We start from the raw sequence: 57,153 nt of genomic DNA on the forward strand, positions 1-57,153 counted from the left end.
GGATCACGGCGACGAGGTGCCCGGCGGCCTCGTCGAGGTCGGCCTGCCAGAGGCAGTCGGGATCCTCGTTGTCGGGCAGGCCCATCATCCCGGAGTCCCGGTACCGCCCGGCGCCGCCGAGCAGCCGGACGTCCGTGACGCCCAGCTCCCTCGTCGCCGCGGCGAGCTCCTGGTGCCGGTGGGCGCCGAGCGCGGCCCCGGCAAGGTGCCGCAGCCCGGGCGGGATGACCTCGCCCCGCTCACCGAGCGTGCAGGTCACCAGGGTCACCTGGGCACCCTCGGCCGCGTACCGGGCCATGGTCGCACCGTTGTTGATCGACTCGTCGTCGGGATGCGCGTGCACCAGTAGCAGACGCCGAGCGGGCAGTTCCGTCATGCCCCCACCCTACGAGGCGACGTCCCCCTCCCCGTATCCCGGCGCCGCGAGAGAGGGGAGGTCTGGTGCCGGCGAGGCCGCTCAGAACTTGATGCTGCCGATCATCCCCGCGATGTTCGTGGTGAGTTCGCTGATCGTGGGGGCGACCGTGGAAGAGGCGAGGTAGAAGCCCAGGAGCATGCACACGATCGCGTGGCCGGTCTTCAGGCCGGACTTCTTGATCAGCAAGAAGACGATGATCGCCAGCAGCACCACCGCCGAAATCGAGAGTGCCACGGCGGCTCACCTCCAAAGATCCCAGGACGCGGGGGTGTCGGGGGGTCGGGGGGTCAGGGTCTCGGTCGGACGGACGGTCGAACGGTGGGACGGTGGGACGGTGGGACACGGACGCACTGGACGGACCGGACGAACCGGGAAAGCAGATAAATCCACACAACGGGCAGCACTTACATACCCACTATGCGCTAGTGATCATAACTATCCGCACGCGCGCACCGGCCCGCGCACAGCCGCACAAGGGGGCGCATGGCCAATATGGTCGGGGCATGACGACCGAGCCTGTCTCCTTCCCCCGACGGCACGCGCGTACCCAGCGTTTCACGCTCGGCGCGCCGCGCGCGTTCACCGTGGCCCCCGACGCTTCCCGCGTCGTGTTCCTGCGCTCCGACTCCGGTACGGACCGGGCGAATTCGCTGTGGGTCCTCGACCTGGGCGACCGCGGGGAGCGCGTGGCCGCGGACCCGCGCGCCCTTCTCGGCGGCGCCGGCGAACATCTCTCACCCGAGGAGCGGGCGCGCCGTGAGCGCAGCCGCGAGGGCGGCGCGGGGATCGTCGGGTACGCCACCGACACAGCCGTCGAGTTGGCGTCTTTCGCCTTGTCAGGGCGGCTTTTCACGGCCGAGCTCAGGGCCGGTACGGCCCGCGAACTGCCCGTCCCCGGACCGGTGATCGACCCGCGCCCCTCCCCCGACGGGCGGCATGTCGCCTACGTCGCGGGCGGCGCCCTGCGCGTGGTGGGCGCCGAGGGCGAGGACGACCGGCCGCTCGCCGAGCCGGAGTCGGAGTCCGTGACGTACGGGCTCGCCGAGTTCGTCGCGGCCGAGGAGATGGACCGCTCGCGGGGCTTCTGGTGGGCGCCGGAGTCGGACCGGCTGCTGGTGGCGCGGGTGGACGACACGCCGGTGGGGCGCTGGTGGATCTCCGACCCCGCGCAGCCGGACCGTGAGCCCGCCCACGTCCGCTACCCGGCCGCCGGCACCGCGAACGCGGACGTACGGCTGTTCGTGATCGGCCTGGACGGGACGCGCACGGAGGTCGTCTGGGACCGGGCCCGCTACCCGTATCTGGCGCGTGTGCACTGGTCAGAGGCGGGTGCGCCGCTGCTCCTGGTGCAGGCGCGGGACCAGCGCAGCCAGCTGTACCTGGCCGTGGACCCGGCCTCGGGGGCGACCCGGATGGTGCACGCCGACGAAGATCCAACTTGGCTTGATCTTTTCCCCGGAGTGCCCTGCTGGAGCCCCTCCGGACAGCTCGTGCGGATCGCGGACGAGGGCGGCGCGCGGGTGCTGGCCGTGGGCGAACGGCCCCTGACCGGGCCGCAGTTGCACATCCGGGCGGTCCTCGACGTCTCGGACGACGACGTGCTGGTCTCCGCCTCGGCCGGCGAGGAGGCGACCGACCCGGAGACCGGCGAGGTGCACGTCTATCGGGTCAACGAGCTGGGCGTGGAGCGCGTGACCAAGGAAGCGGGCGTGCACTCCGCCGTGCGCGCCGGGGGCGTGACCGTCCTCGTCTCCGCCGCGCTCGGCCGGCCGGGCGCCCTGGTGCGGGTGTTCCGGAACGGCGAGCAGACGGCGCTCATCGCCTCCCGTGCCGAGGATCCCGGTTTGTCCCCGCGCGTGACCCTCACCCAGGGGGGCGCACGCCGCATCCCGTGCGCCGTGCTTATGCCTACGGACTACCCCGGTGACACCTCCACGTCGGCCTCCGCCCCCACTCCCCTGCCCGTCCTCCTCGACCCCTACGGCGGCCCGCACGGCCCCCGTGTCGTCGCCGCGCACAACGCGTACCTCACCTCCCAGTGGTTCGCCGACCAGGGCTTCGCGGTGGTCGTCGCCGACGGCCGGGGCACCCCCGGCCGCTCCCCCGCCTGGGAGAAGGCCGTCCACCACGACTTCACGCGCACCCTCGACGACCAGATCGAGGCCCTGCACGACCTCGCCAAGACCCACCCGCTCGACCTGAACAGGGTGGCGATCCGCGGCTGGTCCTACGGCGGGTATCTCGCCGCCCTGGCCGTGCTGCGCCGCCCGGACGTCTTCCACGCCGGCGTCGCGGGGGCCCCGGTCACCGACTGGCGCCTCTACGACACCCACTACACCGAGCGGTACCTGGGCGACCCGGCCGCCGAGGCCGAGACGTACGCAAGGAACTCCCTCGTCACCGACGAGGGACTGTCCGGCGCCGCCGAGCCGCACCGCCCGCTGATGATCGTGCACGGCCTCGCCGACGACAACGTGGTGGTCGCGCACGCCCTGCGGCTGTCCTCCGCGCTGCTCGCCGCCGGCCGCCCGCACGAGGTCCTCCCGCTGTCCGGGGTCACCCACATGACCCCGCAGGAACAGGTCGCCGAGAACCTGCTGCTGCTCCAGGTGGACTTCCTCAAGCGCTCGCTGGGCATGGCCTGACGGCACGGCAACGGGCCGGTCCCGCCCCGACTCCACGGTCAGGGCGGTCCCGGCCCGTCCACGGCACCCGCACGGCCGTACGCCGTCCATCATCGGGTGTCCGTATATCGGTGCCGCTTCCACGAAGTTGCCTGCGCGTTAACGGACTTGGCGTGCCTACAGCGGCTGCGGCTTCAGCGGCTCCGTGCTCGCGAAGAGGCAGGCCGAGTCGTGGGCGGCCGGGCCGGTGGTGCCCAGGAACTGCTCGGGGACCGCGAGCGCCGGCACCTCGAGCGCGCAGCGCTCGCGCGCCTTGAAGCAGCGGGTGCGGAACCGGCAGCCTGAGGGGATGGCGGCCGGGGAGGGCACGTCACCGGCGAGGATGATCCGCCGGCGGCGCTCGCGCGCCTCCGGGTCGGGCACGGGCACGGCGGACAGCAGCGCCTGGGTGTAGGGGTGGGTGGCGTGGTCGTAGATCTGCTCGTGCGTGCCCGTCTCGACGATCCGGCCCAGGTACATGACCCCCACCCGGTCGGAGATGTGCCGGACGATCGACAGGTCGTGCGCGATGAAGACGTAACTCAGGTCGAAGTCGTGCTGGAGGCGCTCCAGCAGGTTGATCACCTGGGCCTGGACCGACACGTCGAGCGCCGAGACCGGCTCGTCCGCGACGATGATCTCCGGGCGCAGTGCCAGACCGCGGGCGATGCCGATGCGCTGGCGCTGGCCGCCGGAGAACTGGTGCGGGTAGCGGTTGATGTACTCCGGGTTGAGGCCGACGACGTCCAGCAGCTCCTGCACCTTGCGGCGCCGGTCGCCCTTCGGGGCCACCTCCGGGTGGATCTCGAAGGGCTCCCCGACGATGTCGCCCACCGTCATGCGCGGGTTGAGCGAGGTGTACGGGTCCTGGAACACCATCTGGATGTTCCGGCGGACCGCCTTCAGCGCACGCCCGGACAGCCTGGTGATGTCCTCGCCCCGGTAGCGGATCTCGCCCGCCGTGGGCCGCTCCAGGTTGCACAGCAGCCTGGCGACCGTGGACTTGCCGCAGCCGGACTCGCCCACGATGCCCAGGGTCTCGCCCCGGGCGAGGGTGAAGTCGACGCCGTCGACGGCCCTGACCGATCCCACCTGCTTCCTGAACAGGACACCCCGGGTGAGCGGGTAGTGCTTGACCAGCCCGCTGACCTCGAGGATCGGTTCGGCCGACGGCTCAGCCATCCAGGCACTCCCTCCAGAAGTGGCAGGCGGACCCGCGCTGCTCGTTCACCTCGTACAGCGGTGGCACGTCCGTGCGGCACACGTCCCGGGCCATCGGGCAGCGTGGGTGGAAGGGGCAGCCGGAGGGGATGCGCAGGAGGCTGGGCGGCAGGCCCTTGATGGCGTAGAGCTCCCGGCCCTTCTGGTCCAGGCGCGGGATGGAGTCCAGCAGGCCGCGGGTGTAGGGGTGGGCGGGCGCCTTGTAGAGGTCGTGGACGGGGGCCGACTCGACGATCCGGCCCGCGTACATCACCGCGATCCGGTCGGCGACGTCGGCGACCACGCCGAGGTCGTGGGTGATGAGGATCAGACCCATGCGGTACTCGTGCTGGAGTTCGGCGAGCAGATCCATGACCTGGGCCTGGACGGTCACGTCGAGGGCGGTGGTCGGCTCGTCGGCGATGACCAGCGCCGGCTCCAGGGCCAGCGCCATGGCGATCATGATGCGCTGGCGCATGCCGCCGGAGAACTGGTGCGGGTAGTCGCGCACGCGCTGGGCGGCGGCCGGGATGCGGACCCGGTCCATCAGCTCCACCGCCTTCGCCCGCGCCTCCTTGCGCGACAGGCCCCGGTGCACGGTGAACATCTCGCCGAGCTGGTCGCCCACGGTCAGCACCGGGTTCAGGGCGGACAGCGCGTCCTGGAAGATCATCGCCATGTCCGCGCCGCGGATCCGCCGGCGCTCGTCCTCCTTGAGGGTCAGCAGGTCGGTGCCCCGGAAGAGGATCCGCCCGCCGGTGATCCTGCCGGGCGGCATGTCGAGGATGCCCATGACGGCCTGGGCGGTGACGGACTTGCCGGAGCCGGACTCCCCGAGCACGGCGAGCGTCTCGCCCGCGTCCACGGCGTAGGTGACCCCGTTGACGGCGTGGGCGACCCCGTCCCGGGTGCGGAACTCGACATGCAGGTCACGGACTTCGAGCAGCATGCCGCCGTCACCTCAGCTTCGGGTCGAGGGCGTCGCGCACGGCGTCGCCGAGCATGATGAAGGCCAGCACCGTGATCGCCAGGGCCCCGGCGGGCCACAGCAGCGCGTGCGGGGCGTTGCGGACGTAGGGGGAGGCGGCGGAGATGTCGATGCCCCAGGACACGCTGGGCGGTTTCAGCCCGACCCCGAGGTAGGACAGGGTGGCCTCCAGCGCGATGTAGGTGCCGAGCGCGATGGTGGCGACGACGATCACCGGGGCCACGGCGTTGGGCGCGATGTGGCGCAGCAGGATGCGGGTGTCCGAGGCGCCGAGGGCGCGGGCGGCCTGCACGTAGTCGTGCTGTTTGGCGGTGATGACCGCGCCGCGTGCGATGCGGGAGATCTGCGGCCAGCCCAGCAGCACGATGAACCCCACGACCGGCCAGACGGTGTTGCTGGTCACCACGGACAGCAGCACCAGGCCGCCGAGGACGACCGGGATGGCGAAGAAGATGTCGGTGACCCGGGACAGGACGGCGTCCCAGACGCCGCCGAAGTATCCGGCGAGGGCGCCCAGGACGGAGCCCAGGACGGCCACTCCGGCGGTCGCGCAGACGCCGACCGTGACGGAGGCGCGGGCGCCGTGGACGGTGCGGGTGTAGACGTCGCAGCCCTGGCCGTCGTAGCCGAAGGGGTGGCCGGGGCGTGGGCCGTCCTGGGCGCGGGCCAGGTCGCAGCGCAGCGGGTTGCCGGGGGCGATCAGGGACGGCCAGACGGCGATCAGGACCAGGAAGCAGATGACCAGCGCGGAGAGCAGGAAGACGGGATTGCGGCGCAGGTCCCGCCAGGCGTCGGACCACAGGGAGCGGGGCCGGTCCTGCGGGCCGGGCCCGCCCGTGGCGGCGGAACCCGCCGGGCCGTCCGGGCCGTCCGACGCGCGTTCCAGAGTGGTCGCCTCGCTCGCCGCGAGGTCCATGCCGCCGCCCATGCCGGTGCCCGCGACGGCGCCCTCGGGCTCGTGCGGCTGCGGCTGCGGCTGTTGCCGTGACCGAGGCGGCGGCTCAGGCATAGCGGATCCTCGGGTCGAGTACGGCGTACAGGATGTCCACGAGCAGGTTGGCGACCAGGAAGACCAGGACCAGGACGGTGACGAAGCCGACCACGGTCTGGGTGTTCTGGCGGAGGATGCCCTGGTAGAGCTGGTAGCCGACGCCGTGGATGTTGAAGATGCGCTCGGTGAGGATGGCGCCGCCCATCAGCGCCCCGATGTCGGTGCCGATGAAGGTGACCACGGGGATGAGCGAGTTGCGCAGCAGGTGCCGGACGACCACGCGGCGGCGGGGCAGGCCCTTGGCGACGGCCGTGCGGACGTAGTCGGCGCGCCGGTTCTCGGCGATGGAGGTGCGGGTCAGGCGGGTGACGTAGGCGAGGGAGACGGAGGCGAGGACCAGGCCCGGCACGATCAGCTCGTCGAGGGTGGCCTCCGGCGGGACCGCCGGTCTGATCCACTCCCACTTGACGCCGAGCAGCAGCTGGAGCAGCAGCCCGGTGACGAAGGTGGGGACGGAGATGACGACGAGGGTGCCCAGCAGGACGGCGGTGTCCACGGGCCGGCCGCGGCGCAGCCCGGTCACCACCCCCAGGGTGATGCCGATGACGACCTCGAAGACGATCGCGACGATGGTCAGCCGGACGGTGACGGGGAACGCCGTGGACATCAGCTCGGTGACGGGCTGGCCGTTGAACGCCGTGCCGAAGTCGCCGGTGAAGACGTTGCCCATGTAGGTCGCGTACTGCTGCCACAGGGGCTTGTCGAGGCCGAACTCCCGCTTGAGCTGGGCGGCGGTCGCGGTGTCGCAGGCGCGCTCGCCGCACAGGCCGGCGATGGGGTCGCCCATGACGTTGACCATGAGGAAGATCAGCAGGGTGGCCCCGATGAACACCGGGATCATCTGGAGCAGCCGCCGCGCGACATAGCGTCCCATGGCGGTTCAGCCGACCCTGATCTCGTCGTAGACGGGGACGCTGAAGGGATTGAGCGCCACGTCGTGCAGCCGGTCGGAGTAGCCCGCGCTGCCGTTCTGATACCACAGCGGAATGGCGGCCATGTTGTCGCGGACGACACCCTCGGCCTGCTGGAAGAGGCCGATCGCCGCCGCCTTGTCGGTCTCGGCGTTGGCCCGGTCGACGAGCCGGTCGAAGTCCTTGTTCGACCACTTGCCGTCGTTGGAGGAGGCGTTCGTGTAGTACAGCGGCTGGAGGAAGTTCTGGATCAGCGGGTAGTCCATCTGCCAGCCGGCCCGGAACGGCCCGCTCATCGTGTGCCGCGAGATCCGGTTGCGGAAGTCGGCGAAGGTGCCGACCGGGTTGCCGACGCAGGCGTGGTCGTTGCCGAGGGCGTTGTTGATGGAGTTGCACACGGCGTCCACCCATTCCTTGTGCGAGCCCGTGTCCGCGTTGTAGGTGATCCGCACCTGGCCCCCCGGCAGTCCGCCGCCCTCCTGGACCAGCCTCCTGGCCTCGGCGGGGTGGTACTCGCAGGCCCGGCCGCACAGCCCCGCCTTGTAGCCGCCGTCCGTGCCGAGGACCGGGGAGGTCCAGTCGGTGGCCGGGGTGCGGGTGCCGCGGAAGAGGGTCCGGGTGATCTGCGCGCGGTTGATGGCCATCGACAGCCCGGTGCGCACCTTGCGGGCCCCGTCGGTGTTCCACGCCTTGTCGTAGAACGGGAACGCCAGGGTCTGGAGGATGCCGGCCGGGGTGTTGATGTAGCGGCCGTCCAGGTCGGAGCGGACGTTCTTGAGCTGGCCGGCGGGGATGTCGTCGACCAGGTCGAGGTTGCCGGCCAGCACGTCGGTGTAGGCGGTGTTGCTGTCGGTGTAGACCAGCAGGGTCACGCCGTCGTTGCGCGCCTTGTCGGGGCCCGGGTAGCCGTCCCACTTCTTCAGGTACATCTGGGCGCCCTTGGTGTACGACTCGATGGTGTACGGGCCGTTGCCGACGGGCTTGTCCAGCCAGGCCTTGTGGTGGGTGAAGAAGGTGCGGGGCAGCGGGGCGAAGGCGGCGTAGCCGAGGGTGTCGGGGAAGGAGGAGAACTTCTGGTTCAGCCGGACGGTGAAGGTCCGCGGGCCGGTGACCTTCAGCCCGGAGAGGGTGTCGGCACTCTGCCTGCCGCTGTCGGGGTGGACCTTGTCGTAGCCCTCGATGTAGCCGAAGAAGTACGCGTTCTTCTGGTTGTTGCGCAGGCTCGCGCCGTAGTTCCAGGCGTCGACGAAGGAGCGGGCGGTGACGGGTTCGCCGTTGCTGAAGCGCCAGCCGGGCCTGACGGTGACGGTGTAGGTGCGCGAGTCGCTCGTCTCGATCTTCTCGGCGAGCATGTTCTCGGCCTTGCCGGTCCTCGGGTCGTACCGCTTCAGCCCGCGGAAGACCATGTCGAGCACCTTGCCGCCCTGCACCTCGTTGGTGTTGGCGGGCTCCAGCGGGTTCTGCGGGTCCCCCCAGGACGAGCTGAGCACACGGCCGCCTGCGACGCCCACACCGCTCCCGCAGGCGGCGAGCGGCAGCACGGCCGCCACCACGCCCAGGGCCCACGTCACGCGCGTGCGTGCACGCATGGGCGCCTCCTCGGGTGGTGCGGTGTGCGATCGGGGGCGGGCCGCGGGGCTGACGGACCCGAGGACATATCAGCGCATCAACCGCATATCGCACACCCGCCACACCGGCGGCGGCCCGACTCCAGCCGGACGGCTCAGCCACCCGGTACCCCTGTCCGGCGGCCCGGCGCCCCTGTTCCGGCGGGCCGGCGCCCCCTGACTCACGGCACGCGCCTCGCCGGCTCACCGCGGGCACGAAAAACGCCGGTTCCCGGCACCCCTGTTCCGGGGTGCCGGGAACCGGCGAACGCGCTCGGAGGCTACGCCGCGTGGACGACGTCCTTCTCCTCGGCGAAGTGGCAGGCCGACTCGTGGGCGGCCGGGGAGTCCGAACCCTTGAAGCGCTCGGGGATGGCGAGGAGCGGGATCTCCTCGGCGCACTTGTCCTGCGCCTTCCAGCAGCGGGTGCGGAAGCGGCAGCCCGAGGGCGGGTTGGCCGGGGAGGGCACGTCGCCGGTGAGGATGATCCGCTCGCGGTGCTCGCGGGCGTCCGGGTCCGGCACCGGGACCGCGGACAGCAGCGCCTGGGTGTAGGGGTGCGTCGGGTGGTCGTAGATCTGCTCGTCCGTGCCGATCTCGGCCATCTTGCCGAGGTACATCACGCCCACGCGGTCCGAGATGTGCCGGACGATGGACAGGTCGTGCGCGATGAAGATGTAGGAGAGGTTGAACTCGTCCTGCAGTCCCTCCATCAGGTTGATGACCTGCGCCTGGACCGACACGTCCAGCGCGGAGACCGGCTCGTCGCAGATGATGACCTCGGGGTTGAGCGCGAGGCCGCGGGCGATGCCGATGCGCTGGCGCTGACCGCCGGAGAACTGGTGCGGGTAGCGGTTGATGTACTCCGGGTTGAGGCCGACGACGTCCAGCAGCTCCTGCACCTTGCGGCGCCGGTCGCCCTTCGGGGCCGCCTCCGGGTGGATCTCGAAGGGCTCGCCGATGATGTCGCCCACCGTCATGCGCGGGTTCAGCGAGGTGTACGGGTCCTGGAACACCATCTGGATGTTCCGGCGGACCGCCTTCAGCGCACGCCCGGACAGCTTGGTGATGTCCTGGCCCTTGTAGAAGATCTCGCCGGCCGTCGCCTGCTCCAGGTTCATCAGGAGCTTGGCCACCGTCGACTTGCCGCAGCCGGACTCGCCCACGATGCCCAGGGTCTCGCCCTGGTACAGGTCGAAGGAGACGCCGTCGACGGCCTTGACCGCGCCGACCTGCTTCTTGAACAGGATGCCCTGGGTCAGCGGGAAGTGCTTCTTCAGGTCGCGCACCTGAAGGATCGGCTCGCCGCGCTCGACGGGCGCCTCGATCGCGGCGACCGCCTCCGCCTCGGAGTGGGCGTCGACGACGTCCACCTCGGAGACGTTCGGCGTGGCGTCCTGCGGCTCGTCGGTCTTGCTGAGCTCAGCCATGGATCGTCTCCTTCCAGAAGTGGCACGCCGAGGCGCGGCCCGTCAGCTCGCCGCCGTCGCGCTCGGTGACCGGCAGCAGGTCCGGGATCTGCGTACGGCAGATGTCCTGGGCCTTGGGGCAGCGCGGGTTGAAGGCGCAGCCGGCCGGGACACGCAGCAGGTTGGGCGGCAGGCCCTTGATCGCGTACAGCTCCTGGCCCTTCTGGTCCAGGCGCGGGATCGAGTCCAGCAGACCCCGCGTGTACGGGTGCGCCGGCCGCTTGTACAGCTCGTGGACCGGTGCCTGCTCCACGATGCGGCCCGCGTACATCACCGCGATCTTGTCGGCGACGTCGGCGACCACGCCGAGGTCGTGGGTGATGAGGATCAGACCCATGTTGTACTCGCGCTGGAGCTCCGCGAGCAGGTCCATGACCTGGGCCTGGACCGTCACGTCGAGGGCCGTGGTCGGCTCGTCGGCGATGATCAGATCCGGCTCCAGGGCCAGCGCCATGGCGATCATGATGCGCTGGCGCATGCCGCCGGAGAACTGGTGCGGGTAGTCGTTGACGCGGGCCGCGGCGGCCGGGATCTTCACCCGGTCCATCAGCTCGATCGCCTTGGCCTTGGCGTCCTTCTTGGACAGGCCCTGGTGGACGCGGAACATCTCGCCCAGCTGGTAGCCGACGGTCAGCACCGGGTTCAGCGAGCTGAGCGCGTCCTGGAAGATCATGGCGATGCGCCGGCCACGGATCTTGCGGCGCTCCTCGCCGGACATGGTCAGCATGTCCTGTCCGCGGAAGCGGATCTCCCCCTGGGGGATCTTCGCCGGCGGCATGTCGAGGATGCCCATGATGGCCTGCGCGGTGACGGACTTGCCGGAGCCGGACTCGCCGAGCACGGCGAGCGTCTCGCCCGCGTTCACGCTGTAGTTGACGCCGTTGACGGCCTTGACCACGCCGTCACGGGTGTGGAACTCGACGTGCAGGTCCCGCACGTCCAGCAGCGGGCCGCCGTCCGCCCCGGCGTCGCGGGGCGACGGCGCGGGCACGACTTCTTCGATGGTGGTCACGTACGCCTCCCTCAGCGCGTCTTCGGGTCGAGGGCGTTGCGGACCGCCTCACCGAGCATGATGAACGCCAGCACCGTGATGCTGAGCATGATGGACGGGTAGAGCATGATCCACTTCGCTACCCGGATGGAGTTGCCTCCGTCGGAGATGTCGTTGCCCCACGACACGCCGTTCAGGCCGAGGCCCAGGAAGGACAGCGTGGCCTCGGCGCCGATGTAGACGCCGAGCGAGATGGTGGCGACGACGATCACCGGCGCCACCGCGTTGGGCAGCACATGGCGCATGAGGATGCGCCCGGTTCCCGCGCCGAGGGCCCTGGCGGCCTGTACGTAGTCCGTCGACTTCACGGTGATCACCGCGCCGCGCATCACACGGGCGGTCTGCGTCCAGCCGAGGAAGGCCAGGGCGGCGATGACGACCGGGATGGTGCGGTCGGTGAAGGAGTTCAGCATCACCATCGTGCCGAGCAGGAACGGGATGCCGAAGAACATGTCCGTCACCCGGGACAGGACCGCGTCGAGCCAGCCGCCGAAGTAACCGGCGATCATGCCGATCAGACCGCCGACGACGGTCACCACGAGGGTGGTTCCGGCGCCGACCAGCAGCGAGGCGCGGGTGCCGTAGATGGCACGGGTGTACACGCTGCGGCCCTGGGCGTCGTAGCCCAGCCAGTCGGCCGAGAACACATGGCCGTAGCGCGGGTGCTGGAGGTAGTGGTTGGCCAGGTCCTTGTTGTTCGGGTCGGCGCCCGTGAACAGGCTGGGCCAGAACGCCATCACCAGCAGGAGCAGGATCAGCACCGCGGAGACGACGAACACCCAGTTGGTGCGCAGGTCCTTCCAGGCGTCGCCCCACAGGCTGCGGGTCTTCTCCGGCTTGGGCTCGGGCAGTTCGGCGCCCGCTGCGGCGGACGCGGCGGCCGTTGCGGCCTCGTCGGCGGAGGTGGTCAGCTCAGGCATAACGGATCCTCGGGTCCAGAACCGCGTAGAGCAGGTCGACGATCAGGCTGGCGAAGAGGTACACGAGCACGAGGATGGTGACCAGCCCGACCAGCGTGGTGCCCTCCCGACGCACGATCGACTGGTAGATCGTTCCGCCCACGCCGTGGATGTTGAAGATGCCCTCGGTCACGATCGCGCCGCCCATCAGGGCACCGAGGTCGGTGCCGAGGAAGGTGACGACCGGGATGAGGGAGTTGCGCAGCAGGTGCACGCCGACCACCCGGCGGCGGGGCAGGCCCTTGGCGATGGCCGTGCGCATGAAGTCCGCCCGCATGTTCTCCGCCACCGAGGTACGGGTCAGTCGGGCCACATAGGCCAGTGAGGCGCTGGCCAGCACGATGGCCGGCAGCAGCAGCTGGCTGAAGTCGGTGTCGTCGTTCACCGAGGGTTGCAGCAGGTTCAGCTGGAAGGCGAACACCGTCTGGAGGATGTAGCCGAGCACGAAGACCGGCACCGAGATCAGCAGCAGCGTCACGAAGAGGATGACGGTGTCGGCCGCCTTGCCGGCGCGCATGCCGGAGACGACGCCGAGCACGATGCCGAGCACGGCCTCGATGGCGAACGCGAAGCCGGCGAGGCGGAGCGTCACCGGGAAGGCCTCGCCCAGGATCTCGGTGACCGGGCGGCCGCTGGCGATCTGCGTCCCGAAGTCGAGATGCAGGATCATGCCCTTCATGTAGTGCCAGTACTGGACCAGGACGGGTTGGTCGAGGCCGTACTGGTGCCGCAGCGAGCGAAGGACGGCCGGGTCCGCGCCCTTGTCACCGAAGAGCCCGCGCACGGGGTCGCCGGGCAGGGCGTAGACCATCAGGAAGATGAGCAAGGTTGTCCCGATGAAGACCGGGATCATCTGGAGCAGTCGTCGTGCGACATAGCGCCCCATGGTGCCTCCATGTCAGTCACAGCGGCAGGCCCTTTTCACCGTGCACGAGCGGCTTCCCGAAGGGATTGCGGGCATACACGGTGAAAAGGGCCCCCCGGCCGATCGGCCGACGCCGTGCCGCACCCCGCGCTGTGGGTGCGGCACGGCACACGCTGTTCGTCGTCAGCGGTTACTTCTTGACCTGAACGCCGGTCAGGATCGGGTCGCCGTCCTGGGCGTACTTGACGCCGGTGACCTTCTCCGAGTAGCCCGCGTTGACCTTGTAGTACCAGAGCGGAATGCTCGGCATGTACTTCGGCAGGTCCTTCTCGATCTGCTGGTACAGCTTCTCCGACTCGTCCAGCGTCTTGGCGCTGTCGGCCTTGGCGATCAGGTCGTCGATCTCCTTGCTGGAGAAGCCGCCCTGGTTGCCGTCGGACTTGGTGCCGTACAGGTCGCGGATGAAGTTGGAGATGAACGGGTAGTCCAGCACCCAGCCGGAGCGGTACAGCGACTTGACCTGCTTGTTGTCACGAGCGTTGGTGTCCGACTGGAAGTCGGGCTTGGAGTCGCCGGTGCACGCCACGCCGGTGGCCTTGGTGATGGAGCCGCAGACGGCCTCCACCCACTCCTTGTGACCACCGTCCGCGTTGTACTGGATGGAGATCTTGTTGCCCGGGACGCCGCCGCCCTCCTTGATGAGCTGCTTCGCCTTGGCCGGGTCGTACTTGGTGATGTCGCCGGCGGCGTTCGGCGTGTAGCCGAGGACGCCCTTGGCGACCCAGCCGGTGGCCGGCTCACGGGTGCCCTGGAGGACGGTCTTGGTGATGGTGTCGCGGTCGATCGCCATCGACAGGCCCTGGAGGACCTTGGGGTCGATGTCCTTCCACTGCTTGGTGTAGAAGGCCACGGCGATGGTCTGGATCGCGGAGTAGGACTGGTCCACGGCGCGGTCGCCCAGGTCCTGCTTGTAGACCGGCAGGTCACGCGGGGCGACCTGGCGCATCACGTCGAGGTTGCCGGACTTGAGGTCCTGGTAGGCGGTCTCGAGCTTGGAGTAGTTCTTGAAGAGCACTCCGCCGTTCTTCGCGGCGTTCGGGCCCTTGTAGTCGTCGTACTTGGCAACCTCGATCTGCTTGTCGTGCTGCCAGCTGACGAACTTGTAGGGGCCGTTGCCGATCGGGTGCTCACCCGCGGCCTTCGGGTCCTTGTAGAAGGACTCGGGCAGCGGGTCGAAGACCTCGTAGCCGAGCTTGTACACGAAGTACGGGATCGGCTTGGACAGCGTGATCGTGAAGGTGTTGTCGTCGACGACCTTCAGGCCGGACATCGAGTCCGTCTTCGGCTTGCCCTTGGCCGGGGCGACGTCGTCGTAGCCCTGGATGTCGGAGAACCAGAAGCTGTTGGTCTGCTTGTTCGCCGGGTTCGCCGCCCAGTTCCACGCCTTGACGTAGGAGGTGGCGGTCACCGGGGTGCCGTCGTGGAACTTCCAGCCGGGCTTCAGCTTGACCGTGAAGGTCTTGTTGTCCGTCGAGTCGACCGACTGGGCGTTGACCATGACGATCTTGCCGCTGGCGTCATAGTCGACAAGCCCGGAGAAGAGCGACTTGATGACGATGCTGCCGTTGGACTCCATGGTGTTCGCCGGCTGCAACGGGTGCTGGGGCTCACCCACCTCGACCGAGAACTTGCCGTTCGGGTCGACCGAGGCCTTGCTGTCGCTGCCCTTGTCGTCCCCGCCACCGCCACAGGCCGTCGCACCCAGCGCCACAACCGCGGCTATCGCAACCCACTTGGCGCTCTTGGCACCACGCATGGGGCTCCTCCTCATGAGTCCATTGGTTCACCGCATGGAGGGGCACTCGACGCATCACCGTTACCGGTGCCTGAAATGGTCAGGTGCCCCCGCGCTCGTGAGTCGGCGCCGCCAGCAGCGCGTGACCCGTTGATTCGAGCTCTACGCGCCTAACTATCTGCCATTCCGACCGGAGCGAACCACACCTTAGAGGTCTCGGTTCGATCACACCTGCCGTCTACTTCTTCCAAAATCCGGACAAACGGTTTGGTGAAAGATCCCTGCGAAACGGACTTGTTACACAACTATCGGGCAGGGGTGTCCGCATAGCGGACAAGCGGAGGTGAAAAACCAGTTGTGCGAAACGGCGGAGCGCGCTCTCGACGCCGAAGGACATCCTGACGCACCGGACAGACCGGCGCGAGGGGTCCGATAAGCCACACATTCCAGCCACTTTAACAACCCATCACGGTCCGCCGGGACCGGAGCGAGGGACCTGATACACGTTTATAGGGAAAACCCTCTACGGCCCTGACGGCACCCGCCGATTGCGGACCGAGAACGCGAGGGGCCTGCCCGGTGGCACCGGGCAGGCCCCTCGCCTCGGTCACGGCCGTCCGCTCACGTTCGTCCGCTCACGTTCGTCCGCGCACGGCCGCGGCTCACGTCAGCCGTGCTTGGCCCTGCTGGCCGCGCGGGCGCGGTCGCGCTGGTCGAGGACGACCTTGCGGATACGGACCGCCTCCGGGGTCACCTCGACGCACTCGTCGTCGCGGCAGAACTCCAGGGACTGCTCCAGGGAGAGCTTGCGCGGCGGGACGATCGACTCGGCCACGTCGGCGGTCGAGGACCGCATGTTGGTGAGCTTCTTCTCCTTGGTGATGTTGACGTCCATGTCGTCCGAGCGGGAGTTCTCGCCGACGATCATGCCCTCGTACACCTCGGTGCCGGGCTCCACGAAGAGCACACCGCGCTCCTGGAGGTTGGTCATCGCGAAGGCGGTGACGGAGCCGGAGCGGTCGGCGACCAGGGAGCCGTTGTTGCGGGTCGTCAGGGTGCCGAACCAGGGCTCGAAGCCCTCGTGGATGGAGTGGCCGATGCCCGTGCCGCGGGTCTGGGTCAGGAACTCGGTGCGGAAGCCGATCAGACCGCGGGAGGGGACGACGAACTCCATGCGGACCCAGCCGGAGCCGTGGTTGGACATGTTGTCCATACGGCCCTTGCGGACGCCCATGAGCTGCGTGACCGCGCCCATGTGCTCCTCGGGCACGTCGATCGTCATGCGCTCGACCGGCTCGTGGACCTTGCCGTCGATCTCCTTGGTGACCACCTGCGGCTTGCCGACGGTCAGCTCGTAGCCCTCGCGGCGCATGGTCTCGACGAGGATGGCCAGCGCGAGCTCGCCGCGGCCCTGGACCTCCCAGGCGTCGGGGCGCTCGGTGTCGAGGACGCGGAGCGAGACGTTGCCGATCAGCTCGCGGTCCAGACGGTCCTTGACCTGGCGGGCGGTGACCTTGCGGTCCTTGACGGCCGCCTTGGCGTCGGCGCCCTTGCCGGTGCCGCCGCGGCCCACCAGCGGGGAGGTGTTGGTGCCGATGACCATGGAGATCGCGGGCTCGTCGACCGTGATCAGCGGCAGCGCGACCGGGTTCTCCGGGTCGGCCAGGGTCTCGCCGATCATGATGTCGGGGATGCCGGCGACGGCGCAGATGTCACCCGGGCCGGCCTTCTCGGCCGGCTTGCGGGTGAGCGCCTCGGTCATCATCAGCTCGGAGATGCGGACGTTGCTGATGGAGCCGTCGCGCTTGATCCACGCGACCGTCTGGCCCTTGCGCAGCTCGCCCTGCTCCACGCGCAGCAGCGCGATACGGCCGAGGAAGTTGTCGGCGTCCAGGTTGGTGACGTGCGCCTGGAGCGGGGCCTCGGCGTCGTAGGTCGGGGCCGGGATGTGCTCCAGGATGGTGGAGAAGAACGGCTCCAGGCTGTCGGAGTCGGCCGGGACCGTGCCGTTGTCCGGCTTGGTGAGGGACGCGATGCCGTCACGGCCGCAGGCGTAGACGATCGGGAACTCGATCTGCTCCTCGTCGGCGTCCAGGTCGAGGAAGAGGTCGTAGGTCTCGTTGACGACCTCGTCGATCCTGGAGTCCGGGCGGTCCGTCTTGTTGATGCACAGGATGACGGGCAGGCGCTGCTGGAGCGCCTTGCGCAGCACGAAGCGGGTCTGCGGCAGCGGGCCCTCGGAGGCGTCCACCAGCAGCACGACGCCGTCGACCATCGACAGGCCGCGCTCGACCTCGCCGCCGAAGTCGGCGTGGCCGGGGGTGTCGATGATGTTGATCGTGATGGGGTCCCCGCCGTCCTTGGGGTGGTACTTCACCGCCGTGTTCTTGGCGAGGATCGTGATGCCCTTCTCACGCTCCAGGTCGTTCGAGTCCATCATGCGGTCGTCGACCTGGTCGAGCTGGTGGGCGGCGAAGGCACCGGCCTGCTTCAGCATGCCGTCGACGATGGTGGTCTTGCCGTGGTCGACGTGGGCGACGATGGCGACGTTGCGGATGTCGTGACGCGTAGTGGACGCGGCCATATTGAGGCGTACTCCCGGAGTGTGCGGACGGCTGCGCGTACGTCCTCGGTACGCGCGCCCTGCCGGGCTGAACACGCCACGGCCTCACCCCATGGTACGGGGCCGCTGAAGCAGCGGCCCCGCGAGGACCTCAGGACGACGGGCTCGGCGAGGGCTTCGCCCCCTTCTTCAGGAAGCCCATGTCCTCGTACACCGGTGTCTGGAAACCGAAGGCGCCCACGTTGGCGAGGGTGCGGCGGGTGGCGACGAGCTGGGGGCGCTGGTAGAGCGGGATGGAGCCGGCGGTGGCCCAGATCCGGGCGTCGGCCTTGCGGACCAGGTCCTTCTCCTCGTCCTCGTCCAGGGTGCCGATGGCCTGGGCGAAGAGCTGGTCGACCTGGTCGGTGCCGACGCGGGTGTAGTTCTGCTGGACGTTCAGGGAGCCGTCGGCGGCCGGGACGGGCTTGGCGTAGACCGGGCGGGCGTCGGTGGCGGGGTAGGCGGAGCTGGGCCAGGAGTACAGGGCGAGGTCGTACTGTCCGGCGGCGATGTGATCGCGGAAGTAGCTGTCGCCCGGGACCTTGGTGATCTCGGTGGCGATGCCGACCGCGTCGAGCATGGCCGTGATCCGGTCGGCGACCTTGCTCAGCGTGTCGGAGCCGGGGCCGGAGGGCAGCACGAAGCGGAGCGTGAGCGGCTTGCCGTTCTTGGCCACCTGCGGCACGGCCGCGGCACCGGCGGGCGCGGCGGTGCCCTTGGGGGCGTAGGCGCCGGGGGCACCGCCCTGCTTCGGGTGTTCCTGGGGGTACTGCCGGCCGTCCTGGGCGAGCTGCGGGGCACCGCGTCCGTCCGCGCCGCGGGCCTTCTCCTTGTCCTGACGGTCCTGCTTGTCCTCCGCGTCGTTCCCCTTGTGGTCGTCGCCGACGACGTACGTGCCGTCGCCCTTGTCGCCGCCGGGGGACTTCCCCGGCACGGGCCCGGCCTTGTCGCCCTCGGCGCCGGCCGCCTTCTCGCCCTTCTTCTGCTCCTTGACGGCTCCGGGCACCCAGCCCGCGTCCGCGAGCAGCGCCTTGGCCTGGGCGGTGTCCTGTCCGCCGAGCGCGTCGCTGTTGTCGGCGTAGTCCACCTGGCCGGACAGGGCGAGGTGGCTGCCGACCGGGACCGCGGGCAGGCCGAGCGGCTTCAGGGCGGTCTCGGCGAGTTCCTTGCGGTTGAGGGCGTGGGCCACCGCGTGCCGGACCCGCTCGTCGGCGAGGGGGCCGTCGGCGCCGTTGAGGGCGAGCTGGGTGAAGGCGGGCTCCAGGGACTTGCGCACCACGACGGCCTGCCGTGCCTGCTGCTGTTTCAGGGAAGCGCCCTGGGCGTCGCCGGGGTCGATGTCGGCCACGTCCACGGTGCCGTCGGCGAGCGCGGCGGCCCGCTTGTCGCGGGGCACCTCGTGCAGCACGATCTCGTTCAGTTTGGCCGGGTGGCCCCACCAGCGCGGGTTGCGGGTGAGGACGACGTCCTTGTTCTTGGTGTCGATCTTCTGTACGGCGAAGGGGCCGGCGCTGACCTTGAGCTTCTTCCGGGCCCCGTCGTTGAAGGAGTTCGCGGTGGCGGTGACGTCCTTGGGGTACAGCGGCGAGAACAGCGACTTCCAGTCGGCGTAGGGGCGGGCGAAGGTGACCCTGACCTCCAGGTCGTTGGCGCCGCGCTCGACCTTCTCGATCCGGTCGTAGCCGGCGTTGCGCGCGGTCCAGTACGCGGAGTCCTTGCCGGACAGGGCGCGCCACTGGGCGGCGAAGTCGTCGGCGCCGATCTCGCGGCCGTCGCTCCAGACCGCCTGCTGGTTGAGCTTGTAGACGACGACCTGTTTGGGTTCGGTCTCGACCACCTTGGCGGAGTCGAGGTAGTCGGCGTCGCGCTGCGGGCGTCCGCTCGCGTCGATGCGGAACATGGCGGGCAGGACGGCCTGGGCGATCCGGGTGGTGCCCGCGTCGGCGTCGGCCTGGAAGGTGTTCAGGGTCTGCGGCATCGCGTCCACGGCCCAGCGCAGGGTGCCGCCGTCGGCGACCTGGGCGCGGGCGGCGTGTGCGATGTCCTGCTTGGCCAGCGGCTTGCTGCCCTCGTCGTCGGAGCCGCAGCCGGCCAGCAGGGGCACCGCGAGGGCGCCTGCGGTCAGGAAGGCCACCGAGCGCGTCACCGCGCGCGGCCCGACACCGTCGTACGACATCTGTACTACCTCCGGTGAGCCGCTCCCGCCCGGTGGACACGGGTGGCGACACGGTAGGGACATATGCGGGGATTGTTCACATTTGGTTGTATTTTGGTGCTGATCAGATCTATGGCCCCACTGAAGAGGAAAGGGTTCGTCTGCCGGAGGCGACACGACGGCGGAGGCCTTCAAGGTCACCCGTGCGGAGCAACGCGCCTCCGGCGCGCATACAGCGCGTGCGGGTGCGCGGGTGGGTGTGCGCAGGGATGTGCGATCCGCCAATCGCTGCACATGCCTTCCCACCGACAGGTGTGACGCGCAACACTCGCAGGCGCATGAACGTTGCCGCCTAGGGCTCGACAGCCCATGGAAGTGAGGTCACGTCATGTCCGTGCACGACGACCTGACGTCGGTCCAGCGCAGTCTCGACGAGCTGCTGCGGTCGGTGGGCCGGCTGGAGCAGCAGCTCCGCGGCTCCCTGGAGATGCGCCGCGTCCGCACCGACGCCGATCACCTGCGGGAGAGCGTCGCCCTGTTGCGCGAGGCCTCCCAGGGCCCCGCCGCGGCCGAGCGCCGCCCCCTCGTCACCATCCCCGACACGCCCTACGACATGTCCCTGTGGACGGACTCGGACGACGAGGGACTCGGCGCCCGCGACCGCCACGCCCCCTGACCCGACCGGAGTCCTTACGTGGCCACTGGTACGGAACCTCCCGGCACCGACACGCCTCCCCCCACCCGACCGCCCGCCGGCGGCGTCCGCGCCCCGGCGCGCGCCGCGATCACCGCACCGCACCTGCGGACCGACCGCTGGTGGCTGGCGCCCGCCGTCACCGCGGCGGGCCTGTTCGCCTTCGTCGTGTACTCGACGTGGCGGGCCTTCGCCAACGCCCACTACTACGCGGCACCGTACGTCTCGCCGTTCTACTCGCCCTGCCTGGCGGAGAACTGCCGGACCATGCGCATGGGCCCCAACGCCGACCTCTTCGGCAGCTGGTGGGCGATCTCCCCGGCGATCATCATCCTGATCTTCCCGCTGGGCTTCCGGCTGACCTGCTACTACTACCGCAAGGCGTACTACCGCAGCTTCTGGGCGTCCCCGCCGGCCTGCGCGGTCGCCGAGCCGCACGGGAAGTACACCGGTGAGACGCGCTTCCCGCTCATCCTCCAGAACGTCCACCGGTACTTCTTCTACGCGGCGCTGCTGGTCGCGGGCGTGCTGACCTACGACACCGTGCTGGCCTTCCGGGACCAGCACTACCGCTGGGGCCACATGGGCCTGGGCACGGTCGTCTTCCTGGTCAACATCGTACTGATCTGGGCGTACACGATCTCCTGCCACTCCTGCCGGCACATCGTCGGCGGCAAGCTCAAACACTTCTCGAAGCATCCCGTGCGCTACAAGGCGTGGCAGTTCGTCGGCCGGCTCAACGCCCGGCACATGCAGCTGGCCTGGGCGTCGCTGGTGAGCGTGGCGCTCGCCGACTTCTACGTCTATCTGGTCGCCTCCGGCGCCTTCGACGATCCGCGCTTCTTCTAGAGACCCAGTGAGGAACTGACTGATGTCCGTGGTGGACCGGCAGGAGTGGGACGTCGTCGTGGTCGGTGCCGGGGGCGCCGGGCTGCGCGCCGCCATCGAGGCGCGCGAGCGCGGGGCGCGTACGGCGGTGATCTGCAAGTCGCTGTTCGGCAAGGCGCACACCGTGATGGCCGAGGGCGGCATCGCCGCGTCGATGGGCAACGCCAACCCGCACGACAACTGGCAGGTCCACTTCCGCGACACCATGCGCGGCGGGAAGTTCCTCAACCAGTGGCGGATGGCCGAGCTGCACGCCAAGGAGGCCCCGGACCGGGTGTGGGAGCTGGAGACCTGGGGCGCGCTGTTCGACCGCACGAAGGACGGGAAGATCTCCCAGCGCAACTTCGGCGGCCACGAGTACCCGCGCCTGGCGCACGTCGGCGACCGCACCGGCCTGGAGCTGATCCGCACGCTCCAGCAGAAGATCGTCTCGCTCCAGCAGGAGGACCACCGGGAGACCGGGGACTACGAGTCCCGGCTGAAGGTCTTCCAGGAGTGCACCGTCACCCGCGTCCTCAAGGACGGGGAGAGGGTGAGCGGGGTCTTCGCCTACGAACGCGAGACCGGCCGTTTCTTCGTGCTCCAGGCGCCCGCGGTGGTGATCGCGACCGGCGGCATCGGCAAGTCGTTCAAGGTCACGTCGAACTCGTGGGAGTACACCGGCGACGGGCACGCGCTGGCGCTGCTGGCCGGGGCGCCGCTGCTGAACATGGAGTTCGTGCAGTTCCACCCCACCGGCATGATCTGGCCGCCGTCGGTGAAGGGCATCCTCGTCACCGAGTCGGTGCGCGGCGACGGCGGAGTGCTGCGCAACTCCGACGGCAAACGGTTCATGTTCGACTACGTCCCCGACGTCTTCAAGGAGAAGTACGCCGAGACGGAGGACGAGGCCGACCGCTGGTACGAGGACCCGGACCACAACCGGCGCCCGCCGGAGCTGCTCCCCCGCGACGAGGTGGCCCGCGCCATCAACTCGGAGGTGAAGGAGGGCCGCGGCTCCCCGCACGGCGGGGTCTTCCTGGACGTCTCCACCCGGATGCCGGCCGAGGTCGTGCGCCGCCGGCTGCCGTCCATGTACCACCAGTTCAAGGAGCTGGCCGACGTCGACATCACGGCGGAGCCGATGGAGGTCGGGCCGACCTGCCACTACGTGATGGGCGGCATCGCGGTCGACTCCGACACGGCGGCGGCGCGCGGGGTGCCGGGCCTGTTCGCGGCGGGCGAGGTGGCCGGCGGCATGCACGGCTCCAACCGCCTCGGCGGCAACTCGCTCTCCGACCTGCTGGTCTTCGGCCGCCGGGCGGGCTGGCACGCGGCCGAGTACGCGCAGGGGCTGACGCAGGACCGGCCGCCCGTGGGCGACGCCCAGATCGACGCGGCGGCGGCGGAGGCGCTGCGGCCGTTCTCGGCGGAGGCGGAGGATGTGGCCGGCCCGCCGGAGAACCCGTACACCCTCCACCAGGAACTCCAGCAGACCATGAACGACCTGGTCGGCATCATCCGCCGCGAGGGCGAGATGGAGCAGGCCCTGAAGAAGCTCGCCGAGCTGCGGGTACGGGCGCGCCGGGCCGGGGTGGAGGGGCACCGGCAGTTCAACCCCGGCTGGCACCTCGCCCTCGACCTGCGGAACATGCTGCTGGTCAGCGAGTGCGTGGCGCGGGCCGCGCTGGAGCGCACCGAGTCGCGCGGCGGCCACACCCGCGAGGACCACCCGTCGATGGACCGCGCCTGGCGGCGGGTCAACCTGCTGTGCCGGCTGAGCGACCCGACCGGCTCCCTGGCGGCGACGGACCCGGTCCGCGGCCAGATCTCCCTCGCCCCCGAGACCACCGAACCCATCCGCCCCGACCTGCTCGCCCTCTTCGAGAAGGAGGAGCTGGTCAAGTACCTCGCCGAAGAGGAGCTGTACGAATGAGCAGCTACGAGGCCCGCTTCAAGGTGTGGCGGGGCGACGCGCAGGGCGGTGGCCTTCAGGACTTCACGGTCGAGGTCAACGACGGCGAGGTGGTGCTCGACATCATCCACCGCCTCCAGGCCACCCAGGCGCCCGACCTCGCGGTGCGCTGGAACTGCAAGGCCGGCAAGTGCGGTTCGTGCTCGGCGGAGATCAACGGCCGTCCGCGGCTGATGTGCATGACCCGGATGTCGGTCTTCACCCGGGAGGAGACGATCACCGTCACTCCGCTGCGGACCTTCCCGGTGATGCGGGACCTGGTGACCGACGTCGACTTCAACTACACGAAGGCGCGCGAGGTGCCCGCCTTCGTGCCGCCCGCCGGGGTCGGCCCCGGCGAGTACCGCATGATGCAGGAGGACGTGGACCGCTCGCAGGAGTTCCGCAAGTGCATCGAGTGCTTCCTGTGCCAGGACGTCTGCCATGTGGTGCGCGACCACGAGGAGAACAAGAAGGCCTACGCCGGCCCGCGCTTCCTGATGCGGATCGCCGAACTCGACATGCATCCGCTGGACGCGGCGGCCGAGACGGGCCTGGACCGCAAGCGCACGGCCCAGGACGACCACGGCCTCGGCTACTGCAACATCACCAAGTGCTGCACCGAGGTGTGCCCCGAAGGCATCAAGATCACCGACAACGCCCTCATCCCACTGAAGGAACGCACGGTGGACCGCAAGTACGACCCGCTGGTGTGGCTGGGATCGAAGATCAGGAGGCGGAGTTCGTAGGCGGCCGGCCGCGGACGCGGCCCGGGCGCTGGGCCAGCATCCCGACGCCCAGGCTCCCCATGAACAGGAACCAGCCGATGAGCGGCACCACGTCGAGCCTGCCGGGGAACACCCCGAGGAACATCCACAGGGCGCATCCGACGGCGCCCAGCAACTGGCCGTAGCCCCACAGCCTCGGCCGCACGACCCGGTGCCGGCCCAGCGGCACCACCCAGCCGGTCGTGACGGCCGCGACGCCCGCCACCGCCATCAGCGTCACGGCCAATGCGCCGGCGACCACCAGGTACGGATGCATGGTGATCAGCATGGCACGGGTGTCCCCCCAGGGCACTACCCGTGCGCCCAGCCCTCGCGGTACGCGGTCCAGTCGTCCTCCGTGGCGGCGAAGTCCACGTACAGGGCGACGCCGAAGCGTTGGCGGTCCGGGTCCGTGCGGGACAGGCCGAGGCGGACGCCTCGCACGGCGGCGGGGACGGTCTCGGCGTGCGCCCAGTGGCCGAAACGGTTCTCGTGGTAGAAGGGCAGGCCCATCAGCAGGTCGGTGGTGGGCGGGGTGACCTCCAGGGCGAGCGAGGTCTGCTGGGCGACATAGCCGCCGTACAGGCTCGGCAGCGGCTGCATGGTGTCGTACGACATCACGGCGATCTGGTCGACGCGGCGGGCGACCTCGCCGAAGAAGGCCTGCGACCACCACTTGGGGTGGTCGGTGAGCGTGCCCCAGACGGAGTGGAAGGCCGGGAGCGGGTCGATCTGGTGGGCGGCGACGGACAGCGTCGCCTGGTGGGCGCGGGTGACGGCGCGCAGGTCGTCGAGGAGGCCGAGGTAGGTCCGGTCACCGGAGTGCAGGGGCTCCAGGTCGAAGTGGGCGCCGTCGAAGCCGGCGTCCAGGATCCGGCGGGTGGAGTCGACCACGGCGGCCCGCGTCTCCGTCCGCTCCAGGCGCATCCCGTCGGGGCTCTCGGTGGCCAGCACGTCTCCCAGCCAGGCCTGCACACGGACACCGGGCAGCGCCCGGTGCACGGCGCCGATCAGCCAGGGGGCGTTGCGGTAGGCCGAGGGGGGCAGGGTGCCGTCGTGCTCGAGCGGGCCGGCGTGCACGTACAGGTCGCGGATGCCGGTCCCGTGCAGCCGCTCGGCGAGCGCCGCCACATCGGCGTCCTTCTTCCGCCCGTCCACCCAGGCGTGCCCCAGCCAGATCGCGTCCTGACCCCTGGTGTACGTCCCCTCGGCCGGGTCACCCATGTAGTTCACCCGCAGGGCCGTCTCGGCGGCGAGCAGGGGAAGGAGCAGGGCGAGCACCAGGACGAGGGCGCCACGGCGGACCCGGCGCAGGCGACGGCGGGCGGGGGTCTCGGCCTTCTCGGCTTTCTCGGCCTTCTTGGCCTTCTCGGTCTTCTTGGCCTTCTCGGTCTCCTTGCCGGTTCGCGGCTGCGGCTCGGGGTCGGTTCCCGGCTGCGGTTCGGTGTCGCTTCGCGGCTGTGGCTCGGCAGCGGTTTCCGGCTGTGGCTCGGTGCCGGTCTCCGGCTTCGTGCGCGGCTCCGGGTCGGCCGTGTCCGGCTCCGGGTCGGCCGTGTTCCGCTCCGCGTCGGCCGTGTCCGGCTCGGCAGTCGGTCCTCCGTCGGTGGCGTGTTCCATGCGTTTGTCCCCTCCCGCGTCGCGCCGTCTCGGCCGCCCCACCGGTGACGCAGCCCCGCTCGCGCGCCTGTGCGGGCGGTCATACGCTCCCAAATGTGACGTCACCCCGGCTCCGTGCGGCCCCGCCCCGGCGCGCGACCGCGCGTCGGCGCGGGCGGGTGGCGCGCGCCGTGCTGGGCGGCACCGCGGGAGCCGTGTGGCTGGTGCTTCCGGTGATGACGATCAACGGCGGCGGCGCGGTTGCGCTCCCCCGCGCCGGTCCGGTGGCCGCCGCCCCCGCACCACGGCAGGACGAGTCGTCGACCTCCGACCTCGTCCTGCCGCTCGTCGCCGTGGGCACGGCCGTCGTGCTCGCCGGATACGGCTACGTACGGCGCACCCGGCGGGTCAGGACCCGTACGACGCCCGGCGGTGGTCCGGGCGGCGGACCGGCCCCGCCGCCCGGCCCGTCGCCGTCCGCCGCGCTGGAGGAGCGGGCCCGCGACGCGCTCGTCCTGGCCGACGACTGCGTGCTCACCTGCCACGAGGAACTCGGCTTCGCCGAGGACCGGTTCGGCGCGGAGGCAATCGCCCCCTTCGCGCGGGCCGTGCGGGCCGCCGAGGCGGAACTGGCGGCCGCCTTCGGGATGCGCCGGCGCTACGACCACGGTCTCCCGGCGGACACCGCGGGGCGGAGGCAGGCGCTGGCCGGCATGATCGGGCGCTGCGAGGAGACGGGCCGGCTGCTGGACGCGGCGGCCGACGGCTTCGACGAGCTGCGCGGCCTTCGGCGGGGTGCGGGCGGGGCACTGGAGGTCGCGGAGGCACGGTTCCGGGAGCTGACCGGGCGCACGGCGGCGGCCGGGCCGGCGCTCGCCGCGCTCGGTGAGCGGTACGGCCCGGAGGCCGTCACGTCCGTCACGGGATACGTCGAACAGGCCAAGGACCGACTGGTGTTCGCCACGTCCCGGCTCAACCGGGCACGGCAGACGGCGGACTTGGGTTCGCCGTCGGGCGCCCTCCCGCATCTGCGGGCCGCCGAGGGGGCCGTCGCCCAGGCCGGGGTACTCGTGGGCGCCGTCGAGCGGCTCGCCACGGAACTGTCGTCCGCCGCCCGCCTCGTACCGGCGGCGCTGACCGGCGCGGAGGCCCGCCTCGCACGGATCCGGCCGGGCACCGAGGCCGCCGCCGCCCGGCTGGGCGGAGGCCCGGCCCGCGCGGCGGTGACGGCACCGGTGCCGGGCGAGTCGTCCGGGGGGCCGGTGCCCGGCGGCCCGCCCGGCACCGCGCCGGACTCGGGTGCCGCCGGAAGTCCCGCCTCCTCGGAGCGAGCCCGCGCCGACGCGCCGGCCGCCGCCGGCAGGGCTCCGGCCGTCGTGCCGGGGGGCGTCGGCGGGACGGGCCCGGGTGCGCCGGAGGCGCCACGGGGGCCGGCGGCGCCGCGGGCCGCGGGGGTGGCTTCCGAGGTGGTCCCCGTCGATCTTCCCGTCGGGGAGTTGCGGGCACGGCTCGGGCATGCCGACCGGGTGCTGGCCGGTGTGCGGGAGGAGCTGGTCGCCGGGCCGTACGATCCGCTGGACGCCCTGCGGCGGATCGTACGGGCGGTCGCGCCGGTGCCGGTGGGCGGGGGGCGGGCCGGGGTGCTCTCGGCCGCCGCGGAGCTCGTCGCGCGCAGCGCCACCGCGGGCGCGGCGGACTTCGTCGCAACGCACCGGGCCGCCGTGGGTGTCGCCGCCCGCACCCACCTCGCGGAGGCGCGGCGTCTTCTCGACTCCGATCCCGAGGCCGCCGACTCCCTGTCCCGGCAGGCCCGTGACCTCGCCGAGCAGGACGTACGGGTGCACGGCAACCCGTACGCCGGGGACACCGAGCCCGCCGCCGGGATCGCGGGCGCCCTGCTCGGCGGGGTCCTGCTGGGCGAGGAGCCGGACGGCGGACCGCCGACGGGCTTCGGCGGGCCGCACACCCGGGGCCGATGGCGCACGCCGGCGTAGGCCGGCCCGAGCCGCCGGTGTTCGCGGCGCGGTTCAGAACAGGCTCAGCAGCGCCTCCGCCGGGTCGGTGAGGGTGTTCTCGCCGTCCGGGAGCGGGAGTTCGAACCAGACCGTCTTGCCGCGCGGGGTCCGCCGGGAGCCCCAGGCGGCGCTGAGCAGGCCGACGAGTTGCAGGCCCCGGCCGCCCTCGTCGGTATCGCGGGCGCGGCGGCGGCGCGGCTGGACGAGCCCGGAGTCCCACACCTCGCACACCAGCGTGCGGTCCAGCAGCAGCCGGAGTCTGATGTCGCCCTCGCCGTAGCGCAGGGCGTTGGTGACCAGTTCGCTGACGAGGAGTTCGGTGGTGTCGACCAGCGGTTCCAGGTCCCAGGCGAGCAGTTGGGCGCGGGCGTACTCGCGGGCGCGGCCCACGCTGCGCGGCTCGCGGGGCAGGGTCCAGTCGCCGACGGACTCGGCGGGCAGTCCCTGCACGCGGGCCATCAGCAGCGCGATGTCGTCCTCGCCGTGGTGGCTGCCGAGCGTGTTGAGGACGTGGTCGCAGACGTCCTCCAGGGGCCGGCCCGGGTCCGTGAGCGCCCCCACGAAGGCCTGGAGGCCCTCGTCGAGCGGATGGTCGCGGGACTCGACCAGGCCGTCGGTGTAGAGGGCCAGCAGGGCTCCCTCGGGGAGTTCGACCTCGACCTCCTCGAAGGGTTCCCCGCCGACGCCGAGCGGCATGCCGGGCGGGACGTCCAGCATCAGCGCCGGCTCGCCGGGTTCCACCAGGACCGGCGGGAGGTGGCCGGCGTTGGCGAAGGTGCACCGCCGGGTGACCGAGTCGTAGACGGCGTAGACGCAGGTGGCGAGGTAGACCTCGGAGAGGTCGGCCTCGCGGGGGCGGCGGGCGGCGCGGGTGGCCTGCTGGACGCCTCCGGGCGCGCCGAGGCCGCGGGCGATCTCGTCCAACTGGGAGAGCACCTCGGCCGGTTCGAGGTCGAGCAGGGCCAGGGTGCGGACGGCGGTGCGCAGTTCGCCCATGGCGACGGCGGCGCGCAGGCCGCGGCCCATGACGTCGCCGACGACCAGCGCGGTGCGGTGGCCGGGGAGTTCGATGACGTCGAACCAGTCGCCGCCGACCTCGCTGGGCCGGCCGGTGGCCGCGTTGCCGGGCAGGTAGCGGCAGGCGATGTCCAGTCCGGAGGCCTCCGGGTCGCCGGGCGGCAGCAGGGAGCGTTGCAGTATCAGCGCGCGCTCGTGTTCGCGCCGGTAGAGGCGTGCGTTGTCGATGCAGACCGCGGCCCGTGCGGCGAGTTCGACGGCGAGGGCGCGGTCGCGGTCGCCGAACGGCTCGCTGCCCTTGGTCCGGGCGAACTGCGCGAGTCCTACGACGGTGTCGTGGGCGACCATCGGGACGGCCAGCGTGGAGTGCACCAGCCCGCCCTCCTCGCCGGCCACGATCTGGGGGCGGGCGGTGCGCAGGGCGTCGGCGCACCGGGAGTTGAAGGGGAAGTGGTGGACGGAGCCGACCTCGACGGGCTCGCCGGTGCCGGCGGTCAGGGGTGCTCCGGAGACGGCGCTGGCGAAGGCGACGCGGCGCAGTTCGGCGCTGCCGTCGGCAAGTCCGGACGGGGTCTCGTCGCCGGCCAGCAGGCCCTGGTAGAGGTCGACGGTGGCGAGGTCGCAGAAGCCGGGGACGACCACGTCGAGGAGTTCGCGGGCGGTGGTCTCCAGGTCCAGGGAGTTGCCGATGCGGGCGCCCGCCTCGTTGAGCAGGGCGAGATTACGCCGTGCGGCGGCGGCCTCGCGGGCGGCGGCGCGGCGGGCGGTGATGTCGGTTCCGAGCCAGGCGATGCCGATGGGGCGGCCGCTGCCGCTGTGCACGCGGTAGAGGTTGATGGACCAGTGACGGCGTTCGTCGGAGCCGGGGACGAAGCCGGTGACGTGCATGTCCGTGATGGACTCGCCGTTCTCCAGCACCCGGCGCAGGGTCGCCGTCACCCGGTCGGCCTCGGCCCGGGGCAGGTAGTCGTGCACGCCCTTGCCGCGGTGGTCGTCGGGCTTGCCGCCGAAGATGGAGGCGAAGCGCTCGTTGGCGCGGCGGACCCGCAGGTCGGTGTCGATGAGCAGGAAACCGAAGGGGGATTGGCCGAAAATCGCCTGGGACGCGGCGAGGTCGGTCTCCATCCTCCGCAGGATGCGGACGTCGACGACGATGCAGACGGCGGCCTTGTCGCCCTCGGCGGTGCGGGTCGGCATGACGTAGACCTCGGCCAGTCCGCTCGGGCCGCGTTCGGCGCGGACGACGGTCCCGTCCTCGGCCGGGGCCGGCAGCCGGAAGGGGACGACGCCGGTCCACTCCCGCCCGTCGAGGATCTCGGCCATCTTGCGCTGACCCAGTTCCCGCTGGTCGGGGTCGATGAACGCCTTGATGGGATCCATGCCGACGGCCTGCTCGGCCGGGATGCCGAACAACTGCTCGGCGCGCAGGCTCCACTGGTCGACGTGGCCGTCGGGGCCGATGGAGAAGGACGCTACCTTGATGTAGTCGTAGATGGAGCCGGGCGGACTGCTCTGCCACATCGCGTCCGCGGGTGGCGCCATCTCGTCGGTGGCACCGCCGCCCGCGACCCCCGTCCTCGCGCCGTCCGACGGGTCCTCGGACTCCGTGGCCTTCGCTGGTATCTCGCTCACGCGAACCGTCCCCTCCAGCTCACCGCGTCCGGCACCGGTCACCGGGGGCGGCTGCCCGCAGTATCCAGCACTACGGCGCCGCGCAACACGGTGTTCACGATCACAGGACCATCCCGATGCTTTTCGGTCCGGCCTGTGACAACACCATGAGTCTTCTAACCAGGCGACACCCCGTCGAATCCCGTTGCGGCGAGCATCCGCCGCGGACGGCCGTCACGGACGGCCGTCAACGGCTCGTGCCGGCACCGCCAGTTCGAACCAGACCGTCTTTCCGGTGTCGTCCGGCCGGGTTCCCCAGCGGCGGGAGGCGGACGCGACCAGTTGCAGACCGCGCCCGCTCTCGTCCTCGGGGCGGACCGGACGTTCGCGGGGCGGGTCGGGCAGCGGGTCGGAGACCTCGACCAGCAGCACGTGGGGCAGGCCCGGCGGGCGCACCAGTCTCACGCCGATGGGGCCGCGGGCGTGCCGCAGCGAGTTGGTGACCAGCTCGCTCACCAGCAGGGCGGCGGTGTCCTGGACGCTGTCCAGCTCCCAGGTGCGCAACTGTCCCCGGACAGCGGCACGAGCCGTGCGCACCACACCGGGTTCCGCGGCAAACGTCCACTCGGCGCAGTCGCCTTCGGTGTCGATCACGCCGATCACTTCCCAGGCCAGCGAGCCCGCATGTCCGGTTTCATGGGGTTAATGGGCACATACCCGGTATCCGGTGCCCAGTACCGCCCCCTGCGGCAGCCCGCTCGGCGGTTCACGCATCCGGTGGGGCGGCGCTCAGACGCGGGAGGGCGGCCCGTACGGCGGGGACGTCCTGGTCCAGCCACGGCACGGTCCAGATGTCGGACGGCGTCAGCCAGCGGAGTTCGTCGTGGTCCTCGAGGGGGGCGGGGGCGGCGGAGCCCGGGCACAGATGTGCCGTCCACACGTGGAGTTCGTAGGGCGGTCTCAGCGGCCAGCTGCCCGGAATCCGCTCGACGGCCTCTGCCTCGACGCCGAGTTCTTCCCGCAGTTCACGCACGAGAGCGGCCTCGGGCCGCTCACCGGGTTCGACCTTCCCGCCGGGCAGTTCCCAGCGGCCGGCCAGCTCCGGGGGCGCGCTGCGGCGGGCCGCGAGCAGGCGGCCGCCGTCGAGCAGGGCGGCACCCACCACCACGATCCGTTCGGTCATGCGCCGGAGCCTACGGGAGCCGGCCGGGGCCGGCGTGGGCCGGTGGTCGGCCGATGGTGTGCCGGTGGTGTGCCGGTGGTGGGGTCAGTTGTCGGTGGTGGCCTCCGTGGGGTTGGAGCTGTCCCCCACGCGTTCGACCCAGTAGAGCTGGCGGTGGCCACGGCTGTCGAGGCTGTCGGCGATCTTCTGCGCCTCGGCGCGAGTGGCGTACCTGCCGACGCGGTAGCGATTGCCGTTGTCGTCCTGGCGGACGACCAGCCAGGGAAGAGTGATCGTGCCGTCGTTCATGTCCCGCCCCACTGCTCCTTCCCGCCCCTACGGGCTTGCGCCCGCGCCCGGCTCGCGACCCCCACCGCGCCCCGCCGCCGGGGAAACCGCAATGCGCATATGCCCGAGCCTACGCCCTACCTTCACGCAGCGAATACGCCTTTTCACAAAGAGGTAGGCAACCGGCCAGTACACAGGGGGCGCACGATGCCGAACACGCCGCCCGCGAACCTGGCCACGCACGGTCAGCGACGCGCCGCGCGCCTTCCGGGTGACGCTGACGACCTGCGAGAACGGCCGGAATCCAGCCCCCATCGGACGCGGCGCGGGGCGGTGCGTGCGGCCCAGGTCCGCGCGAGCCCCCACCGAGGAGCGCACGACCGCGCGGGCCGGCTCACCGCGCGGGCCGGATTTCGCGTGTGCGGGAGTGATGTGCGGCCGGATGGTGGGTTACTTCACCGGGAGACGGTGGGTTACTTCACCGGGAGGTGGTAGGCGACTCGGTAGCGGTCGGCGGGGATCACGACGTCCGCCGTCTCGACGGCGCGGCCGGAGGCGTAGAAGGTGCGTTGGATCACCATCACGACGTGGCCGGGGACGCCGCCCAGGGTGAGCAGTTCCTCGGCGAGGCCGGGGCGGGCGCCGACCTCCTCGGTGACATTGTCGACGATGACGTCGATGGCGCTCAGGCGCTCGACGACACCCATGCCGCCGAGCGGTCCTTCCTCGGGGAGCATCACGGGCGTGCGGCCGGTGAGGGCGAGCGGCTCCCAGGAGGTGGAGAGCATCATCGCCTCGCCCGCGTCCCGGAAGACGTACTTGGTGCACATCACGCGGTCACCGGGCTTGATCCCGAGCCGTTCGGCGATCGCGCCGCTCGCCTCGGCCTGCGCGCTGTGCGACTCCCAGGTGCCACGCGCCTCGGCGGCCGCCTGCTCCTGCCGGAACGGAGTCGCCCCGGCGGCCGGCCGGAAGCCGGAGCGGGCCACCCGGCGCGGCACGGGCCGCTCGCGCACATACGTCCCCGAACCGGAGCGGCCCTCGACCAGCCCCTCGGCCATCAGCACCTTGCGGGCCTCCAGCGCGACCGTGTCCGAGACGCCGTACTCCTCGCGGATCCGCGCCTGCGAAGGCAGCCGGGTGTGCGGTGGCAGCTGACCGTCGACGATCTTCTTGCGGAGGTCACCCGCGACACGCAGATACGCCGGCTGCTCACCGAAAGTCACTGGCCACTCCCATCAGGTTGTACAGACAGCAACAGCGTGGCAACCGTGGGTTGTAACGTGCAAGCGAAGGCCAGAGAATCACTCGATGTGATGACTTGTGGGGCCGCGAGGCATCGTCCAGGCACTTTCATCCCCGCTCCGGACGTTGTCACACCTGCCCGGCCACGCGGTCTGCCGTGCCCGGCCCACGGCCGCCCCCACGGAAACTCCGAGCGACGACACAGGCCGGGCCCATAGCCTTGCGCGCAGTGACGGCTGAGGGGTGACAGATCACCGGGGAAGCGGGGGGTGCCGCATGCAGGTGTCAGAGGCGACCGTCCCGGCGGTCAACGGGCTGACGGCCCGCTGGGCGGACCGCGCGGGCGACAGCGACCGCGGCACGGTGTTCTCCGCCGCGGGGGTGTGGCCGCTGCTGGCGTTCCTGGCCGACGGCGCCGGGGGCGCGGCGCGCACGGAGCTCGCCGGTGCCGTGGGCCTGCCCGCCGATCAGGCGGCCGTCCACGCACGGGAGTTGCTCGGCGCGCTCGACGGCCTGCGCGGAGCGGAGTCGGCCCTCGGGCTGTGGACGAAGCGCACCCTGGCGCTGCGGGAGCGGTGGGCGGCCGGGCTGCCGGCCGGGACGCACGGCGTGCTCTCCGGAGACCCGGCGGCCGACAGGGAAGCCCTGGACACATGGGCGCACCAGCGGACCGGCGGCCTGATCGACGCCATGCCGGTCCCGGTGACGGAGGAGACCCAGCTGGTGCTGGCCGGCGCGCTGACCGTGCGCACGGAGTGGCTGAGGCGCTTCCACGAGGGGCTGCTGGAGCCCGGGACCGGACCGTGGCGGGGCCGGTCGCTGCGCGGGCTGTACCGGTCGAGCACGCTGCTGGACCGGGTCGGGGTGGCGGACACACCGGAGGGTCACGTCACCGAGCTGAGGGTGCTCGGGAACACCGCCGTCGACGTCCATCTCCTGCTGGGCGAGGAACACATGACGCCGGACCAGGTGCTGCGCGCGGGCATCGGCGTCCTCGGGCGCAGGCACTCCGTCGTGCCCGGGCCGCGGCTCCCGTTCGGTGACGCGGGACCCGGGCTGCGGGTCCGGAGGGTGCGCAGCACCCGGCCCGAGCCGCCCACCCTCCACGTGCGGACCGTGGCGTACGACCTGTCCGCGCACCACGACCTGCTGGCCCTGCACCGGCTGTTCGGGCTGACCACGGCCCGCGACGACTCGTTCGGGCACTTCCCCGGCATCAGCGACTTCCCGCTGGCCGTCGGATCGGCCGCGCAGGCGGCGGTGGCGACGTTCGGGCCGCTGGGGTTCCGCGCGGGTGCGGTCTCGGCGTTCGGCGCGGTCGCCGGCTGCGCCATCCCCGAACCGCGCTACCTGACCACCTCCGTCGACACCTCCTTCGACCGCCCCTTCGGCTTCCTCGCCCTGCACCGCCACACCCGCCTGGTGCTCGCCGCGGGCTGGGTCACCGACCCGGAGCCGTACCCAGAGGACCCCTGGGAGGACGACACGCACGACGGGTGACGACCGGGAAGGCGGGCGTGCGGCGTGGCCGTCCTGCCAGGGCGTCGGCGGACCCGCACCCTTGACCTGCGCATAACCTGCCCACATGACACCTCTGCCGGACCGATACTGCCCCACCGACGGCAACCGCGTCCCCGGTGACTCGCTCGCCTGGTGCTGCCCGTCCTGCCGCGGCCCCCTGGACCTCGACTTCGCCCCCACCCCCGCGCCCCTGAAGTCCCTCACCGGACGCGTGAACTCGCTGTGGCGGTACGCCGAGACGCTGCCGCTGTCGTCGCCCACCGTGTCCCTGGGCGAGGGCCGCACCCCGCTCGTGGAGCTGACGGACGGGGTGTCGGCGAAGCTCGACTACATGATGCCGACGCTGTCGTTCAAGGACCGCGGCGCGGTGATGCTGGCCGAGCTGGCGCGGCGGGCCGGCCCGCGCCGGGTGGTCGCGGACAGCAGCGGCAACGCGGGCACGGCGATCGCCGCGTACTGCGCCCGCGGGCGGCTGCCGTGCACGGTGTACGTCCCGCTGGGCACGTCCGCGAAGAAGCTGGAGCAGATCGAGGCGCACGGCGCCCGGGTGGAGGTGGTCGACGGCGACCGGGAGGCGGCGGGCGCGGCGGCGCGACGCGCGGCGGACGAGCCCGACACCTTCTACGCCTCGCACGTCTACAACCCCTATTTCCTGCACGGCACCAAGACGTACGTGCACGAGCTGTGGGAGGACCTCGGCGGGCGGCTGCCCGACGTGCTGGTCGTGCCGGTGGGCAACGGCACGCTGCTGCTCGGCGCGGCCCTGGCTGTCGCCGAGCTGTACGGGGCCGGCCTGCTGGACCGGCGTCCGGCACTGTGGGCGGTGCAGGCGGCGGCGGTGGCCCCGCTGGCCCGCGCCTGGGAGGAGGGCGCGGAGGACCTGACCGGGACGACCTCCGTGGCCCCGACCCACGCGGAGGGCATCGCCATCGCCCGGCCGCCCCGGGCCCGTCAGATCCTGCGCGCGGTACGGGACTCGGGCGGCACCTTCCTGACGGTCACCGAGGACCGGATCCGCCACGCCCAGCTGGACCTGGCCTCGCGCGGCCTGTACGTCGAGTCGACGGGCGTGGCCTGCTGGGCGGCCGTACGGGAGGGCGCGCTCGGCGGCCGGTCGGCGGTGGTGCCGTTGTGCGGGGCGGGGCTGAAGTCGGGGCTGGCACGAACATGACCGCTCAGCGGAGCGGGGTTCTCGCACGGGCGTGACGGCACTCCGGGGTGCGGAGGCGGAGCCTGGGCTCAGTCGTCGAAGACGGTGGCGCGGGCGCGCTTCTCCCAGGCGGCAACGTCGCCGCGCACCTGGTCGAGGTGGTCGAGGACGCCGGTGACGCCGTCGTCGCCCAGAGGCAGCCGCAGCGGGGTGTCGTCCGACTCCAGGGCGGCGAGGATGAGCTCCGCCGCCTTCACGGGGTCGCCGGGCTGGGCGCCGTCGCCGCCGGAGACGAACGCGCGGGTCTCGCCCACCTTGGCGTACACCCCGCTGTCCGCGCTCACCCCGGCCCGCCCGGTGCCGAACAGGGAGGTGCGGAAGGCTCCCGGCTCCACGATCAGCACCTTGACGCCGTACTCGGCGACCTCGTCCGCCAGCGCCTCCGACATGCCCTCCAGGGCGAACTTCGTCCCGCTGTACGCCCCGAAGCCCGCGAAGGACATCTGCCCGCCCACGCTGCTCATCTGCACGATCGCGCCCGAGCGCCGCTCGCGCATGTGCGGCAGCACCGCGCGCGTCAGCGCGGCCGGACCGAAGACGTGCAGGTCGAACAGGTCGCGCAGCTCCTGGTCGGTCGTCTCCTCCAAGGCGCCGACGTGGGTGCGGCCGGCGTTGTTCACCAGCACGTCGATCCGGCCGTGCCGGGACACCACGTCCCGTACCGCGGCCTCGCCGGCCGCCGTGTCGGTGACGTCCAGCGTCAGCGCCTCCATCTGGTCGGGCCACGCGGCCACCAGGTCGGCCAGCGTCTCCGGCCGCCTGACGGCGCCCACCACCACGTCACCGGCGGCGAGGGCGGCCTCGGCGATCGCCCGCCCGAAACCGCTGCCCGCACCGGTGATCAGCCACACCTTGTTCATGAGCCCTCCTGGGTTCGATTCCCGGGTTCCCCCAGGTTTCCCCGCGTTCGTCGTCAGGGCACCAGCGTCTGGTCCGAACCGGTGGCGCGTCCAAGACCCGGCGTGATAACCGATGGTTATGACAGGGGACGTGCATGTACGAGATCTGCGCTACTTCGTCGCGGTGGCCGAGGAACTGCACTTCACTCGCGCCGCCGAGCGCCTCTACGTGTCCCAGCCCGCGCTGAGCAAGCAGATCCGCGCGCTGGAGCGGCAGTTGGGCGTGGACCTCTTCGAGCGCCGGCCGCAGGGCGTCGCGCTCACCGAGGCGGGCACGGTGCTGCTGCCGCACGCCCGGCGGGTGCTGGAGGCGTGGGCGGAGGGCTCCGGCGCGGTGGAGTCGGCGCGGGCGGCGCTGCGGGGCACGCTGGTGGTGGGCATGAGCACCAGCCCGGGGCGCGGCGGGCTGCTGCCGGCGATCCGCTCCCGCTTCACGGCCGCACGGCCGGGGACGTCCCTCAGACTGCGGCAGGTGAGCTGGGAGGACCCGACGGCGGGCCTGGCGGAGGGTGCCGTGGACGTCGCCTTCGTGTGGCTGCCGCTGCCGGACCCCGAGCGGTACGGCTGGACGGTGGTCGCCGAGGAGCCGCGGCTGGTCGCGCTGCCCGAGACGCATCCGCTGGCCGCCCGTACGGAGGTGGACTTCGCGGACCTGGCCGGACTGCCGTTCCTGGCGCTGTCGCGGGCCGCCGGTCCGCTGCGCGACTACTGGCTCGCCCTGGACGCCCGCGGCGGCAGCCCGCCCGTGATCGGCGCGGAGGTGGCGAGCACCGAGGAGACGTACGAGGCGCTGGTCGCGGGGCTCGGGGTGTGCCTGGTCGCGGCCGGCAACGCGCCGCTGATCAGCCTGGGCGGGGTGACCACCCGGCCGGTGCGCGGCATCGGGCCGAGCCGCTACGCGCTCGCCTGGCGCCGCGAGGACGCCGACCGGCCCCTGGTGCGCGCGTACGCGCAGGCCTGCCGGCTGGCCGCGAAGGACGGCTGAGACGCCGGCCCGGGACGACCGAGCACACCCGCCCGGGGACGGCCAAGACACCGCCCGGGGGCGGCCAAGACACCGGCCGGAGGCGGCCGAGCACACCCGCCCAGGGACGGCCAAGACACCGCCCGGGACTGGCCGGGACACCCGACCCGGGAACGGCCGGGGCACCTGACCCAAGGACAGCCGGGACACCGCCCCGGGAACGGCCGAGACATCGCCCGGGGGCGGCCAGACACCGGCCCGAGACGGCCGAAAACACCCGCCCGGAGACGGCCGAGCACACCCGCCCGAGCGCGGCCAAGACACCGGCCCGGGAATGGCCAGGACAACCGAGCCGGGAACGGCCGGGACACCCGAGCCAGGGACAGCCGGGACACCCGACCCGGGAACGGCCGGAGCACCCGACCCAAGGACAGCCGGGACACCCGACCCGGGAACGGCCGGGACACCCGCCCCAAGGACAGCCGGGACACCCGGCCCAAGGACGGCCAAGACTCCCGCCCGCGGGCGGGTTACGCCGCCTCGGGTTCGGGTTCGTCGATCAGGAGTTCGCGGGTGCAGTCGCGGATCAGGGCGTGGAAGGAGAAGCGGGCCGGGGTGTCCTCGCGGATCAGGTTGTTCTCGATCAGCACGTCGAAGTGGCGTTCCACGTCGCCGGCCGGCAGGCCGGTCACGGCGGCCGCGTGCGCGACGTCGTAGGACGGGGACGGGTGGCGGCTGATGAGACGGCTGAACCGGCGCTGGGAGGGGTTCAGGTGCTGGTAGGACGTGCGCAGCATGGACATCAGGTCGCGGTCGGCGCTGTGCAGGCAGCTCGCCCGCCGCGGGGCGCCGGCCAGGCGGTCCACGAGGTCGGCGACCGCCCAGGTGGGGCGTGAGCGCAGCCGGGTCGCGGCGATGCGGAGGGCGAGCGGCAGGTGGCCGCACAGTTCGACGGCCCGGGCCACCTGCTCCGGCTCGCGGGCCGCGCGCTGCTCCCCCACGATGCGGGTGAACAGCGCGGCGGCGTCCGCGGCCGGCAGCACGTCCAGCCACAGGGGCACCGCCCCGTCCAGCGCGCTGAGTTTGCGGCGGCCGGTCACCAGCACCAGTGCGCCGCCGGCGCCCGGCAGCAGGGGGGTGACCTGAGCGGTGTCGGCCGCGTCGTCGAGGACCACCAGACAGCGCTCGCCCGCGAGCCGTGACCGCCACAGGGCGCTGCGCTCCTCCAGGCTGCGCGGGATCGCCTCCGGCGCCACGCCGCTGGCCTGGAGCAGGGTGGCCAGGGCCTGTTCGGGCGGCAGGGGCGGCCGGTCGGCGCTGTAGCCGTGCAGGGCGACGAAGTACTGCCCGTCCGGGTAGTGGGCGGCGACGCGGTGGGCGACGCGCACGGCGAGGGTCGTCTTGCCGACGCCGCCCATGCCGTCGACGGCGATCATCAGCGGGGAGTCCGCGTGCTCCTGGGCGGCCAGGCCCAGCAAGGAGTTCAGTTCCGCGGCGCGGCCGGTGAAGTCGGTGAGGTCGTGCGGCAGGTAGTTCCGGTGGTTGCCGGGCGGGGAGCCGGGTGCGGTCGCGGGTGCGGGTGCGGGCATGGACGCGGATGCGGACGGAGGGTGTACCGCGTCGTCGTACCCCGCCGGCTGCCCGGCTCCGCCCGGGGCCCGGGTGCGGCGCGGCGCGCGGCCGGCCGGTGCGGGGCCGCGGGCCGCGGGCGAGTCGGCGAGGATCTCCGCGTGCAGGGTGCGCAGGTGCTGGCTGGGCTCCAGGCCGAGTTCCTCCGCCAGGAAGCGCCGGCCCTCGTCGTAGACGGCGAGCGCGTCGGCCTGCCGTCCGCTGCGGAACAGGGCGAGCATCAGGCTGCCGCGCAGGGAGTCCCTGAGCGGGTACTCCGCGAGCAGTGCGTGCAACTCGCCCACCAGGGAGCTGGTTTCGCCGATCCTCAGACGCAGCGTCATGAGGTCCTCCAGCGCGGTCAGCCGCTGCTCGTGCAGCTTGACCGCCGCGGAGGTGACGCTGGGGCAGTGGATGCCGGCGAAGGCGTCGCCGCGCCAGAGGTCCACCGCCGACTGGAGCAGGCGGATGGCGTCGGCGTGGCGGCCCTCGCGTTCGGCGGTGGCGGCGCCCCGCACCGATGTGACGAAGCGGTGGGCGTCCACGGCGTCGTCGGGCACCATGAGCCGGTACCCGACGTCCATCGTGACCAGACTGGTCTCGTCGGCCGCGGAGAGGATGCGGCGCAGATCACGGATGGCGTTGTGGACCTGGGGGCGTGCGGAGGACGGCGGGTCCTCCCACAGCTCGTCCACCAGCACGTCCATCGGGACCACCCGGTTGGCGTGCAGGAGCAGCAGGGCCAGGAGCTTCTGCTGGCGCATGCCCCTCACGCGGACGAGTTCACCCGACTGGCGGGTCTCCAGAGAACCCAGGACGAGGAATTCCATTTCTTCTGTTCCCCCGATGTGCGGGTCGGTCGATCTCCCGAGGTGGGGGTCGGTCGTTCCCCCGGTGTGCGGGCCTTTCGGCGCTGCCCGCTCGGGACGCGGTCACTTTCCCCAGGTGACGTCGTCCGGCGTTTCCACGGCGGTGGTCGTGCCCGTTCCCTGTTCGGCCTCGACGACTCCCGGAATGTGCTGCGCCTGGTGCACGGCGGTCACCGAAAGCGTCAGTCCGCCGGCGGCGAGAAGCACGGAGGCGACGATTTTGGAGACACGGGTAGCCAGCACTGAATTTCTCCTTCAAAGGTGAGTGGATTCCCGGTGGCGATTCACCGGTGCGGTCGGCGGCTGTGGTCGTTTCCGCCGATGCCTCTACTCTGCTCGAGCGCCGGTCGAGAAGGAACGGAAATCGGGTGGACGGAAGCTGCACTGTCCTAAGCCGTCCACCGCGACCTGCGCAGACGCGCGGGGCTCAGTCGTCCCACCAGGGACCGGGCACCAGCACCGCCTCGGCTTCCAGGATGCGGAACTCCCGCAGTTCGGGGTGTCCGGAAACGGCCTGCCCGGCCAGGTGGGCCGCGGTCTTCTCGGCGGTGGCGAGGTCGTCGGCGAGCAGGAAAAAGCCCAGCGTGACGTCGCCCGGCGGCCTCTGATGCACCGTGATGTGCTCCAGGCCGTCCGCCTTTTCGGCGTACGACCCGACGATCGTGGCCAGATCGGGCCGCCCGGCGGCACTGCCGGGGCCCTCGAGGCGCACATGGATGAGATACATGCCCTCATTCTTCGGCGCGGAATTCGAGCTGGGGAGCGGCTCGGGGTGGACGGTTCATGCCATGGCATGAACCGTCACCGGCGAAGTGGGGTCCGCCGGCCATAAATTGACGCGGATGGGCGGGCGTTCGCACGGAAGTACGACGACGGACGGGCTCGCGAAGCCGCCCGCTCTGGTCCGGACCACATCAGGACCGGAACCGGGACGGGAACCGGGACCAGAACCGGGATCCGGACCGGGATCGGGAGGGATCGGGACCGAGAAGATTCAACGCGCAACTACCGCCTGGTCGGGCATGCGCCGTGAGTGGTCACGCGTGCGCGGAACGCGCGTCGGTCGTCCGGTGACTGAATCTTCGTCAGGTTGGCCGGAACCGTCCTAGCTGTCATCTCAGGAGCCACAGGAGTTCAACATCAGTAAGCTCGGGGGCACTAAGTTTCGAACTCGGCGAGTTTGATGCTGACCAGGGGGAATGCATCATGTTGGACGTTCTGGGACTAGACGCCGTTGCCGAAGCCATCTACCGGGGAATGCTGACCAGCCCCCGCGACGGCGTGACGGCACTGGCCACCCGGCTGGGCCTGACGGAGGAACAGGTCCGAAGAGGGCTGGACCGGCTCAGCGAGCTGGCGCTGATCCAGCCGGCGGGACGAGAAGGAGGCGAGGGAATAGGGTTCCGGGCGATCGGCCCGGAGACCGCGATGGAGGTGCTGCTGGCCCGCCAGCAGGCGGAGCTGGCGGCCCAGCAGATGCGGGTGGAGGCCTCCCGGGCGGCGGCCGCGCAGCTGATCGCCGAGTGCTCGGCGCTGCGTCCGCGCGCCGTCGACCAGGCCGCCGAGCAGTTGCTCGGCCCGGACGCGATCCGGGAGCGGCTGGCCGAACTGGCGCGGTCCGCGCGGACCGAGGTGACCACCTTCGCCCCGGGCGGCGCGCACTCGGCCGAGGACCTGGCGGCCAGCCGGAAGCCCAACGCCGACCTGCTCGGCCGCGGGGTGCGGATGCGGACCATCTACCTCGACAGCGTGCGCAACCACGCGCCCACGCTGGAGCACGTCAGCTGGCTGCACCAGCACGGCGGGCAGGTCCGCACGGTGCCCGACCTGCCGATCCGGATGATCATTTTCGACCGGCGCCAGGCGGTGCTGCCCATCGACACCTCCGACGCCCGCGCCGGCGGGGTGGTGCTGAGCGGCGCCGGGACGGTCGCGGCGCTGTGCGCGCTGTTCGAGAGCGTGTGGCAGACCGCGGTCCCCCTGGGCACCACGCCCAAGTGCGACGCGAAGGACATGCCCGCGCAGGAGCGCGCGGTGCTGAAGATGCTCGCCCAGGGCTACACCGACGAGGCCATCGCCAAACGTCTCGGCGTCTCGCCGCGCACGGCCCGCCGGGTCGCGGCCAACCTGATGGAACGCCTGGACGCCCGCAGCCGCTTCGAGGCCGGAGTCCACGCCGTCCAGGACGGCTGGCTCCCCTCGACCCGCTGACCGCGGACGTCCCCGTGCACCGGCCTCCGTTACGCCTTCTCCCCGCTCTGCCGGGCTTCGCGGCGGTCCGCCGCGAGCAGTGCCAGGGCGGGGAGCAGTGTGACGGCGTAGACGGCGAGCAGCCGGCCGAAGGAGTGGGCGAAGGCGCCGGGCACCAGCCCGTGGCGCTGCCGCGCCGCCGCGTCCAGGATCACCGTCACCACGGCGAGGGCGACGGCGCCGCCGATCCGCTGGACGAGGTTGAGCTGCGAGGAGGCGTCCGGGATGGACTGCGGCCGGATCGACTGGAACGCCCTGGTCATCGCCGGGACGATGGTCAGTCCCGTGCCCAGGCCGCGCACCGCGAGGCTCACGCACAGCAGCACGTAGGAGGTGTCCGCCGACAGCCGGGTCAGCGGCACGGTGGCGAGCATGGTCAGCGAGATGCCGACGACGACGGTGCCGCCCCCGCCCAGCCGCTTCATCAGGACCTTGCACAGCCAGGCCGCGGAGACTACGCCGACGCCGCCCGTGGACATCAGCAGACCGGTCGTCACGGCGCTCTCCCCGCGCGCGGACTCGAAGTACAGCGGGATCAGCATCATCGGCGAGTAGAGGACGAAGCCCAGGCAGAAGATGTTGACGGCCGCCGTGCGGTAGACGCGGTGGCCGAACAGGCGCAGGTCCAGCAGCGGGAAGCGGGCGCGCAGCTGGCGTACGACGAACACGGCGCCGCTCAGCAGGGCGAGGGCGAGCGGCACCAGCAGGGCGGCCCGCGCGTGCAGGCCGGCGCCGGAGAAGGCGTGGATGGCGAGGACGGTGCTCACCGTGCAGGTGGCCGAGGACAGCAGGCCCACCACGTCCAGCGGCTTGGCCTCCTTGCCCGCCGGGGCGCCGCCCCGCACCCCGCGCAGGGTGACGGCCAGCAGCGCGACGCACAGCGGCACGTTCACCGCGTACACCGCGGCCCAGCCGCCGGCCTCCACCAGGAGCCCGCCGATCGTCGGGCCGAGCAGCGGGCTGATCAGCATGACGCTGCCGTTCAGCGCCTGGACCCGGCCCAGCTGTTCCCGCGGTACGCCGCTGGTGAGCAGGATCGTGGACACGGGTGTGAGCACGCCGGCCGCCGCTCCGGACACTCCGCGCGCGGCGATCAGTTCCGGCAGGGTCTGGCTGAGCGCGCAGGCCGCCGAGCCCAGCGCGAACAGCGTGGTCGCGCCGGCGAAGACCCGCTTGACGCCGAACCGGGTGGCGAGCCAGCCGGCGGCCGGCATCAGCGCGGCCAGCGCGATCAGGTACGTGGTCACCACCCACTGCACCTGGTTGATGTCGCCGAACCGTGCGGTGGTGTCCTCCAGGGACACGTTGACGATGGTGGTGTCGAGCAGTGCGAGGAAACCGCCGGTGATGGCCACGGCGATGGTCAGGACGGTGGGTCCGGAGGGTCTCCCGGCAGCGTCCGCTGCGGGCGGCGAGGACTCGGGACGAGCCTCCTCGCCGGTCTGTCGGTCGGTCAGCGACATGTGGGCGTCCTTGGATGTCAGCAGTTCGGGAAGCAGGTCGGCGCGGTCGGCCGGGACGGCGGGCGGGCCGCCGTGGGCGGCGGGTTCAGTCCGCCGTCGTGAGTGCGTGCGCGACGGTGTCCAGGAGCCGCTCGCCCGCCTCGTGGGCGCCGGGGCGGTTGCGGCAGGAGAGCGTCAGTTCGGTCTCGTCGCCGATCCGGCAGGCGCTCAGGAACATCTCGGCGTAGGGCACGAGCATCGGCAGGGTGGAGAACCCGGTGGGGCGGAAGCGGTCGGTGCGCAGCTCGTCGGTGTCGATCCGTCCGTGATCGGTGATGATCGCCGTACACGGGAAGCGGGTGCCGTCCAGCTCCTGGGCCTCGCGCAGGGTGTTGGCGAAGGGGTTCTGGCGCAGGAAGTCCCGGCTGAGGGCGGCCACTTCCTGCTTGCGCAGCAGCGCGCGCATGATCCGGCCGTGCAGCGCCTTCCACCCCTCGTCCCGCCGGAAGTCCAGCACCAGCTGGGAGGTCAGGTTGGCGGTGGAGCGCACCGAGCGGTCGTGGCGGCGCAGGTCGACCGGGACGACCAGGCGGCCGGTGTCGCCCGCCAGGTGTCCGGACAGGGCGGCGGCCACCCGGGCGGTGACCGCGGACGGGTGGGCCGGTACCCGGCGCCGCAGCCACAGCGGGGTGCCGTCGGCCGGTCCGGTGCCGAGGATCGCGGGCAGGCCGGGGATCCGGGCCGGCGGCCGGGCGGGCGGCACGTCCCCCGCCGCCGTACGGAAGTGGGTGTCGTCGACCACCGCGTCGGCGCCCACCGGCACCTCGCCGCGCAGCACGCGGAACACGTCGGCGATCCACTGCCGCAGGCCCCGGCCGTCGGTGACGATGTGGCTGGCCCGCACCACCAGCCGGGTCACCGGTCCCCGCGAGGCGAGGCCGACCTCGCACACCGGTCCGGTCACCACGTCCAGGTCGCGGTGGAAGAAGGGGTGCTCGTAGCCGGGCGTCCAGGGCAGTTCCACGACCGGCGGGAGCGGGCCGTCCGCCCGCCAGGCGGCGGCCCGTCGCCGTACCGCCATCCCCGGGCTCGCGAGGGTGGCGGCCCGCACGGCCTCCCGCAGGGCCTCCGGGTCGAGGGATCCCTCCCCCTCGACCACCATCTGGATCAGCTGCGGGGTGCCGGTCGCCGCCGCGTTCAGATAGCCCCGCTCGATCTGCGAGATACGGCGGGTGTACGGCCGTGCTTCCGTGGCTGTCGCTGTCATGCCGCCTCCAGGGTCAGGGCGTCGGTGCCGTCCGTCCGGCGCAGGAAGCGCACCGGGACGGGCTCGTCGGCGGCCAGGGCGAGGTGCATCGCGGGGCCGGCCGTGGCCGAACGGACGTGGTAGGACGGGACGTTGGTGGGCCGCCAGCCCGGCCGCCAGGCCGGCAGCCGGACTCCGGTGAAGGTCTCCTTCGTCACGTGGGAGGCCTTGATCAGCGCCTCGCACTCGGCGAAGTCCCGGATGGCGGCCGGTTCCGTCCGGCCGAGCAGTTCACCGAGCCATCGCATGGCGTACGGCCGGTCCCGCTCGTCCTGGAGGTCCACACCGACCTTGGGTCCTCTCGACAGGGCGACGGCGCTGTAGGTGTCGCAGTGGGCGACCGAGACGTGCAGCCCGTGGGCCGGAACGCTCCACCTCTTGTGCGGGTCGCGGGCGAGGTCCCGGGCGGTGAGGTCCAGGCCGTACACCGCCCGGGCGGCCTCGGCGATCAGCGAGCGGCCGGAGCGGCTGAGGCGGTGGCCCATGCGGTCGCGGGGCAGGCGGGGGTGGTGGGTGACCAGGCAGTCGATCACCGCCTCGTCACCCGCGAGGCCGTCCCCGCCTCCCACGCGGGAGTCCCTGCCGCACCGCAGCACCGGGTCCAGCACGAGCCCCATCAACGCGCCCACCGCTCACTCCCCCGTGTCGAACACGGCCGCCGCGTAGCTGCCGCCGTAGGCGAAGCTGGACAGCAGCAGCCGGCCCCGGGGAATCTCGCCGCTCAGGGCGGCGACCAGGCCGAGGGCGCCCGCGCTGCCGTACGTCTCGCCCAGCAGCGCCTTGGGGGCGAGCACCGGGCGGCCGTCCAGGCCCGCCAGGCGCAGGGCCCGGGACTGGGCCAGGTCGACCAGGCCGTACCCGGAGGCGGCGGAGACGACGGTGTCGATGCCGTCCGGGCCGGTCTCCGCCTCGGCCATGGCGGCGCGCAGGGCCCGCGACCAGGCCTCGCCGTCGCGGCCGATGCGGCCGATGCCCGCCGGTTCGCCGGAGGCGCCGTAGCCGCGGACCCGGGCGAGGACGTCCGCGCCTCGGCCGGCGGCCGACTCCCGGCTCTCCAGCAGAACGGCCGCCGCCCCTTCGCTGAGCACCGTTCCGGTGCGGCCGCCGGGGACGACCCGCGGGGTGCGGGCGTAGCCGGGCAGTCCGGCCTGGGTGGCCAGGGCCTGCTCGGGGAACTCGTCGGCGATCACGACCATGATCCGGTCGGCGGCGCCGCGCGCGATGACCCGGGCCGCGAGCTGGAGGGCGAGGACCGAGCTGGTGCCGCCGTTGGCGATGGTGGCGGTGTAGCCGCGGTAGCGGTGCAGCATCGCCACATGGCCGGCGGCCGCGTTGACGACGGTGTTGGCGAACAGGGCCGGGTTGGCGCCGTTGATGCCCTGCTGGAGGACGCCCTTGTGGAACTGGAGGACGGACGTCACCGGGCCGTAGCCGGTCGCGAAGACGATGCCGGTGCCCTCGGCCTCGGCCCGCGAGGGCTTGCCGTGCCGGCCGTACAGGTCGGCGACCGCGGCGGCGGCCAGCAGGCTGAGCGGGTCCATGCGGCGGGCGCGGCTGGGGTTGATGCCGCGGGAGGCGGCCTTGACGTCGATCCGGCCGACGGGCACCTCCCCGACGCCCTCGACCTCCTCCAGACCGGTGAAGCAGGGCCGGTCCTCGGCGAGCGCCGCGAGCAGCTCGGCCGTGTTGCGGGCGGCGCCCGCCAGGCCCGCGACGCCGGTGACCACCACGTCGTGGACGGGCTCCGTGCGCCGGGACGCCGAGCCCGGGCGGCCCGGACGGTGGAGCACCACGGAGGCGTTGTTGCCGCCGAAGGCGAAGGAGTTGGACAGCACCACCTCGGGAGCGGCCGGGCGCCCGGTGTCCGGGACGATGTCCAGGCCGAACGGCTGCTCCACGCCCCGGGTGTTGATGGTCGGCGGCAGTGTGCCGCGGTCGATCGCGAGGGTGCTGACCACCGCCTCCACCGCGCCGGCCGCGCCGAGGGTGTGGCCGATGATCGACTTGGTGGAGCTGGCCGGCGGGACGGAGGAGCCGAACAGCAGTTTGACGGCCTTGGGTTCGGAGGCGTCGTTGGCGGGGGTGCCGGTGCCGTGCAGATTGAGGTAGTCGACGTCCTCGGGGCCGAGACCTGCGGTGTCCAGGGCCTGTGCCATGGCGGCGCAGGCGCCCTTGCCGCTGGGGTCGGGGGCGGTCTGGTGGTAGCCGTCGCAGGACAGGCCGTAGCCGCCCAGCTCGGCCAGGGGCCGGGCGCCGCGCGCGGCGGCCCGGTCGGCGGACTCCAGGACCATGAACCCGGCGCCCTCCCCGAGGGTCAGCCCGCTGGAGGCCGACATCGGTGAGCAGGGCTCGGCGTCCAGCGCGCCCAGGGCGCTGAAGCCGTACGCCGACAGGGAGGCGAGCGGATCGACACCGCCGCAGATGACGTGGTCGACGTCGCCCTTCCACAGCAGCTCGGCCGCGTAGCCGAGGGCCACGGCGCTGGCGGCGCAGGCGTTGGAGAGGACCACGCGCGGGCCGCGCAGGTCGAACTCGGCCGCGATGTAGTCGCCGACGCAGGGCAGCTGGGAGGCCGCCGCGGCCTGGGCGTCCAGCCTGCCCTCGTGCACCAGGCCGGCGTGGACGCCCTCCAGGGTGGGCATGGCGCCGAGGCTGGAGCCGACCACGACCGCGACCCGGTCCCGGTCGACGGTGTCGAGGTCGAGGCCGCTGGTGCGCAGCGCCTCCCGGATGGCGGTGGCGGCGAGGGCGTAGCAGCGGTCGACGTCGGACGGCTGCCCGGCGGTGACCATGCCCGCCCAGTCGGTCAGCAGCTCGGAGGTGTCGAAGAGGGTGTTGGTGCGGATGCCGGAGGTGCCGGCGGTGATGGACGACCAGCCCTTCTCGACGTCGTCCCCGGCCCCGGTGATCAGCCCCAGGCCGGTGAGGGCGATTCTCGGTGTGGTCATCAGGAGATCCTCGTGGTGAGCGAACGGGCGATGACGCGGGGCAGGGTGACGGTGCGCAGCGGGCGCTCGGCGCCCTGCTCGTCGTCGGCGGCCAGCTCCAGGCCGGGGACCCAGAAGGGGGCGTCCAGGAGGGCGAGGACCAGCTCCTCCTCGGGGTTGGCGGCGGGCGCCTGCCACAGGACGGTGCCGACCTCCCGACCGGCGGCGGTGACCTTCGCACCGGCGGCGAACCGGCTCTCGGCGGGGGCGGCCAGCGCGGTCAGCCGGGCGGTGCCGGTGGTCGGCCGCTCCAGGTCGTCGGAGCCGTGGAACTCGCCGATCCGGTTCCAGTCGATCATCCAGGCGAGGTCGGCCTCGCCCACCGTCAGACCGGCGAAACCGGCGGCGTAGACGGCCATGCCGGCCTCGGCCTGCACCCGGGCCAGGCCCTCCGGGCCGACCGGTGCTCCGCCCTGCTCGGCGACCGCGGCGAGCACGGCCTCGTGGGCGGCGTCGGGGGCGTTGGTCAAGAGCAGGTAGCCGTACTCGCCGGTGGTGCCGACGCGCGCCAGGTGGGCGAGGGCGGCCGGCTCCTCGGGGAGCGCGGACTCGGTGACGGCGTGCAGGGTCAGGCCGGAGATGTCGAAGTCGACGAAGTGCGCGGCCACGGACCAGGCGGTCGGGCCCTCGAAGGCGCTGGCGCCCCAGCCCTCCGGCTCGACCTCGACGGTGACGTCCTCGGGAATGTCCAGCCGCTCCAGGTAGGCGCGCAGTTCGTCGGCGGTGACCTGGGTGCGCGGCAGCAGCCAGGCGTCGTCGCCGATCTCGAAGTGCAGCAGGATCGCGAACGGGGTGCCGTCGGCGTTCAGCGCCAGCGCCTCGCGGACGGTGTCCGGCTCGACGAACTCGCCGGACTTGGCCAGGAACTGGTCGAGCAGGGTGATCCGCTCGTCGCCGGAGACACGGACCAGGGGTGCGGTGATCCGGTAGGCGCCGACGGTGGTGCGGACGGTGGTGTAGTCGTCCGTCTCGGTGCGCAGCGGGGCGGTGGTCATGACGGGTGGTTCCTTCCGGTGTGTGTCTCGGTCGGTGTGGATGTCTTCGTGTGGATGTCGGTGAGTGCGGTGTTCACAGGGCGGGTTCGCGGTGGACGGACAGGTGCCAGGCGTTGTCCCGTCGCGCCGGGGACGCGCAGCCGATGAGGAGGCCGGAGGGGGTGGTGCGCAGGACGATCTCCGCCTCGGCCGGGCCGGCGCCGGTGGTGTCCGCGGGCCGGCAGTGCAGCCAGATGCCGTCGGAGAGGCGTACGGCGACGGCCGCGGCCCAGATCTGCCGGAACTCGGAGGAGTCCAGCTCCCACCGGGTGCCGGCGGAGTCGATCACCGCGGTGGTGCGGCGCGGGGTGTGGGGGGTGATCCAGAGGACGACCTCCTCATGGGAGCCGGGCGCCTGGATGTCGACGCGGACCGGTTCGCCGGTGTCCTCGGGCGCGGTCAGCTCGAAGCCGATCCCCTCCTGCGGGCCGTACAGGGCGAGCGGGTGCTTCTCCTCCCAGGCGGCGGTGGAGCGCACGCCCCAGCCGAGGCCGCCGGCGCGGCCGAACCGGCTGTGCTCGGCGGTGACCCACATCCCGGCGCTCCAGCGGGGGTTGTTGCCGAACGCCCGGGTGCGCGGGAACGGGCTGCGCAGGACCTTGCTCGTGCCCTCCTTCCAGGCGGTGACGCCCGCGGCGGACGCGTCGAGCTGGATCCGGCGGGGGCCCGCCACCGGTCCCGCGGCCACGGCGGTGGCGCGGCGGGTGTCCCGGCGGTGGAACTCGGTGCGCAGCCGGGCCACCCCGTCCGGGCCGGCCGCGAGGCCCCGCTCCAGCAGGGCGCTGTGGATCAGCCGGACGGGTTCGCGGACCGGCACCCGGACGTCCCAGTCCGCGCCGTGCCATGCCAGGTCGCCGCCCGGCGGGACGGTGTGCGCGGCGGCGACGACCTCGGAGGCGTCGCGGACACCGAGGCCGAGCCCGATCGGGCGGGCCGGGCCGCCGTCCTGGACGAAGGCACCCTGGCGCAGTCCCACGGTCTGGAAGATCCGGCCGGGCCTGCGGGTGAAGGCGAAGTCCTGGCCGAGCACCCCGTCGGTGAGGGTGATCGTGCCGGTGACCTCGTCGTCCCCGCACCGCTCGGTGACCCGTACCCCGCCCGCGACGGGGGCGAGCTCCAGGTCGCGCGGTTCGCCCTCGCGCCAGCCGGCCGGGCGGTCGGCACGGCAGCTGGGCCAGGTGGAGACGAACACCGGCCCGTGGTGGCCGTCGGCCAGCACGCGCACGGTCCCGTCGTCCCCGTCCACCTCCACCGCCAGCCCCCCGGAGGCGAACCGGTACGGCTCGGCCCGGCGCGGGGCGCGGATCCGGTACGGGGGTTCCGCGAGCCCGAGCGCGCGGCTCGTCCCGTCGGGTCCGGTGACCTCCGCCCGCCGTACGGCGCCGCGGTCGACGTCGACGCTCGCGGTGAGCCGGAACTCCCCCAGCGCCAGGCAGTAGTCGACCGTGCGGACGCCGTCGACGAGGCGGACGTCGGAGCGCAGTTCGTCGTCGCGGGACTCGGTGACGGTGGCGAAGCTGTTCAGGCCGCCGAGGGCCGCCCGGACGTCGGGGCCGAGGTCGGCGAAGACGCTGCGCAGGATCAGCGGGATGTAGTTGTGCAGTTCGACGTTGCCGTCCTCGCCGGGCACGGTCTGCCCGACGGAGACGCAGCCGACGCGGCGGTACAGCTTGAACGCCACGGTGTTGGCCGGGTTGACGGTGAGCCGCAGCACCAGGCAGCCGGACTGCACCATCCACTCCACGGCCTCCGTGAACAGCCGTCCGGTGATCACGCCGTTCCGGTAGGCCGGGGCGACGAAGAACATGTCGGCGATCAGCTCGCCGGCCCGGGCGGAGCGCCGGCCGGTGTTGTGGAACAGGCCGAAGGTGCCCACCACACGCCCGCCGTCCGCCGCCACCAGGAACGTGCCGGTGTCCCGCTCGGCCAGCTCGCGCTCCAGTTCCTCGCCGGTGATGCCTCCGGCCACCGGGTTGGGGTTGTCGCGGTGGCGGTTGTAGAGCTCCGCGATGTCATGCGCGTCGCCCTGCTGGTACGGGCGGATCGTGATGGACATTCCACACCTCCTTCTCTTCGGGTCGGGATGCGTACGGGGCTCCTACTCGGGCTCGTACGCGTACGGGCTCGTACGGCCTCGTACGGGTGGCGGGGCTAGCCCTTGCGGCCCGTGGTGACGATGAGCGAGCCGGCGGCGGCCAGTTCGTTGCCGACGCTCGCGCGGACCGAGACCTGGCGCAGACCGCCGAGGCGCTGGCCGAGCTTGGCGTCGAGGGTGAGCTGGTCGCCGGGGACCACCAGCCGGGAGAACTTCATCGAGCTGATCGAGCCGAGGTAGCCGACGCTCGCGGAGGGGTCGGCGTCGCCGACCGGCTCCGGCGACTCGATCATCTCGGCGACGTAGACGACGGCGACCAGCTGGGCCATCGCCTCGACGATCATCACGCCGGGCATGATCGAGTGGTCGGGGTAGTGACCGGCGAAGAAGGGCTCGTTGACGGAGACGCTCTTCACCCCGCGGCCCGAGACGCCGGGCACGACGTCGTAGGCGCGGTCGATCATCAGCATCGGCCAGCGGTGCGGCAGCATCCGCTTGATGTCGTCGGAGGAGTACGCGAACTTCTTCTTCGCGCTCCGGGCCGGTGCCTCGGAGGTGACGGTCATGCTCACACCTCGCGGGCTTCGACGAAGTCGACCAGGGCGTTGATGGAGCCGAAGGCCTCGAAGTCGTCGTCGCTGATCAGCACGTCGTACTCGTTGTTGACCATGACGACGATCTCCAGGGTGTCCAGCGAGTCCATCTCCAGGCCGCGGCCGAACAGCGGCTGGTTGTCGGAGACGACGGCCGGCTCCACGTCCAGGCCGAGCCGGTCGATGATCATCGACTTGACCTTCATGTTCTTCTCCAGGCGCGCTTCGGCCTGGCCGCGGATGTCCTCGAAGGTGGCGACGGACATGGTGTTCCTTTCGATGAGAGATCAGATGTGCTGTGAGATGGGCTAGTTGGGGATCATTCCGCCGTCGACGGTGAGCACCTTGCCGGTGATGTAGGAGGCGGCGGGGCTCGCCATGAAGGCGACCGCCTGGGCGACCTCCGCCGGGGTGCCCATGCGCCCCATGGGGATCGCCTGGAGGGCCTCCTTCATCTGCGCGGGCGGCACCTTCTTGACCATGTCGGTGTCGATGAAGCCGGGCGCGACGACGTTGACGCGGATGCCGCGCGGGGCGACCTCGTACGACAGGGTCTTGGCCAGCGAGATCACCCCGCCCTTGCTGGCCGCGTAGTTGGCCTGGCCGGCCCGGCCCGCGATGCCGCTGGTGGAGGCGATGAGGACGATCGCGCCGCCGCTCGCGTACATCTGCTTGGTGGCCTCACGGGCGGTGTAGAAGGTGCCCGTGAGGTTGGTGCCGATGACCTCCTGCCACTTGGCGGCGCTCATGGCGGCCAGGTGTCCGTCGGCGGTCACCCCGGAGTTGAGGACGGCCACGTCGAGGGAGCGCCAGGTGGTCTTCAGCTCCTTGTACATGGCGGCCACCTGGGCCTCGTCGGAGATGTCGGCCTTCAGCAGCAGGGCCTCGCGGCCCAGGGCGCGGATCCGCTCGGCGACCTCCTCGGCCCGGGCTGAGCTGGAGCGGTAGTTGAGGGCGACGTCGCAGCCGTGTTCGGCGAGCGCGATCGCGACGGCGGCGCCGATGCCCCGGGAGGCGCCGGTGACCAGGGCCTTGGTGCCCTCGGGGAACAGGGTTCCGGGTGCGCTCGGGCCGCTCATGCCGCGCTCCCCAGCATCGCCGCGGTGACACGGTGGCTGCCCGGGTCGAATCCGGCGGCCTCGGTGCCCAGACCGGCCTCGGTGGCGGCCTTGAGGACGGCCTGCGCGACCGCGAGGTCCAGGACGCCCAGACCGAACGGCGAGAAGATCACCGTGCGGTCGGTGGCCGGCGGCTCGGTGCAGCCCAGCACCGAGGCGATCTCGGCGTGCACGAACTCCCGGTGGCCGACCTCCTGTTCGGCCTTGTGCAGGGAGGTCTGCTCGCGGATGGCGTGCTCGATGTCGTCGACGACGTTGTAGGCGTCCAGGACCGAGCCGGTGCTCAGGTCGCGCAGGGACAGGTGCAGGACGACCTGGCCGGCGGGCCGCTCGGGGTACTCGGCCAGGTCCAGCCAGTACGTGGAGTCGGTGGTCGCGATGGACACGGTCTCGGCGCCGAGGGCGTCGCCGACGTCCCCGGTGCGGAAGGTGATCTCCGGATATTCGGACTCCAGTTCGGTGGCGAGGACCTCGGCGCGGCCCGGCACGACGTCCTGGAGCACGACCGTCTCCAGCCCCGGGTGGGTCAGGGCGAGGAAGGCGAGGACGCGCTGGTTGATGGTGCCGCAGCCGATCAGGCCGGCGGTGCGCACCCGGCGCTCGCCGTGCAGGGCGCCGGCGGCGAGGGCGGCGCTCGCGGCGGTGCGGGAGGCGGAGATCTGGCTGCCCTCCAGCAGCGCCTTGGGATAGCCGGTGTTGAGGTCGTTGAGGATCTGCACCGAGGAGGCCCGCTGGAGGCCCTGCTCGACGTTGGCCGGGAAGGACGAGATCCACTTCAGTCCCATCACCGGCTCCGGGCCGCCCAGGTAGGCGGGCAGGGAGATGATGCGGGATCCGGTGGGCCGCGGCGGGCGCAGGAAGCTGGAGAACGGCACCTGCGAGTGGCCCTGGCCATGCAGCACGTACGCGCTGCGCACGGCGTCGAGGACGGCGGGTTCGAGACCCCTCAGGGCGGTGCTGACGTCGTCCCGTCCGAGGATCTTCACGGCTCACTCCTTTCGTGGTCGGGGTTCGGCTGGGGCTGGGGTTCCTGGAAACGGGTCTCGACCCAGGCGTCGGAGTAGATGGTGTCGAGGTAGCGGTCGCCGCCGTCCGGGAGCACCGCGACGCAGGTCGCGCCCGGCTCCAGCCAGTCGGCGGCACCCTGGAGGGCGGCGATGACCGCGCCGGAGGAGCCGCCGGCGAGGATGGACTCCTGGGCGAGCAGCCGCCGGCAGCCGCGCACGCAGTCGAGGTCGGTGACCTTCACGACCCGGTCGGCCAGGCCCGGCCGCAGCAGCGGCGGTACGACCGCCGCACCGTGCCCGGGAATGGTGCGCCGGTGCCCGCGTTCCCACGGCTCCGGCGGCCCGAAGATCACGCTGCCCACCGCGTCCACCGCGACCACCCGGGTGGCCAGAGCGCTCTCCTGGATGTACTCGGCGCAGCCGCGCAGGGTGCCGGTGGTGCCGGCGGCGAGGAACAGGTAGTCGGGGCCGCCGGGCAGCGCCTCGCAGATCTCGCGCATGGTGTGGTGGTGTGCGCGGGCGTTGTACTCGTTGGCGTACTGGTTGGGCCAGTAGGCGTCGGGGACGCTCTCCAGCAGGGCCCGCACGCGGTTGATCCGGGAGGGAAGGTACTCGCCGGTGGCGGGGTCGCGGTCGACGACCTCGACCGTCGCGCCGTAGGCCCGCATGATCGCGGCGTTCTGCGCGGTGGTGCGCGGGTCGACGACGCAGATCAGGCTGAGCCGGTAGAAGTTGCACAGCTGGGCGAGGGCGATGCCGAGGTTGCCCGAGGAGGACTCCACGACGGTGGAGACCCCGGGGACGAGCTTGCCGGCGTTGATGGCGTGCTCGATCATCGACTTGGCGGCGCGGTCCTTGATGGAGCCGCCGGGGTTGAAGCGCTCGCACTTGGCGTACACCTGGAACCGCGTGGGCGGGAACAGCCGGTCGAGCGCGACGAGCGGGGTCGAGCCGATGGTGGCGACGATGTCGGGGTCCCGGGTCCGGGTGGCACCGAGCACCGGCGCCGACGCGTCGGAGGCGAGGACGGTCATTCCGGCACCTTTCTGCTGATCTGGAGCCGCAGTTCGCTGACGTAGCGCTCGCCGTCGGCGTCGGTCAGCCACGAGTCGTCCGGGGCCGGCAGCGGTTCGCTGAGGGTCACGGCGGCGTCGGGGTCGAGACGGCGCGCGGTGCGGACGAGGCCGGCGAAGGCGAGTACGAGGGTCGGGCTGGTGAGGTCCACCAGCGACGGTTTGGTCTCCTCGGGGAACTTCACGAAGAGCAGGTCGGGCAGGGCGTGTTCGGCCACCCAGCGGCGCACCGCGAGGTAGTCGCGCTCCCGGTCGGCCTTCTCCGGCAGGGCGATCCCGGCCACCGGCAGCCGCCAGGTCTCCCGGAACAGGACCAGGTCGTCGAGGCTGACGCGCGGGGCGTGCGCCCGGTCGAGCCCGACCTTGAAGGCGTCGGCGGCGATGATGGAGACCGGCACCGCGAGCAGTTCGGCGAGCGGCCAGGTACGGCCGTCGGGGGTGGTCGCGGTGATGGTGCCGTCCGTCTCGGCGAGCGCGATCGCCGCCGCCGGATCGACGCGGGTCCGGTCGTCGTACGGCGCCCGGGTGAACCCGATCAGCCGGTCCCCCGCCCCGATCGGCGCGGGCACCATCCGGCCGCTGTTGCGCTTCCACTCCACCGGCAGCAGCGGCACCAGCCGCGGGCCGTCGATCGCCGCGTTGACCTTGTCCCGCAGCGAGCCGGCGTCGGTGGTCCAGTCGAGGAAGGGCAGGTCCAGCGTGGCCAGGCAGGCGTGCAGTTCGCCGAGGACGACGGTGTGCTCGCCGGCGTTGACCGCCTCCGGGGAGGACGCCACCACCTGGAGGTCCGGGCTGTGGACGGCGAGGTGCGGCGAGCGCACGGGTCCGGTGGCGAAGACCGCGCGGGCCCGCTCCTCGATGTCCGCCACCCGCAGCCGCGCCGGGACGGACGCGTCGGCCGCCGGGTCCAGGTCGAGCACCTCCCGCCACTTCTCGGCCAGTTCGCGGGTCGCGGTGTGCACCGGGGTGGCGTTCTCGCCCCAGAACAGGCCGAGCACCTGGGTCCAGACGTCGGCGAGCGTCACGTCCGCGCGTCGGCCGGCGGCCTTGCGCACGAAGCGGGCGACCTCCGCCTCCACCAGCTCGGCGAGCCGGTTGCCGAACCAGTCGGCCGCGTCCGCGACCAGGGCCAGCGGCCTGGCGAGGGCGTCGAAGAAGTCCCGTCCGAGGTCCATCCGGACATCGCGCAGCGCGTCCTGGTAGCACAGGGTGCGCCCGGCGTACGCCTTGCCCTCCTCCCGGGAGGCCGCCTGTCCGGTCGTACGGACGAAGAAGTCGTCGAGCCGGTCCAGGGCGGCCACCAGCCGCTCCGCGCTGTCCGCGCGGTCGATGTCCTCGCGCAGCCGGTCCAGTTCGGCGAGGACCGCCTGGCAGCGGACGAACAGCTCCGGGTCGCCGATGCCGGCCACCCTTCGCCGCAGGATCTCCTCGGCGCGCACGTCGACGGGGATGTTGGCGTCCCAGGTGAGGACCCGCTGCTTCAGCAGCCGGGTGAGGACCTTCTCCACCCGTTGCCGGGCGCTCGCCGGGTCCCAGCCGGCGGTCGCGGCGAGGGCGTCGGCGATGGCCTCGCCGCCGCGGTCCCCGTCGGCCAGCCGCAGCACCTGGACGTCGTCCTCGCGCAACCGCACCGTACGGCCGCCCTGCATGACGAGCCGGTCGCCGTCGAGGTGGACGTCGGGCCGGAGCACCGGCGGGAACCACCAGCGGGCGCCGGGCTGCGCCGTCATCCAGTCGGCGAGGGCGGCCACCGTCCAGCGTTCCAGGAAGGTGCGGCTCTCGGCGGTCAGCGCCGGGCCGTGCTCCACGTCCATGGCCGGCCGCACCTGCCCGACGCCGATCCAGGCCGCCGGGCCGAAGAAGCCGATCGTCTCGGCCTTGGCGCAGTAGCGCAGCCAGTACATGGCGAGGGTCCGCTCGCGCCGCCGGCGCTTGGACTCCGGGCCCTTGCCGGCCGCGACGGAGTCCAGCAGGTGGTAAACGGTCCGGTTCTGCCAGGCGATGGCCCGGCGCACCCGGTCGTCGGCGGCGAGCCGGGCGAGCCGCGCGGACTCGGCGTCGGTGTCGGCGCGGTAGGCGGCGCGGAAGGCGGCGTGGGCGTCCTGGGCGTTGTGGGCGCCGTGGGTGCCATGGGCACCGGGGGCACCGTGGGTGCCATGGGCGCCGGTGGCCGTACCGCCGCCGTACGTCAGGGCCGCCGCGCGGGCCGCGCGCGGGCCGCCGAGGA

The 57,153-nt window shown here is 72.1% G+C and carries 47 protein-coding genes (1 of these 47 only partly in view); 10 read left to right on the forward strand and 37 right to left on the reverse strand.

Features of this window, described 5'->3' with window-relative positions:
- Together ABZ484_RS11365 and ABZ484_RS11370 are read right to left on the reverse strand one after the other, a co-directional pair.
- A partial coding sequence (locus tag ABZ484_RS11365) for a PIG-L family deacetylase (RefSeq protein ID WP_358865654.1) occupies positions 1 to 376 on the reverse strand: 376 nt, incomplete at its 3' end.
- An 81-nt stretch (positions 377 to 457) separates the two neighbouring features.
- Entirely contained in the window at positions 458 to 652 is a 195-nt protein-coding gene (locus ABZ484_RS11370; RefSeq protein ID WP_358865655.1) for a hypothetical protein, read from the reverse strand.
- 269 nt (positions 653 to 921) lie between these two features.
- On the opposite strand from ABZ484_RS11370, the gene ABZ484_RS11375 reads away from it, so the two are divergent.
- A complete protein-coding gene (locus ABZ484_RS11375; protein ID WP_358865656.1) occupies positions 922 to 3,063 on the forward strand; it encodes a prolyl oligopeptidase family serine peptidase in 2,142 nt (713 codons plus the stop codon).
- Between the two features lie 156 nt (positions 3,064 to 3,219).
- On the opposite strand, the gene ABZ484_RS11380 is transcribed toward ABZ484_RS11375, so the two are convergent.
- The 12 genes from ABZ484_RS11380 to ABZ484_RS11435 all read right to left on the reverse strand — a co-directional run bounded on the left by ABZ484_RS11380 (position 3,220) and on the right by ABZ484_RS11435 (position 19,755).
- On the reverse strand, positions 3,220 to 4,263 hold the full coding sequence (locus ABZ484_RS11380; protein ID WP_358865657.1) for a dipeptide ABC transporter ATP-binding protein: 1,044 nt from the start codon (positions 4,261 to 4,263) through the stop codon (positions 3,220 to 3,222).
- Positions 4,256 to 5,230, reverse strand: a complete 975-nt coding sequence (locus ABZ484_RS11385) for an ABC transporter ATP-binding protein (protein WP_358865658.1) — start codon at positions 5,228 to 5,230, stop codon at positions 4,256 to 4,258. Before ABZ484_RS11385 ends, ABZ484_RS11380 begins: the two co-directional genes overlap by 8 nt.
- 7 nt (positions 5,231 to 5,237) lie before the next feature.
- Positions 5,238 to 6,278: an ABC transporter permease gene (locus tag ABZ484_RS11390; protein ID WP_358865659.1), complete on the reverse strand. Its 1,041-nt coding sequence runs from the start codon at positions 6,276 to 6,278 to the stop codon at positions 5,238 to 5,240.
- The gene (locus ABZ484_RS11395; RefSeq protein WP_358865660.1) at positions 6,271 to 7,194 is read right to left on the reverse strand and encodes an ABC transporter permease; all 924 of its coding nucleotides are present in this window, start codon (positions 7,192 to 7,194) and stop codon (positions 6,271 to 6,273) included. Before ABZ484_RS11395 ends, ABZ484_RS11390 begins: the two co-directional genes overlap by 8 nt.
- A 6-nt stretch (positions 7,195 to 7,200) precedes the next feature.
- Positions 7,201 to 8,820, reverse strand: a complete 1,620-nt coding sequence (locus ABZ484_RS11400) for an ABC transporter substrate-binding protein (RefSeq protein ID WP_358865661.1) — start codon at positions 8,818 to 8,820, stop codon at positions 7,201 to 7,203.
- Positions 8,821 to 9,119: 299 nt separating this feature from the next.
- Positions 9,120 to 10,268 carry a dipeptide ABC transporter ATP-binding protein gene (locus tag ABZ484_RS11405; RefSeq protein WP_358865662.1) on the reverse strand — a complete coding sequence of 383 codons (1,149 nt, stop codon included), beginning with the start codon at positions 10,266 to 10,268 and terminating at the stop codon, positions 9,120 to 9,122.
- On the reverse strand, positions 10,261 to 11,319 hold the full coding sequence (locus ABZ484_RS11410) for an ABC transporter ATP-binding protein (protein WP_358865663.1): 1,059 nt from the start codon (positions 11,317 to 11,319) through the stop codon (positions 10,261 to 10,263). The genes ABZ484_RS11405 and ABZ484_RS11410 overlap by 8 nt, the downstream gene beginning before the upstream one ends.
- Before the next feature lie 11 nt (positions 11,320 to 11,330).
- Positions 11,331 to 12,278, reverse strand: a complete 948-nt coding sequence (locus ABZ484_RS11415) for an ABC transporter permease (RefSeq protein WP_358865664.1) — start codon at positions 12,276 to 12,278, stop codon at positions 11,331 to 11,333.
- A complete protein-coding gene (locus tag ABZ484_RS11420) occupies positions 12,271 to 13,203 on the reverse strand; it encodes an ABC transporter permease (protein ID WP_358865665.1) in 933 nt (310 codons plus the stop codon). The genes ABZ484_RS11415 and ABZ484_RS11420 overlap by 8 nt, the downstream gene beginning before the upstream one ends.
- A 169-nt stretch (positions 13,204 to 13,372) precedes the next feature.
- The gene (locus ABZ484_RS11425; RefSeq protein WP_358865666.1) at positions 13,373 to 14,998 is read right to left on the reverse strand and encodes an ABC transporter substrate-binding protein; all 1,626 of its coding nucleotides are present in this window, start codon (positions 14,996 to 14,998) and stop codon (positions 13,373 to 13,375) included.
- A 646-nt stretch (positions 14,999 to 15,644) separates the two neighbouring features.
- A complete protein-coding gene (typA, locus tag ABZ484_RS11430) occupies positions 15,645 to 17,561 on the reverse strand; it encodes a translational GTPase TypA (RefSeq protein ID WP_358865667.1) in 1,917 nt (638 codons plus the stop codon).
- Between the two features lie 130 nt (positions 17,562 to 17,691).
- Positions 17,692 to 19,755, reverse strand: coding sequence for an ABC transporter family substrate-binding protein (locus ABZ484_RS11435; RefSeq protein ID WP_358865668.1), 2,064 nt, complete (start codon positions 19,753 to 19,755; stop codon positions 17,692 to 17,694).
- Between the two features lie 367 nt (positions 19,756 to 20,122).
- Here ABZ484_RS11435 and ABZ484_RS11440 point away from each other — a divergent pair, with 367 nt between their 5' ends.
- Genes ABZ484_RS11440 through ABZ484_RS11455 form a run of 4 tightly spaced genes read left to right on the forward strand, consistent with a single transcriptional unit; the run spans position 20,123 to position 23,998 of the window.
- Positions 20,123 to 20,410, forward strand: coding sequence for a hypothetical protein (locus ABZ484_RS11440; RefSeq protein WP_358865669.1), 288 nt, complete (start codon positions 20,123 to 20,125; stop codon positions 20,408 to 20,410).
- 18 nt (positions 20,411 to 20,428) lie between these two features.
- On the forward strand, positions 20,429 to 21,277 hold the full coding sequence (locus tag ABZ484_RS11445) for a hypothetical protein (protein WP_358865670.1): 849 nt from the start codon (positions 20,429 to 20,431) through the stop codon (positions 21,275 to 21,277).
- 22 nt (positions 21,278 to 21,299) lie between these two features.
- The gene (locus ABZ484_RS11450; RefSeq protein WP_358865671.1) at positions 21,300 to 23,231 is read left to right on the forward strand and encodes a fumarate reductase/succinate dehydrogenase flavoprotein subunit; all 1,932 of its coding nucleotides are present in this window, start codon (positions 21,300 to 21,302) and stop codon (positions 23,229 to 23,231) included.
- On the forward strand, positions 23,228 to 23,998 hold the full coding sequence (locus ABZ484_RS11455) for a succinate dehydrogenase/fumarate reductase iron-sulfur subunit (protein WP_358865672.1): 771 nt from the start codon (positions 23,228 to 23,230) through the stop codon (positions 23,996 to 23,998). The genes ABZ484_RS11450 and ABZ484_RS11455 overlap by 4 nt, the downstream gene beginning before the upstream one ends.
- Here ABZ484_RS11455 and ABZ484_RS11460 read toward each other — a convergent pair.
- Both ABZ484_RS11460 and ABZ484_RS11465 read right to left on the reverse strand, forming a co-directional pair.
- Positions 23,979 to 24,305: a hypothetical protein gene (locus ABZ484_RS11460; protein WP_358865673.1), complete on the reverse strand. Its 327-nt coding sequence runs from the start codon at positions 24,303 to 24,305 to the stop codon at positions 23,979 to 23,981. The genes ABZ484_RS11455 and ABZ484_RS11460 overlap by 20 nt on opposite strands.
- A gap of 23 nt (positions 24,306 to 24,328) precedes the next feature.
- Positions 24,329 to 25,633, reverse strand: coding sequence for a hypothetical protein (locus ABZ484_RS11465; RefSeq protein WP_358865674.1), 1,305 nt, complete (start codon positions 25,631 to 25,633; stop codon positions 24,329 to 24,331).
- A gap of 215 nt (positions 25,634 to 25,848) precedes the next feature.
- Between ABZ484_RS11465 and ABZ484_RS11470 the strand changes: the two genes are divergently transcribed.
- Positions 25,849 to 27,606 (forward strand): hypothetical protein, encoded by a 1,758-nt coding sequence (locus ABZ484_RS11470; RefSeq protein ID WP_358865728.1) that lies wholly within the window; start codon positions 25,849 to 25,851, stop codon positions 27,604 to 27,606.
- A 33-nt stretch (positions 27,607 to 27,639) separates the two neighbouring features.
- On the opposite strand, the gene ABZ484_RS11475 is transcribed toward ABZ484_RS11470, so the two are convergent.
- From ABZ484_RS11475 to ABZ484_RS11495, 5 genes are all read right to left on the reverse strand, one after another.
- Positions 27,640 to 30,276 (reverse strand): SpoIIE family protein phosphatase, encoded by a 2,637-nt coding sequence (locus tag ABZ484_RS11475; protein WP_358865675.1) that lies wholly within the window; start codon positions 30,274 to 30,276, stop codon positions 27,640 to 27,642.
- Positions 30,277 to 30,489: 213 nt separating this feature from the next.
- On the reverse strand, positions 30,490 to 30,918 hold the full coding sequence (locus ABZ484_RS11480; RefSeq protein ID WP_358865676.1) for an ATP-binding protein: 429 nt from the start codon (positions 30,916 to 30,918) through the stop codon (positions 30,490 to 30,492).
- 103 nt (positions 30,919 to 31,021) lie between these two features.
- Complete coding sequence (locus tag ABZ484_RS11485; protein ID WP_306189503.1) at positions 31,022 to 31,438, reverse strand: (deoxy)nucleoside triphosphate pyrophosphohydrolase; 417 nt, start codon at positions 31,436 to 31,438, stop codon at positions 31,022 to 31,024.
- Between the two features lie 84 nt (positions 31,439 to 31,522).
- Positions 31,523 to 31,726 (reverse strand): SPOR domain-containing protein, encoded by a 204-nt coding sequence (locus ABZ484_RS11490; protein ID WP_358865677.1) that lies wholly within the window; start codon positions 31,724 to 31,726, stop codon positions 31,523 to 31,525.
- A 452-nt stretch (positions 31,727 to 32,178) separates the two neighbouring features.
- The gene (locus ABZ484_RS11495) at positions 32,179 to 32,931 is read right to left on the reverse strand and encodes a GntR family transcriptional regulator (protein ID WP_358865678.1); all 753 of its coding nucleotides are present in this window, start codon (positions 32,929 to 32,931) and stop codon (positions 32,179 to 32,181) included.
- Positions 32,932 to 33,226: 295 nt separating this feature from the next.
- Between ABZ484_RS11495 and ABZ484_RS11500 the strand changes: the two genes are divergently transcribed.
- Positions 33,227 to 34,450 carry a serpin family protein gene (locus ABZ484_RS11500; protein ID WP_358865679.1) on the forward strand — a complete coding sequence of 408 codons (1,224 nt, stop codon included), beginning with the start codon at positions 33,227 to 33,229 and terminating at the stop codon, positions 34,448 to 34,450.
- A gap of 85 nt (positions 34,451 to 34,535) precedes the next feature.
- Entirely contained in the window at positions 34,536 to 35,642 is a 1,107-nt protein-coding gene (locus tag ABZ484_RS11505) for a pyridoxal-phosphate dependent enzyme (RefSeq protein WP_358865680.1), read from the forward strand.
- A gap of 68 nt (positions 35,643 to 35,710) precedes the next feature.
- On the opposite strand, the gene ABZ484_RS11510 is transcribed toward ABZ484_RS11505, so the two are convergent.
- Positions 35,711 to 36,541, reverse strand: coding sequence for an oxidoreductase (locus ABZ484_RS11510; protein ID WP_358865681.1), 831 nt, complete (start codon positions 36,539 to 36,541; stop codon positions 35,711 to 35,713).
- A 112-nt stretch (positions 36,542 to 36,653) separates the two neighbouring features.
- Here ABZ484_RS11510 and ABZ484_RS11515 point away from each other — a divergent pair, with 112 nt between their 5' ends.
- Entirely contained in the window at positions 36,654 to 37,565 is a 912-nt protein-coding gene (locus ABZ484_RS11515) for a LysR family transcriptional regulator (RefSeq protein WP_358865682.1), read from the forward strand.
- A gap of 509 nt (positions 37,566 to 38,074) precedes the next feature.
- On the opposite strand, the gene ABZ484_RS11520 is transcribed toward ABZ484_RS11515, so the two are convergent.
- The 3 genes from ABZ484_RS11520 to ABZ484_RS11530 all read right to left on the reverse strand — a co-directional run bounded on the left by ABZ484_RS11520 (position 38,075) and on the right by ABZ484_RS11530 (position 40,748).
- Positions 38,075 to 39,982 (reverse strand): BTAD domain-containing putative transcriptional regulator, encoded by a 1,908-nt coding sequence (locus ABZ484_RS11520; protein WP_358865683.1) that lies wholly within the window; start codon positions 39,980 to 39,982, stop codon positions 38,075 to 38,077.
- Between the two features lie 102 nt (positions 39,983 to 40,084).
- Positions 40,085 to 40,264: a hypothetical protein gene (locus tag ABZ484_RS11525; RefSeq protein WP_358865684.1), complete on the reverse strand. Its 180-nt coding sequence runs from the start codon at positions 40,262 to 40,264 to the stop codon at positions 40,085 to 40,087.
- A 184-nt stretch (positions 40,265 to 40,448) separates the two neighbouring features.
- The gene (locus ABZ484_RS11530; protein WP_358865685.1) at positions 40,449 to 40,748 is read right to left on the reverse strand and encodes a hypothetical protein; all 300 of its coding nucleotides are present in this window, start codon (positions 40,746 to 40,748) and stop codon (positions 40,449 to 40,451) included.
- Positions 40,749 to 41,227: 479 nt separating this feature from the next.
- On the opposite strand from ABZ484_RS11530, the gene ABZ484_RS11535 reads away from it, so the two are divergent.
- A complete protein-coding gene (locus ABZ484_RS11535) occupies positions 41,228 to 42,232 on the forward strand; it encodes a LuxR C-terminal-related transcriptional regulator (protein ID WP_358865686.1) in 1,005 nt (334 codons plus the stop codon).
- Positions 42,233 to 42,261: 29 nt separating this feature from the next.
- On the opposite strand, the gene ABZ484_RS11540 is transcribed toward ABZ484_RS11535, so the two are convergent.
- From ABZ484_RS11540 to ABZ484_RS11595, 12 genes are all read right to left on the reverse strand, one after another.
- Entirely contained in the window at positions 42,262 to 43,734 is a 1,473-nt protein-coding gene (locus ABZ484_RS11540) for a DHA2 family efflux MFS transporter permease subunit (protein ID WP_358865687.1), read from the reverse strand.
- Between the two features lie 85 nt (positions 43,735 to 43,819).
- A complete protein-coding gene (locus ABZ484_RS11545) occupies positions 43,820 to 44,980 on the reverse strand; it encodes a hypothetical protein (RefSeq protein WP_358865688.1) in 1,161 nt (386 codons plus the stop codon).
- Positions 44,977 to 45,648 carry a hypothetical protein gene (locus ABZ484_RS11550; RefSeq protein ID WP_358865689.1) on the reverse strand — a complete coding sequence of 224 codons (672 nt, stop codon included), beginning with the start codon at positions 45,646 to 45,648 and terminating at the stop codon, positions 44,977 to 44,979. The genes ABZ484_RS11545 and ABZ484_RS11550 overlap by 4 nt, the downstream gene beginning before the upstream one ends.
- A 3-nt stretch (positions 45,649 to 45,651) precedes the next feature.
- Positions 45,652 to 47,967: a beta-ketoacyl-[acyl-carrier-protein] synthase family protein gene (locus ABZ484_RS11555; protein ID WP_358865690.1), complete on the reverse strand. Its 2,316-nt coding sequence runs from the start codon at positions 47,965 to 47,967 to the stop codon at positions 45,652 to 45,654.
- Positions 47,967 to 49,001: an aminomethyl transferase family protein gene (locus tag ABZ484_RS11560; protein ID WP_358865691.1), complete on the reverse strand. Its 1,035-nt coding sequence runs from the start codon at positions 48,999 to 49,001 to the stop codon at positions 47,967 to 47,969. The genes ABZ484_RS11555 and ABZ484_RS11560 overlap by 1 nt, the downstream gene beginning before the upstream one ends.
- A 73-nt stretch (positions 49,002 to 49,074) precedes the next feature.
- Positions 49,075 to 51,096, reverse strand: a complete 2,022-nt coding sequence (locus ABZ484_RS11565; RefSeq protein ID WP_358865692.1) for a GNAT family N-acetyltransferase — start codon at positions 51,094 to 51,096, stop codon at positions 49,075 to 49,077.
- A gap of 95 nt (positions 51,097 to 51,191) precedes the next feature.
- Entirely contained in the window at positions 51,192 to 51,701 is a 510-nt protein-coding gene (fabZ, locus tag ABZ484_RS11570) for a 3-hydroxyacyl-ACP dehydratase FabZ (protein ID WP_358865693.1), read from the reverse strand.
- A 2-nt stretch (positions 51,702 to 51,703) separates the two neighbouring features.
- Positions 51,704 to 51,994, reverse strand: a complete 291-nt coding sequence (locus ABZ484_RS11575) for a phosphopantetheine-binding protein (protein WP_358865694.1) — start codon at positions 51,992 to 51,994, stop codon at positions 51,704 to 51,706.
- Positions 51,995 to 52,036: 42 nt separating this feature from the next.
- Complete coding sequence (gene fabG, locus ABZ484_RS11580; RefSeq protein ID WP_358865695.1) at positions 52,037 to 52,807, reverse strand: 3-oxoacyl-ACP reductase FabG; 771 nt, start codon at positions 52,805 to 52,807, stop codon at positions 52,037 to 52,039.
- Positions 52,804 to 53,832 (reverse strand): 2,3-diaminopropionate biosynthesis protein SbnB, encoded by a 1,029-nt coding sequence (gene sbnB / locus ABZ484_RS11585; RefSeq protein ID WP_358865696.1) that lies wholly within the window; start codon positions 53,830 to 53,832, stop codon positions 52,804 to 52,806. The genes fabG and sbnB overlap by 4 nt, the downstream gene beginning before the upstream one ends.
- On the reverse strand, positions 53,829 to 54,887 hold the full coding sequence (gene sbnA, locus ABZ484_RS11590; RefSeq protein WP_358865697.1) for a 2,3-diaminopropionate biosynthesis protein SbnA: 1,059 nt from the start codon (positions 54,885 to 54,887) through the stop codon (positions 53,829 to 53,831). Before sbnA ends, sbnB begins: the two co-directional genes overlap by 4 nt.
- A protein-coding gene (locus tag ABZ484_RS11595; protein ID WP_358865698.1) for a lantibiotic dehydratase crosses the window boundary here: on the reverse strand, positions 54,884 to 57,153 show its 3' portion. The gene runs 139 nt beyond the window's last position; 2,270 of the gene's 2,409 nt are visible here — the last part of the coding sequence; its start codon lies off the right edge, out of view — the gene reads right to left on this strand; the stop codon is at positions 54,884 to 54,886. The genes sbnA and ABZ484_RS11595 overlap by 4 nt, the downstream gene beginning before the upstream one ends.

Origin of the sequence: Streptomyces sp. NPDC006393, from assembly GCF_040628575.1 — a bacterium.
In the GTDB taxonomy this organism is placed as follows: Bacteria; Actinomycetota; Actinomycetes; order Streptomycetales; family Streptomycetaceae; genus Streptomyces.

Coding starts and splice junctions, on each gene's coding strand:
- ABZ484_RS11540 (WP_358865687.1), bottom strand. CDS start 43,734: ATGTCGCTGACCGACCGACAGACCGGCGAGGAGGCTCGTCCCGAGTCC.
- ABZ484_RS11490 (WP_358865677.1), bottom strand. CDS start 31,726: ATGAACGACGGCACGATCACTCTTCCCTGGCTGGTCGTCCGCCAGGAC.
- ABZ484_RS11510 (WP_358865681.1), bottom strand. CDS start 36,541: ATGAACAAGGTGTGGCTGATCACCGGTGCGGGCAGCGGTTTCGGGCGG.
- ABZ484_RS11395 (WP_358865660.1), bottom strand. CDS start 7,194: ATGGGACGCTATGTCGCGCGGCGGCTGCTCCAGATGATCCCGGTGTTC.
- ABZ484_RS11535 (WP_358865686.1), top strand. CDS start 41,228: ATGTTGGACGTTCTGGGACTAGACGCCGTTGCCGAAGCCATCTACCGG.
- ABZ484_RS11450 (WP_358865671.1), top strand. CDS start 21,300: ATGTCCGTGGTGGACCGGCAGGAGTGGGACGTCGTCGTGGTCGGTGCC.
- ABZ484_RS11425 (WP_358865666.1), bottom strand. CDS start 14,998: ATGCGTGGTGCCAAGAGCGCCAAGTGGGTTGCGATAGCCGCGGTTGTG.
- fabG (WP_358865695.1), bottom strand. CDS start 52,807: ATGAGCGGCCCGAGCGCACCCGGAACCCTGTTCCCCGAGGGCACCAAG.
- ABZ484_RS11485 (WP_306189503.1), bottom strand. CDS start 31,438: ATGACCGAACGGATCGTGGTGGTGGGTGCCGCCCTGCTCGACGGCGGC.
- ABZ484_RS11530 (WP_358865685.1), bottom strand. CDS start 40,748: ATGTATCTCATCCATGTGCGCCTCGAGGGCCCCGGCAGTGCCGCCGGG.
- ABZ484_RS11385 (WP_358865658.1), bottom strand. CDS start 5,230: ATGCTGCTCGAAGTCCGTGACCTGCATGTCGAGTTCCGCACCCGGGAC.
- ABZ484_RS11555 (WP_358865690.1), bottom strand. CDS start 47,967: ATGACCACACCGAGAATCGCCCTCACCGGCCTGGGGCTGATCACCGGG.
- ABZ484_RS11565 (WP_358865692.1), bottom strand. CDS start 51,096: ATGTCCATCACGATCCGCCCGTACCAGCAGGGCGACGCGCATGACATC.
- ABZ484_RS11375 (WP_358865656.1), top strand. CDS start 922: ATGACGACCGAGCCTGTCTCCTTCCCCCGACGGCACGCGCGTACCCAG.
- ABZ484_RS11460 (WP_358865673.1), bottom strand. CDS start 24,305: ATGCTGATCACCATGCATCCGTACCTGGTGGTCGCCGGCGCATTGGCC.
- ABZ484_RS11505 (WP_358865680.1), top strand. CDS start 34,536: ATGACACCTCTGCCGGACCGATACTGCCCCACCGACGGCAACCGCGTC.
- ABZ484_RS11515 (WP_358865682.1), top strand. CDS start 36,654: ATGGTTATGACAGGGGACGTGCATGTACGAGATCTGCGCTACTTCGTC.
- ABZ484_RS11435 (WP_358865668.1), bottom strand. CDS start 19,755: ATGTCGTACGACGGTGTCGGGCCGCGCGCGGTGACGCGCTCGGTGGCC.
- fabZ (WP_358865693.1), bottom strand. CDS start 51,701: ATGACCGTCACCTCCGAGGCACCGGCCCGGAGCGCGAAGAAGAAGTTC.
- ABZ484_RS11465 (WP_358865674.1), bottom strand. CDS start 25,633: ATGGAACACGCCACCGACGGAGGACCGACTGCCGAGCCGGACACGGCC.
- ABZ484_RS11440 (WP_358865669.1), top strand. CDS start 20,123: ATGTCCGTGCACGACGACCTGACGTCGGTCCAGCGCAGTCTCGACGAG.
- ABZ484_RS11545 (WP_358865688.1), bottom strand. CDS start 44,980: ATGACAGCGACAGCCACGGAAGCACGGCCGTACACCCGCCGTATCTCG.
- ABZ484_RS11470 (WP_358865728.1), top strand. CDS start 25,849: ATGACGATCAACGGCGGCGGCGCGGTTGCGCTCCCCCGCGCCGGTCCG.
- ABZ484_RS11405 (WP_358865662.1), bottom strand. CDS start 10,268: ATGGCTGAGCTCAGCAAGACCGACGAGCCGCAGGACGCCACGCCGAAC.
- ABZ484_RS11390 (WP_358865659.1), bottom strand. CDS start 6,278: ATGCCTGAGCCGCCGCCTCGGTCACGGCAACAGCCGCAGCCGCAGCCG.
- ABZ484_RS11400 (WP_358865661.1), bottom strand. CDS start 8,820: ATGCGTGCACGCACGCGCGTGACGTGGGCCCTGGGCGTGGTGGCGGCC.
- ABZ484_RS11380 (WP_358865657.1), bottom strand. CDS start 4,263: ATGGCTGAGCCGTCGGCCGAACCGATCCTCGAGGTCAGCGGGCTGGTC.
- ABZ484_RS11575 (WP_358865694.1), bottom strand. CDS start 51,994: ATGTCCGTCGCCACCTTCGAGGACATCCGCGGCCAGGCCGAAGCGCGC.
- ABZ484_RS11520 (WP_358865683.1), bottom strand. CDS start 39,982: ATGGAATTCCTCGTCCTGGGTTCTCTGGAGACCCGCCAGTCGGGTGAA.
- sbnA (WP_358865697.1), bottom strand. CDS start 54,887: ATGACCGTCCTCGCCTCCGACGCGTCGGCGCCGGTGCTCGGTGCCACC.
- typA (WP_358865667.1), bottom strand. CDS start 17,561: ATGGCCGCGTCCACTACGCGTCACGACATCCGCAACGTCGCCATCGTC.
- ABZ484_RS11455 (WP_358865672.1), top strand. CDS start 23,228: ATGAGCAGCTACGAGGCCCGCTTCAAGGTGTGGCGGGGCGACGCGCAG.
- ABZ484_RS11415 (WP_358865664.1), bottom strand. CDS start 12,278: ATGCCTGAGCTGACCACCTCCGCCGACGAGGCCGCAACGGCCGCCGCG.
- ABZ484_RS11560 (WP_358865691.1), bottom strand. CDS start 49,001: ATGACCACCGCCCCGCTGCGCACCGAGACGGACGACTACACCACCGTC.
- ABZ484_RS11420 (WP_358865665.1), bottom strand. CDS start 13,203: ATGGGGCGCTATGTCGCACGACGACTGCTCCAGATGATCCCGGTCTTC.
- ABZ484_RS11500 (WP_358865679.1), top strand. CDS start 33,227: ATGCAGGTGTCAGAGGCGACCGTCCCGGCGGTCAACGGGCTGACGGCC.